Annotated in this window: 54 protein-coding genes and 2 tRNA genes (2 of these 56 cut by a window edge); 34 read left to right on the plus strand and 22 right to left on the minus strand. The window is 25.9% G+C overall.

What is annotated here, in order from left to right; all coding sequences use genetic code 11:
- The 3 genes in view from H0H53_RS00230 to H0H53_RS00240 are tightly spaced (at most 22 nt apart) and all read right to left on the minus strand, a layout consistent with a single transcriptional unit that may run on beyond the window.
- Window positions 1–461, minus strand: partial view of a hypothetical protein gene (locus H0H53_RS00230; RefSeq protein WP_185870541.1) — the 5' portion only. 94 nt of this gene lie to the left of the window's left edge; 461 of the gene's 555 nt are visible here — the first part of the coding sequence; it begins with the start codon at window positions 459–461; its stop codon lies off the left edge, out of view.
- The gene (locus H0H53_RS00235; protein ID WP_185870542.1) at window positions 454–1,122 is read right to left on the minus strand and encodes an alpha/beta hydrolase; all 669 of its coding nucleotides are present in this window, start codon (window positions 1,120–1,122) and stop codon (window positions 454–456) included. Before H0H53_RS00235 ends, H0H53_RS00230 begins: the two co-directional genes overlap by 8 nt.
- Before the next feature lie 22 nt (window positions 1,123–1,144).
- On the minus strand, window positions 1,145–1,816 hold the full coding sequence (locus H0H53_RS00240) for an ABC transporter ATP-binding protein (RefSeq protein ID WP_185870543.1): 672 nt from the start codon (window positions 1,814–1,816) through the stop codon (window positions 1,145–1,147).
- Between the two features lie 101 nt (window positions 1,817–1,917).
- On the opposite strand from H0H53_RS00240, the gene sucC reads away from it, so the two are divergent.
- From sucC to H0H53_RS00260, 4 genes are all read left to right on the plus strand, one after another.
- On the plus strand, window positions 1,918–3,126 hold the full coding sequence (sucC, locus tag H0H53_RS00245; RefSeq protein ID WP_185870544.1) for an ADP-forming succinate--CoA ligase subunit beta: 1,209 nt from the start codon (window positions 1,918–1,920) through the stop codon (window positions 3,124–3,126).
- On the plus strand, window positions 3,123–4,577 hold the full coding sequence (locus H0H53_RS00250; protein ID WP_185870545.1) for an AAA family ATPase: 1,455 nt from the start codon (window positions 3,123–3,125) through the stop codon (window positions 4,575–4,577). Before sucC ends, H0H53_RS00250 begins: the two co-directional genes overlap by 4 nt.
- Before the next feature lie 92 nt (window positions 4,578–4,669).
- A complete protein-coding gene (locus H0H53_RS00255; protein ID WP_185870546.1) occupies window positions 4,670–6,856 on the plus strand; it encodes an ATP-dependent Clp protease ATP-binding subunit in 2,187 nt (728 codons plus the stop codon).
- 4 nt (window positions 6,857–6,860) lie between these two features.
- On the plus strand, window positions 6,861–7,523 hold the full coding sequence (locus tag H0H53_RS00260; RefSeq protein WP_185870547.1) for an endonuclease III domain-containing protein: 663 nt from the start codon (window positions 6,861–6,863) through the stop codon (window positions 7,521–7,523).
- Here the strand turns inward: H0H53_RS00260 and H0H53_RS00265 are convergent.
- The 5 genes from H0H53_RS00265 to H0H53_RS00285 all read right to left on the minus strand — a co-directional run bounded on the left by H0H53_RS00265 (window position 7,520) and on the right by H0H53_RS00285 (window position 11,958).
- Window positions 7,520–7,879 (minus strand): DUF3127 domain-containing protein, encoded by a 360-nt coding sequence (locus H0H53_RS00265; RefSeq protein ID WP_185870548.1) that lies wholly within the window; start codon window positions 7,877–7,879, stop codon window positions 7,520–7,522. The genes H0H53_RS00260 and H0H53_RS00265 overlap by 4 nt on opposite strands.
- A 20-nt stretch (window positions 7,880–7,899) precedes the next feature.
- Window positions 7,900–8,844 carry an SPFH domain-containing protein gene (locus H0H53_RS00270; RefSeq protein ID WP_185870549.1) on the minus strand — a complete coding sequence of 315 codons (945 nt, stop codon included), beginning with the start codon at window positions 8,842–8,844 and terminating at the stop codon, window positions 7,900–7,902.
- A gap of 66 nt (window positions 8,845–8,910) precedes the next feature.
- A complete protein-coding gene (locus H0H53_RS00275) occupies window positions 8,911–9,225 on the minus strand; it encodes an iron-sulfur cluster assembly protein (protein ID WP_185870550.1) in 315 nt (104 codons plus the stop codon).
- Complete coding sequence (locus tag H0H53_RS00280) at window positions 9,222–10,619, minus strand: M16 family metallopeptidase (RefSeq protein WP_185870551.1); 1,398 nt, start codon at window positions 10,617–10,619, stop codon at window positions 9,222–9,224. Before H0H53_RS00280 ends, H0H53_RS00275 begins: the two co-directional genes overlap by 4 nt.
- A 43-nt stretch (window positions 10,620–10,662) precedes the next feature.
- Window positions 10,663–11,958, minus strand: a complete 1,296-nt coding sequence (locus tag H0H53_RS00285) for a M16 family metallopeptidase (RefSeq protein WP_185870552.1) — start codon at window positions 11,956–11,958, stop codon at window positions 10,663–10,665.
- A gap of 186 nt (window positions 11,959–12,144) precedes the next feature.
- On the opposite strand from H0H53_RS00285, the gene H0H53_RS00290 reads away from it, so the two are divergent.
- The 6 genes from H0H53_RS00290 (at window position 12,145) to H0H53_RS00315 (ending at window position 20,495) form a co-directional block, all read left to right on the plus strand.
- Window positions 12,145–13,479 carry a c-type cytochrome gene (locus tag H0H53_RS00290; RefSeq protein ID WP_185870762.1) on the plus strand — a complete coding sequence of 445 codons (1,335 nt, stop codon included), beginning with the start codon at window positions 12,145–12,147 and terminating at the stop codon, window positions 13,477–13,479.
- 182 nt (window positions 13,480–13,661) lie between these two features.
- The gene (locus H0H53_RS00295) at window positions 13,662–16,616 is read left to right on the plus strand and encodes a 4Fe-4S dicluster domain-containing protein (protein WP_185870553.1); all 2,955 of its coding nucleotides are present in this window, start codon (window positions 13,662–13,664) and stop codon (window positions 16,614–16,616) included.
- A gap of 11 nt (window positions 16,617–16,627) precedes the next feature.
- On the plus strand, window positions 16,628–18,010 hold the full coding sequence (gene nrfD / locus H0H53_RS00300) for an NrfD/PsrC family molybdoenzyme membrane anchor subunit (protein ID WP_185870554.1): 1,383 nt from the start codon (window positions 16,628–16,630) through the stop codon (window positions 18,008–18,010).
- 21 nt (window positions 18,011–18,031) lie between these two features.
- Window positions 18,032–18,586 carry a DUF3341 domain-containing protein gene (locus H0H53_RS00305; RefSeq protein WP_185870555.1) on the plus strand — a complete coding sequence of 185 codons (555 nt, stop codon included), beginning with the start codon at window positions 18,032–18,034 and terminating at the stop codon, window positions 18,584–18,586.
- Window positions 18,583–19,230, plus strand: a complete 648-nt coding sequence (locus H0H53_RS00310; RefSeq protein ID WP_185870556.1) for a c-type cytochrome — start codon at window positions 18,583–18,585, stop codon at window positions 19,228–19,230. The genes H0H53_RS00305 and H0H53_RS00310 overlap by 4 nt, the downstream gene beginning before the upstream one ends.
- A gap of 101 nt (window positions 19,231–19,331) precedes the next feature.
- On the plus strand, window positions 19,332–20,495 hold the full coding sequence (locus H0H53_RS00315) for a hypothetical protein (RefSeq protein ID WP_317168596.1): 1,164 nt from the start codon (window positions 19,332–19,334) through the stop codon (window positions 20,493–20,495).
- A 15-nt stretch (window positions 20,496–20,510) separates the two neighbouring features.
- On the opposite strand, the gene H0H53_RS00320 is transcribed toward H0H53_RS00315, so the two are convergent.
- The 3 genes from H0H53_RS00320 to tsaB all read right to left on the minus strand — a co-directional run bounded on the left by H0H53_RS00320 (window position 20,511) and on the right by tsaB (window position 23,897).
- The gene (locus H0H53_RS00320) at window positions 20,511–21,194 is read right to left on the minus strand and encodes a potassium channel family protein (RefSeq protein ID WP_185870558.1); all 684 of its coding nucleotides are present in this window, start codon (window positions 21,192–21,194) and stop codon (window positions 20,511–20,513) included.
- A gap of 121 nt (window positions 21,195–21,315) precedes the next feature.
- Window positions 21,316–23,061, minus strand: coding sequence for a TrkH family potassium uptake protein (locus tag H0H53_RS00325; protein ID WP_185870559.1), 1,746 nt, complete (start codon window positions 23,059–23,061; stop codon window positions 21,316–21,318).
- A 188-nt stretch (window positions 23,062–23,249) separates the two neighbouring features.
- Window positions 23,250–23,897, minus strand: a complete 648-nt coding sequence (gene tsaB, locus H0H53_RS00330; RefSeq protein ID WP_185870560.1) for a tRNA (adenosine(37)-N6)-threonylcarbamoyltransferase complex dimerization subunit type 1 TsaB — start codon at window positions 23,895–23,897, stop codon at window positions 23,250–23,252.
- 94 nt (window positions 23,898–23,991) lie between these two features.
- On the opposite strand from tsaB, the gene nadE reads away from it, so the two are divergent.
- From nadE to cysS, 3 genes are all read left to right on the plus strand, one after another.
- Window positions 23,992–24,801, plus strand: a complete 810-nt coding sequence (gene nadE, locus H0H53_RS00335; RefSeq protein WP_185870561.1) for an NAD(+) synthase — start codon at window positions 23,992–23,994, stop codon at window positions 24,799–24,801.
- Window positions 24,802–24,962: 161 nt separating this feature from the next.
- On the plus strand, window positions 24,963–25,613 hold the full coding sequence (gene folE / locus H0H53_RS00340; protein WP_185870562.1) for a GTP cyclohydrolase I FolE: 651 nt from the start codon (window positions 24,963–24,965) through the stop codon (window positions 25,611–25,613).
- 21 nt (window positions 25,614–25,634) lie between these two features.
- The gene (gene cysS, locus H0H53_RS00345) at window positions 25,635–27,143 is read left to right on the plus strand and encodes a cysteine--tRNA ligase (protein ID WP_185870763.1); all 1,509 of its coding nucleotides are present in this window, start codon (window positions 25,635–25,637) and stop codon (window positions 27,141–27,143) included.
- Here cysS and H0H53_RS00350 read toward each other — a convergent pair.
- Window positions 27,135–28,283, minus strand: a complete 1,149-nt coding sequence (locus H0H53_RS00350) for a trans-sulfuration enzyme family protein (RefSeq protein ID WP_185870563.1) — start codon at window positions 28,281–28,283, stop codon at window positions 27,135–27,137. The genes cysS and H0H53_RS00350 overlap by 9 nt on opposite strands.
- Before the next feature lie 147 nt (window positions 28,284–28,430).
- Between H0H53_RS00350 and atpB the strand changes: the two genes are divergently transcribed.
- The 16 genes from atpB to ilvA all read left to right on the plus strand — a co-directional run bounded on the left by atpB (window position 28,431) and on the right by ilvA (window position 44,065).
- Window positions 28,431–29,480 (plus strand): F0F1 ATP synthase subunit A, encoded by a 1,050-nt coding sequence (gene atpB / locus H0H53_RS00355; RefSeq protein WP_185870564.1) that lies wholly within the window; start codon window positions 28,431–28,433, stop codon window positions 29,478–29,480.
- A 23-nt stretch (window positions 29,481–29,503) separates the two neighbouring features.
- Complete coding sequence (atpE, locus tag H0H53_RS00360) at window positions 29,504–29,731, plus strand: ATP synthase F0 subunit C (RefSeq protein WP_185870565.1); 228 nt, start codon at window positions 29,504–29,506, stop codon at window positions 29,729–29,731.
- Between the two features lie 18 nt (window positions 29,732–29,749).
- On the plus strand, window positions 29,750–30,244 hold the full coding sequence (gene atpF, locus H0H53_RS00365) for a F0F1 ATP synthase subunit B (RefSeq protein ID WP_185870566.1): 495 nt from the start codon (window positions 29,750–29,752) through the stop codon (window positions 30,242–30,244).
- 64 nt (window positions 30,245–30,308) lie between these two features.
- Entirely contained in the window at window positions 30,309–30,755 is a 447-nt protein-coding gene (locus H0H53_RS00370; protein ID WP_262887281.1) for a F0F1 ATP synthase subunit delta, read from the plus strand.
- Window positions 30,755–30,871 (plus strand): F0F1 ATP synthase subunit delta, encoded by a 117-nt coding sequence (locus tag H0H53_RS03105; protein WP_262887282.1) that lies wholly within the window; start codon window positions 30,755–30,757, stop codon window positions 30,869–30,871. The genes H0H53_RS00370 and H0H53_RS03105 overlap by 1 nt, the downstream gene beginning before the upstream one ends.
- A gap of 6 nt (window positions 30,872–30,877) precedes the next feature.
- Window positions 30,878–32,461 carry a F0F1 ATP synthase subunit alpha gene (gene atpA / locus H0H53_RS00375; protein WP_185870567.1) on the plus strand — a complete coding sequence of 528 codons (1,584 nt, stop codon included), beginning with the start codon at window positions 30,878–30,880 and terminating at the stop codon, window positions 32,459–32,461.
- A gap of 20 nt (window positions 32,462–32,481) precedes the next feature.
- Entirely contained in the window at window positions 32,482–33,363 is an 882-nt protein-coding gene (gene atpG / locus H0H53_RS00380; RefSeq protein ID WP_185870568.1) for an ATP synthase F1 subunit gamma, read from the plus strand.
- A 73-nt stretch (window positions 33,364–33,436) separates the two neighbouring features.
- Window positions 33,437–34,429: a tryptophan--tRNA ligase gene (trpS, locus tag H0H53_RS00385; protein ID WP_185870569.1), complete on the plus strand. Its 993-nt coding sequence runs from the start codon at window positions 33,437–33,439 to the stop codon at window positions 34,427–34,429.
- Between the two features lie 114 nt (window positions 34,430–34,543).
- Window positions 34,544–35,152, plus strand: coding sequence for a nucleotide exchange factor GrpE (locus H0H53_RS00390; protein ID WP_185870570.1), 609 nt, complete (start codon window positions 34,544–34,546; stop codon window positions 35,150–35,152).
- Between the two features lie 30 nt (window positions 35,153–35,182).
- Window positions 35,183–36,301, plus strand: a complete 1,119-nt coding sequence (gene dnaJ / locus H0H53_RS00395) for a molecular chaperone DnaJ (protein ID WP_185870571.1) — start codon at window positions 35,183–35,185, stop codon at window positions 36,299–36,301.
- 109 nt (window positions 36,302–36,410) lie between these two features.
- The gene (mnmA, locus tag H0H53_RS00400; RefSeq protein WP_185870572.1) at window positions 36,411–37,592 is read left to right on the plus strand and encodes a tRNA 2-thiouridine(34) synthase MnmA; all 1,182 of its coding nucleotides are present in this window, start codon (window positions 36,411–36,413) and stop codon (window positions 37,590–37,592) included.
- Window positions 37,593–37,868: 276 nt separating this feature from the next.
- Complete coding sequence (gene ilvD / locus H0H53_RS00405) at window positions 37,869–39,554, plus strand: dihydroxy-acid dehydratase (RefSeq protein ID WP_185870573.1); 1,686 nt, start codon at window positions 37,869–37,871, stop codon at window positions 39,552–39,554.
- Between the two features lie 9 nt (window positions 39,555–39,563).
- Window positions 39,564–41,264: a biosynthetic-type acetolactate synthase large subunit gene (gene ilvB / locus H0H53_RS00410; RefSeq protein ID WP_185870574.1), complete on the plus strand. Its 1,701-nt coding sequence runs from the start codon at window positions 39,564–39,566 to the stop codon at window positions 41,262–41,264.
- Between the two features lie 42 nt (window positions 41,265–41,306).
- The gene (locus tag H0H53_RS00415; protein WP_185870575.1) at window positions 41,307–41,636 is read left to right on the plus strand and encodes an acetolactate synthase; all 330 of its coding nucleotides are present in this window, start codon (window positions 41,307–41,309) and stop codon (window positions 41,634–41,636) included.
- A gap of 46 nt (window positions 41,637–41,682) precedes the next feature.
- Window positions 41,683–42,759, plus strand: a complete 1,077-nt coding sequence (ilvC, locus tag H0H53_RS00420; RefSeq protein WP_185870576.1) for a ketol-acid reductoisomerase — start codon at window positions 41,683–41,685, stop codon at window positions 42,757–42,759.
- Window positions 42,760–42,796: 37 nt separating this feature from the next.
- Complete coding sequence (gene ilvA / locus H0H53_RS00425) at window positions 42,797–44,065, plus strand: threonine ammonia-lyase (protein ID WP_185870577.1); 1,269 nt, start codon at window positions 42,797–42,799, stop codon at window positions 44,063–44,065.
- Window positions 44,066–44,301: 236 nt separating this feature from the next.
- Here the strand turns inward: ilvA and H0H53_RS00430 are convergent.
- Window positions 44,302–44,388, minus strand: a tRNA-Leu gene (locus tag H0H53_RS00430).
- A gap of 151 nt (window positions 44,389–44,539) precedes the next feature.
- Here H0H53_RS00430 and dapB point away from each other — a divergent pair.
- Entirely contained in the window at window positions 44,540–45,247 is a 708-nt protein-coding gene (dapB, locus tag H0H53_RS00435) for a 4-hydroxy-tetrahydrodipicolinate reductase (RefSeq protein ID WP_185870578.1), read from the plus strand.
- Between the two features lie 10 nt (window positions 45,248–45,257).
- Entirely contained in the window at window positions 45,258–46,778 is a 1,521-nt protein-coding gene (gene lepB / locus H0H53_RS00440; protein WP_185870579.1) for a signal peptidase I, read from the plus strand.
- A gap of 5 nt (window positions 46,779–46,783) precedes the next feature.
- Here lepB and H0H53_RS00445 read toward each other — a convergent pair whose 3' ends face one another.
- The 6 genes from H0H53_RS00445 to H0H53_RS00470 all read right to left on the minus strand — a co-directional run bounded on the left by H0H53_RS00445 (window position 46,784) and on the right by H0H53_RS00470 (window position 52,976).
- Window positions 46,784–47,473 carry a rhomboid family intramembrane serine protease gene (locus tag H0H53_RS00445; protein WP_185870580.1) on the minus strand — a complete coding sequence of 230 codons (690 nt, stop codon included), beginning with the start codon at window positions 47,471–47,473 and terminating at the stop codon, window positions 46,784–46,786.
- Window positions 47,474–49,249 (minus strand): DNA mismatch repair endonuclease MutL, encoded by a 1,776-nt coding sequence (gene mutL, locus H0H53_RS00450; RefSeq protein ID WP_185870581.1) that lies wholly within the window; start codon window positions 49,247–49,249, stop codon window positions 47,474–47,476.
- Window positions 49,242–49,730 carry a 6,7-dimethyl-8-ribityllumazine synthase gene (gene ribH / locus H0H53_RS00455; protein ID WP_185870582.1) on the minus strand — a complete coding sequence of 163 codons (489 nt, stop codon included), beginning with the start codon at window positions 49,728–49,730 and terminating at the stop codon, window positions 49,242–49,244. Before ribH ends, mutL begins: the two co-directional genes overlap by 8 nt.
- 16 nt (window positions 49,731–49,746) lie before the next feature.
- Complete coding sequence (locus tag H0H53_RS00460) at window positions 49,747–50,385, minus strand: tetratricopeptide repeat protein (protein ID WP_185870583.1); 639 nt, start codon at window positions 50,383–50,385, stop codon at window positions 49,747–49,749.
- A gap of 108 nt (window positions 50,386–50,493) precedes the next feature.
- The gene (gldE, locus tag H0H53_RS00465; RefSeq protein ID WP_185870584.1) at window positions 50,494–51,825 is read right to left on the minus strand and encodes a gliding motility-associated protein GldE; all 1,332 of its coding nucleotides are present in this window, start codon (window positions 51,823–51,825) and stop codon (window positions 50,494–50,496) included.
- An 80-nt stretch (window positions 51,826–51,905) separates the two neighbouring features.
- Window positions 51,906–52,976: an A/G-specific adenine glycosylase gene (locus tag H0H53_RS00470; RefSeq protein WP_185870585.1), complete on the minus strand. Its 1,071-nt coding sequence runs from the start codon at window positions 52,974–52,976 to the stop codon at window positions 51,906–51,908.
- 82 nt (window positions 52,977–53,058) lie between these two features.
- Between H0H53_RS00470 and H0H53_RS00475 the strand changes: the two genes are divergently transcribed.
- The 3 genes from H0H53_RS00475 to H0H53_RS00485 all read left to right on the plus strand — a co-directional run bounded on the left by H0H53_RS00475 (window position 53,059) and on the right by H0H53_RS00485 (window position 55,274).
- Complete coding sequence (locus H0H53_RS00475) at window positions 53,059–53,367, plus strand: HU family DNA-binding protein (protein WP_185870586.1); 309 nt, start codon at window positions 53,059–53,061, stop codon at window positions 53,365–53,367.
- Between the two features lie 217 nt (window positions 53,368–53,584).
- A complete protein-coding gene (locus H0H53_RS00480) occupies window positions 53,585–55,141 on the plus strand; it encodes an Rne/Rng family ribonuclease (RefSeq protein ID WP_185870587.1) in 1,557 nt (518 codons plus the stop codon).
- Between the two features lie 45 nt (window positions 55,142–55,186).
- A tRNA-Leu gene (locus H0H53_RS00485) sits at window positions 55,187–55,274 on the plus strand.
- Window positions 55,275–55,292: 18 nt separating this feature from the next.
- On the opposite strand, the gene H0H53_RS00490 is transcribed toward H0H53_RS00485, so the two are convergent.
- The 3 genes from H0H53_RS00490 to fabD form a co-directional block, all read right to left on the minus strand.
- Window positions 55,293–56,561 carry a citrate synthase gene (locus tag H0H53_RS00490; protein ID WP_185870588.1) on the minus strand — a complete coding sequence of 423 codons (1,269 nt, stop codon included), beginning with the start codon at window positions 56,559–56,561 and terminating at the stop codon, window positions 55,293–55,295.
- An 84-nt stretch (window positions 56,562–56,645) separates the two neighbouring features.
- The gene (locus H0H53_RS00495) at window positions 56,646–57,581 is read right to left on the minus strand and encodes a GYDIA family GHMP kinase (protein ID WP_185870589.1); all 936 of its coding nucleotides are present in this window, start codon (window positions 57,579–57,581) and stop codon (window positions 56,646–56,648) included.
- 19 nt (window positions 57,582–57,600) lie between these two features.
- Window positions 57,601–57,671, minus strand: the end of a protein-coding gene (gene fabD / locus H0H53_RS00500) for an ACP S-malonyltransferase (RefSeq protein WP_185870590.1). 781 nt of this gene lie beyond the right edge of the window; 71 of the gene's 852 nt are visible here — the last part of the coding sequence; its start codon lies off the right edge, out of view — the gene reads right to left on this strand; the stop codon is at window positions 57,601–57,603.

Raw genomic sequence — 57,671 nt, forward strand, 5'->3', positions numbered from 1 at the left:
CCTGTTATATCCGTTTTTTTTGCTTCTAACAACAATAATTCAGCTCTTTTTTTATCTCCTTTTGACAAGGAAGCGATTGCTAAATTTAATTTAGCAATCGCTATGTTTTGTTTAAATTTTAATCCAAAATCTAAAGCTTTTTGCATATAGGTTTCTGATTGACGAATATCTGATTCTGAATAGAAAATTCCATTTAGAAAATAATAGTAGGCGATTTGATTTTTGGTAAGTTGTAATTTTGGATTTTTCACATATCCCAAATACTTCTTTAACCCTTTCATATCTTTTTTTCGTATTTTCAAAAAAGCTAATAACAAAAATTCATTTCTGAAAATGAGAAAAATGGGAATAAAACTTAATGAGATGAGAATTGTCCCCCATAAATAATTTTTCTGAAAAAAAAAATAAATAGATCCGATGAAAATAATTAAAAATAGGACTATTTTTGTATGTTTATTCATTGTTTTTTATTATCCAATTAATGAGATCTTGATAGTTAGAATTGCATAAAGTATGTCCAGAATCGTATTCTTTGTAATGTAAAGAAAGAATTTTTTGATTTTTCAAAAAATCTAATCCTTTTTTTGACCAATTGATAGGAATAATAGGATCATATTTCCCATGAGATATAAAAACTTCTAAATCTGAATAAAAAGTAGAATTTATTTTTTTTTTTTGTAAAAAACACTCTTCTAAATACCCACTTAATGCAATGACTTTTTTTACTTTATCTGGTTTTTTTAAAGCTATAGCATAGCTTAAAATTGCCCCCTGACTAAATCCACATAACCATACTTTTGTCCTGTTTAATTGATATTTTTCTATCGCTTCATCTATAAAATATGATATTTTTTCTATTGTTTTTTTAGCTTGTGAAATGTTATTTATGAATTTTTCTTGATTAGAAAAATCAATATCGTACCATGAATATTTATTATATCCAATTGAATAAATTCCTTGAATGCTGATTATAAAAAAATTTTCTGGAATATCTCTTTTAAAAGAAAAAAGATCATTTTCATTGCTTCCATATCCGTGAATCATCAAAAAAAGAGGAGGAAAATTTTCATCAACTGGTTTTTTTATAATGTGTTTAATAGAAAGTTGATTATTTAAAAGCATTTTTTTTGTTATTTTTACTTACTTAAGTTATTATTCCTTTTTCTATTTTTAGTTTTTGATCAGCCATATCTGCTAATTGGATATTATGAGTAACTATCAAAAATGTTTGTTTAAATTTTTTTCTAAGATAAAAAAAAATAAGATGTAACTTTTCAGCGTTTTTCGCATCTAAATTTCCAGAAGGTTCATCCGCAAAAATCACTTTAGGATTATTAATTAAAGCTCTTGCTACTGATAATCTTTGTTTTTGTCCTCCAGATAGTTCTTCAGGTTTTGAATTTTCATATTCAGAAAGATTCAATTGATTCAATAGTTTTTTTGCTCTTTTTTTCACATGATATTTATCATTTATTTTCTTATTTATAAATCCAGGTAAACAAACATTTTCTAATGCTGTGAATTCAGGAAGAAGCTGATGAGTTTGAAAGACAAAACCTATTTCTTCATTTCTAATTGTGGAAAGTTTTTTATCAGAAATAGAGAACACATCTTCTCCATTTATTTTTAAAATAGTTTTTTTATTTTTCTTGAAAGTAGGTTTATCTAATGTCCCTAATATATGTAGTAATGTACTTTTTCCAGATCCAGATTCTCCTAATATACATACTATACTTCCTTTTTTTACTCTTAAATTTACACCTTTCAAGATTTCGTATTTTCCAAATGATTTGTATATATTTTCAGCTTGAACCATAATTTTCAAAATTTTTGTTATGAATTCACAAACAAAAAAAACGTTTCAAAAATAAACGAATTTTAATTTAAATTTACTTTTTCACATAAAAACTATTCTAAATGAATTTATATGAATTTCAGGGAAGGGAAATATTAAATTCTTTTTCTATTAAGGTCCCTAACGGAATTGTTGCTTCTACTCCAGAAGAATCTGTAAAAGCAGCAAAAAAAATATTAAAAAAAACAAAAAAAAAATCTTTAATTATTAAAGCTCAGATCCATGCAGGAGGACGTGGAAAAAGTGGGGGCATACAAATAGCAAAATCTTTAGAAGAAGTCTATGAAAAATCAAAAAATATTTTAGGAAAATATTTGATTACTCCACAAACTTCAAAAAAAGGAAAATTGGTTCGTCAAGTTCTCATATCTGAAGATGTATATTCTTATATTTCTCCTCAGGAATATTACATATCAATATTTCTGAATCGTGATATAGAAAAGAATATGATTGTTTTTTCTAAAAAAGGAGGAATGGATATAGAAGAGGTGTCTAGAAACCATCCAGATAAAATATACACAGAAGAAATAGATCCAGGATTAGGAATACAGTTTTTTCAGATTAGAAGAATTGGTTTTCTTTTAGAGATTATAAAAATTTCAGATTTGAATAATTTCAGAAATTTTGTAATTTCTCTTTACAAAGCTTATTTAGATTGTGATGCCTTACTTTTAGAAATCAATCCTTTAATTAAAACTTTTGATAATCAAATTATAGCGGTAGATACAAAAATTGTATTAGATGATAACGCTTTATTTCGTCATAAAAAATATTATGATGAAATGCGTGATCAAAAAAAAGAAGATCCCATTGAAATAAAAGCTTTCGAAGCTAAACTGAATTTTTTAAAATTGAAAGGAAATATTGGTTGTATGGTTAATGGAGCTGGATTAGCTATGGCAACTATGGATATGATTCAATGTTGTGGAGGAAATCCAGCAAATTTTCTAGATATAGGTGGAGATGCTGATAAAAATCGTGTAGAAAAAGCTTTTCGTATCATTTTAAATGATAAATCTGTCAAAGCAATATTAATAAATATTTTTGGGGGAATTGTTCGTTGTGATACAGTAGCAGAGGGGATTATGAATTCATATCATACAGACGATGATATTGATATCAAAAAAAAAATACCAGTGGTTATTCGTTTACAAGGAACAAATGAAATTTTGGCAAAAAAAATTATTAAAACCAGTAAATTACCTATTTATTACGTTGATACTTTAGAAAAAGCAGAGGGTAAAATTAAAGAAATTTTAAAGAAAATATGAAAAAAATGTTTTCTTCCATTGTATTGTCTAAAAAGTATAGACCCCTAAAATGGAACGATGTTATTGGACAAAAAGAAATAACAATTTCTTTAAGAAAAGCAATCATAAAAAATCGTTTATCTCAAATTTTGTTATTTCTTGGTCCAAAAGGAGTTGGAAAAAATACATGTGCGCGTCTTTTGTCTCAAGAATTAAATTTTTTTTCAGAAGGAGAAGACCAATCCTTGAATTTATTTGAAATAAATGGTTTTTTGAAACATTCAGTAGAAGATATTAATGAAATAATCCATCAAATTCGTTTTTATCCAAAAAAAGGAAAATATAAAATATTTATTATCAATAATATACATTTTTTTACACAAAAATTTTTTAACGTTTTTTTTAAATTGTTAGAAAAACTACCTTTACATGTATTATTTATTTTCTGCGAAACAGAAAAAAATAAAATGCTAGATTCTATCATTTCACGTTGTCAAGTTTATGAGTTTAAATCTATTTCTTTAAAAAACATTTATTTGTATTTGAAAATGATAGCTGAAAAAGAAGATATAGAAATAGAAAATGAAGCTTTATTTGTGATTTCTCAATATGTCAATGGATCATTAAGTGATGCCATTTACACTTTTGATAAATTAACTATTCATGAAGAAAAAAAAATATCTAAGGAATTTGTGATGGAAAAACTTGGAATTTTGAATCCTAATTATTATTTTCAAATCATTGATTCTCTTTTAGAAGAAAAATCTTTTTATAAAGTATTAATTTTATTAGATAAAATATTAAAAAATAAAATTCATTATATTCATTTTATAAATGGATTTCTCAAACATCTTAGAGGTTTGTTATTATCTAAATATCCTGAAACAAGACTACTTTTAAAATTAAAAAATCAAACAATTATACAATCTTACATACAACAATCAGAAAAAATATCTTATTTTTTTTTAATGAAAGCTTTAATGATTGGTTGTAGAATGGAAAACAAATTAATATTTAGTAAAAATCCAAGATTAATAATAGAAATATATCTAATGCAATTATCAAATTATTCTATTAATTTGAAGAAAATTTTTTTTTGTGAAAAATTAAAAAATAAAAAAATTCAATACTTGCAAGAAAGTTGGAAAAATTTTATACAGAGATTTTCTGATAAAATTAATCCCACTTATTTAAATTCATTGACAAATAAAACACAATTTCACATATCATCTTCTAAAAAGAGGATATTTCTGATGATTCCTTCCAAATTAGGAACGACTCGTGAGTTTCTTTTAATACAAACATCTTTTGTTAGATATTTTAGAAAAAAATTTAACAATCCATATTTAGAATTTAAAATAATGATCCAAGAATCAGAAAATTCAAAAGAACAATACGATTTTCTATCAAAAAAAAACAAGTGTGTAGAAAAATTAATTAAACGATTAAATTTAAAGGTTTCATCATCATAAGATGATGTTTGATCAATAAATAATTGATTTATTTCATTTGTAGAAATAAAAGATATCATTTATCTTTTTCTATCAATTAATGATTTGAATTTATGATTCATTATTTTTCATCCTTTTTTTTAAAAAATGAAAAACAACAAATATTTGTTATTTTCAACAATAGGAAAAGAAATTTGTATTTCGCTTCTTATTCAGATGAAGAAATTGAAAATGATAGTTCCACTTCCTCCTATGAATCTGGAGGGAGTAGTAGTGGGGGTAGGAGGAGTAGTAGTAGTAGTAGTAGTACAGGATATGGAGGAACTTCAATAAGAAGTAAAACACCTGTATTGGATAATTTTGGAAGAGATCTAAATGCTATAGCCATTGAAGGAAAATTAGACCCTGTAGTTGGTAGAGATAAAGAAGTTGAACGTGTCTCTCAAATATTAAGTAGAAGAAAAAAGAATAATCCACTCCTCATAGGAGAACCTGGAGTAGGAAAATCAGCTATTGCTGAGGGATTAGCTTTGCGTATTGTACAAAAAAAAGTTTCTAGAGTTTTATATAATAAAAGAGTAGTCGTATTAGATTTAGCAAGTTTAGTAGCTGGAACTAAATATAGGGGGCAATTTGAAGAAAGAATAAAAGCAATTATAAATGAATCAGAAAAAAATTCAGATTTAATTCTTTTCATAGATGAAATTCATACTATGATTGGAGCAGGTGGGACTACAGGTTCGTTAGATGCTTCCAACATATTTAAACCTGCTTTAGCTAGAGGAGATATTCAATGTATTGGTGCCACTACATTAAATGAATACAGACAATATATTGAAAAAGATGGAGCATTAGAACGTAGATTTCAAAAAATCATAGTGCAACCTTCTTCAGAAAAAGAAACTATTGAAATATTAAAAAAAATAAAAGGAAAATATGAAAGTCACCATAATGTGATTTATACAGAAGAAGCAATAAAAGCATGTGTGAATCTCACTGCACGATATATTACGGATCGTTATTTACCAGACAAAGCTATTGATGCATTAGATGAATCTGGATCTCGTGTGCATATTAAAAATATTAAAGTTCCGAAAGAAGTCATTTTTTTAGAAAAAGAATTGGAAAATATTCGTGAAGAAAAATCTAAAGTAGTTAAAAGTCAAAAATATGAAGAAGCTGCGAAATTACGAGATACAGAAAAACGCATAGAAAAACAATTAATAAAAGCTCAAAAAACATGGGAAGAATCCTCCAAACAAAATAAAGAAATTGTTTCAGAAGAAAATGTAGAAGAAGTCATCTCTATGATGAGTGGAATTCCTGTGAATAGAATTGCTCAAGCGGAAATGAAAAAATTGAATAAAATGATAAATGTTTTGAAAGAAAAAATTATAGGACAAGATGAAGCCGTAGAAAAAATTGTAAAAGCAGTTCAAAGAAATAGAACCGGATTGAAAGATCCCAATAGTCCTATAGGGTCTTTTATTTTCTTAGGACAAACAGGAGTAGGGAAAACTTATTTGGCAAAAATATTTGCTAAAGAACTATTTGATTCTGAAGAATCATTAGTGCGTATTGATATGAGTGAATATATGGAAAAATTTTCTGTTTCTAGATTAATAGGAGCTCCACCTGGATATGTAGGATACGAAGAAGGAGGACAATTGACAGAAATTATACGTCGTAAACCTTATTCTGTCATATTATTAGATGAAATTGAAAAAGCACACCATGAAGTTTTTAATATTTTATTGCAGATACTTGATTACGGAAGTGTAACAGATAGCCTTGGAAGAAAAATAAACTTTAAAAATACTGTCATCATTTGTACTTCAAATACAGGAACACAACAATTAAAAGAATTTGGAAAAGGAATCGGTTTTGATACTCAAGCAAGAAAATCGAATAATTATATAAAAAATATTTTAGAACATGCTTTAAAACGAACTTTTTCTCCAGAGTTTTTAAATAGAATAGATGACATTATCATTTTTAATTCTCTTAAAAAAGAAGATATATCTAAGATTACTCATATAGAATTAGAAAAAGTAAAACTTCACATATCTAATTTAGGATACAAAGTAATTTTCCTTCAGGAAGTAAAAGATTTTATTAAAAAAAAGGGATTTGATAAAGAATATGGAGCTAGGCCTTTAAAAAGAATCATAGAAAAATTTATAAAAAATCCTATATCAGAATGTATTATTAGTGAAACTTTGAAAAAAGGAGATGAGATTATATTGAAAATGAATGATAAAAAAGATGATATAGAAGTTTTGATTCAAAAAAAATTGTAGTTTAATGTTCAAGAATCACGTTGAAAAAAAAATAAAAATTATTATAGAAACTTTAGATTTTCTTTATCCTAATCCTGTTAGTTCATTATATTACATTAATGAATTCACTTTACTTGTAGCTATCCTCCTGACTGCAAGAAGTAAGGAAAAGGAAGTCAACAAAATAACGAAACATTTGTTTAAAAAAATGAAAACCCCTCAAGAGGTAATTCAACATTCTATTAATGACATTAAAAATTCAATCAAACATGTTGGGCTTTATAACAAAAAATCTAAAAATATTTATGATTTATCCATTCTTTTAATGGAAAAATATCATGGTATTATACCAAAAAATATTTCTGAATTAGAATCTTTTCCAGGAGTAGGTCATAAAACGGCTTCTGTTTTTTTATCTTTTGTATCAAAAAAACGTGTATTTCCTATAGATACTCATATTTATAGAATGATGATCCGTTGGGGATTAAGTAGTGGTAAAAATATAAAACAAACGGAAAAAGATGCTAAAATAGTGTTCAAAAAAATGAATAATTGGAAAAAATTACATCTTCAAATCATTTTTTATGGAAAAGAATATTCTCCTTCTCAGAAATGGAATCTAAAAAAAGATATCATTTATCAAAAATTGATAAACCTTGATATAGAAAAAAAACTAAACTTAAACTAAAAAGGTAAATCATCAAAATCATCAGATGATAAAGATGGAGATATAGGAGAAGATGTTTTTTTTGTAGATCCTAAAGAATGTTGATGAATTTCCTCTATTTTCCATCCTTGTATAGAATTAAAATACTTAATTACCCCTTCTGGATTTGTCCATTCTCTTCCACGAATATTTATAAAAACTTTTATTTTATCTTCTAGTCTTATAGATCCTAATAGATCTACTTTATCTTGAATGAATTCTATTAATATATTTTGAGGATATGGCTCTTCCGTAGTTAGAACCATTTCTCTTTTTCTAAATCCACTTCCAAATTTTTGGGTATCAAATAATTTTTTAACTCTTCCTATTATTTCCATGTAATTTTTTAATTTTATGATTATTTTTGATTATTCGCATCATTCTTTTTTTTTAAATTTATAGATTCTCCAATCCTACTGGATATATTAAATGATGTAATCATATTATTTAACATTTCACTAGCAGCTCCTGGAGAATTAGGCAATAAAATTAAATTAGTATTAGTCTTGTCTCCTATAGATTGAAGAGTATCATAATGTTGAGTTACTACAATTAAAGCGGAAGCTTCTTGTGAATTGATTCCAAGATTATTTAATACTTCTACAGATTCCAAAATTCCTTTGGCTATTTCTCTTCGTTGATCCGCTGTTCCTTTTCCCTGCAATTTCTTGCTTTCAGCTTCAGCTTTAGCTTTAGCTACAATTTTAATTCTTTCAGCTTCAGCTTTATATTCTGCAGCAACTTTTTCTCTTTCTGCCGTATTAATACGATTCATAGCTTGTTTTACTTGTTCATCAGGATCAAGATCTGTTACTAATGCTTTAATAATAGAATATCCATAATCTAACATTGAACCTTCTAATTCTCTCTTGACAGCAAGAGCTATATGATCTTTTCTTTCAAAAACATCATCTAAACGCATTTTTGGAACCTCAGCTCTGACAACATCAAATATATAAGAAGTAATTTGGGAATTAGAATTATCCAACTTATAAAAAGCTTCATAAACTTTATCTTTAATAACTTGAAATTGTACCGAAATTTTTACTTTTACAAAAACATTATCTTTGGTTTTTGTATCTACCAAAATATCTAATTGTTGAATTTTTAATGTCATCTTTCCAACGATGTTATCTATGATAGGAATTTTAAAATGTAATCCAGCTTGACGAATACTATAAAATTTTCCAAGTCTCTCAATAATAGCAGCTGTTTGTTGATTGATTGTAAAAATAAAACTAGAAAAAAAAGATAGAACCAAAAGAACTAATAATCCATAAAATAACAAACTAAAAATACTCATATATTATTTATTATATATTAATTGAATTATATATTTCATTTTCATTTCATGTCATAATAAAAATAATCACATTCCCAGTTCTAAACGTGCCTCTTCACTCATAAATTCTCTACTCCAAGGAGGATCAAACGTTAAAACAAGATCTACATTTAAAATTCCTTCTATGGATTGAACTCTTTCTTTTACTTCTATAAGTAAACTCTCAGCAACTGGACAATTTGGAGTTGTAAGAGTCATGATTATTTTCACCTCTTTTTTACGAGAAACTTGTATATCATAAATCAACCCAAGTTCATAAATATCTACCGGTATTTCAGGATCATATATACTTTTTAATACAGAAATAATACGATCCTCCAATGAGGAAAAATCTTCATTCATAATTTATGATTTATACTATTTAATTTTTTTCCAAATTTATCAAAAAAACGAATAGGATAACCTAATTTCTTTAGAATAGGATACACTTCACTAGCTTTACCAATGACTAAAATCCTTACATTTTTTACAGGAATAAATTTTCTACTGGATTGAGAAATATTAGAAATAGTCACAGATTTTATACTCTTCAAATAATTTTTATAAAAACCACTTGGAAGATTATTTTTTATTTCACTAATAAAAAGATCACTAATTCTGTTTGGATCTTCTAAATCAAGAAGAAACTGACCGCTAATTTCTTTTTTCTTAATGTTCAGTTCCTCCAAAGAAACTTTTCTTTCCGTGATATTTCTAATTTCTTTTAGAATATCTTGAATCGCTTTCTCAGTAACTTCATTTCTTACCTGAGTATAAATAGAAAAATACCCTATATATTTATCTGATTTTAAAATAGAATAAACCCCATATGTGTAAGCATTTTTTTCTCTAATTTTTAAAAACAAACGGCTTTGAGGGCCTACTCCTAAAATTCCATTTGCTAAAAGAGAAGGAAAATATAGTGAATCACTTTTCTTAAAATTTACGGGACCTCCAAAACAAATTGTAGATTGAGTAAGAGATGGAATATCTACTATATCTATTTCTATTTTGTACGGAATTTTTACTTGACTTATCTTTTTTTTTGGTTGATTAAAATGAATTTTTTTTCTCTTCCATTGAGAAAAATAACGATTACATAATCTTTTTGCTTCTTGTAAAGAAACATCCCCTACAAAGGATAAATAGGAAATATTTGGAATGTAATATTTATGATACAATTTTTTCAAATCATTAAGAGTAATATTTTTTATAGTGTTATATGTTTCATATTCTCCATAAGGATGGTTTATTCCGAAATATAAAACATTTTTAACTCTATGTAAAATAGCATCTGGATCTTTTTCAGAAAGATTAATATCTATAATTCTTTGTTTGACTATTTTTTCTAATTCTTTGAAATTTTCAAATTTACTATTCATTACAATATCGCTCATAATAGCAATAGATTGATCTAAATGCTTTTTTAAAGTAGAAATAGATATTCCTGAAAAAGAAGTATATAAAGTAGTTCCAATATAATCTATAGATTCATCTAATTCCTCTTTAGAATAATTTTTCGTTCCAGAACGAAGCATTTGACCAAAAATTTTTCTTATTCCAGCTTTATTCTTTTCTAAAAAAGGAGGACAATCCAACTCTAATCCAATTCTAACTAAAGGAAGCTTATGATTTTCTACAATTAAAACTTTTAACCCATTTTTCATTTGAAATAATTTGGGTTTTTCAAGATTAATGGTAATCTTTTTTTTTAAAGATTTTGGGGGAATACTACGGTCAACTGTTTGAGCAAACATATTACTAAAAATTATAAGAATAATAATAATATTCTTTAAAAATTTAATTATTAGATGGAACATTATATAAACGGACTCTACAATTTTTATTTAAATATTTATTAGCAACTCTTTTAATATCTTCTACAGATATTTCAAGATATTTTTCAATATCTGTATTGATTAAATCTGTATTTTTATAGTATAAAGAATAATGAGCTAAATTGTCTGCTATTCCACTCATAGAATAATTTTTAAAAAGAAATTTTTTAGAAAAATAATTTCTTTGTTTTTCAAGTTCATACTGAGTGATCCCTTTTTCTTTTAAAATTTCAATTTCTTCATCTATAACTTTAGTTAATTGATCTAAAGTGACACCAGGATTTATGACCCCATATATAGTAAAAGTTCCATAATCTTCCATAGAATCTAAAAAAGATCCTGCATAAGAAGCCATTTGCTTTTGATTTACCACATTCTTCATTATACGAGAACTTTCTCCTGAAGAAAGAACATGATCTATAATTTTTAATACATAAGAATCTTTCTCTATGATTTTTGGAACTCTATATGATAAAAAAATTCCTGGAACTTTAGTATTCTTATCTACATATGTAGAAAATATTTCTTGATTGATGGGATCCTCTTCTATTCTCTTCATATGAAAGTTTATTTTTCCTTTTGGGATAGAAGAAAAATATTGATTTATCAGATTTCTTGCTTCATTCATATCAAAATCTCCTGCTACCACCAAAATTGCATTATTTGGAACATAATAGGTTTCATAAAATTTATTGTAATCTTCTTTTGTAGATGCATTTAAATCTTTTTCAAAACCAATAATTGGATATTGATAAGGATGTTTCTTAAATAACAAAGAAGGAATAATTTCTGAAATTGCTATTGCAAATGGTTGATTTTCTATTCGCATTTTTCTTTCTTCTTTGACGACTTCTCTTTGAATGTTAATACTTTCTTGATCTACTTTTGCATGAAACATTCTTTCAGACTCCAACCATAATGCTAAAGGAAGACGATCAGATGGTAAAATTTCATAATAACAAGTTTCATCATAATTTGTATAAGCATTATTTTTTCCTCCATTAGATGCTATATACTTAAAAAATTCTCCTTTTTTAACATTTTTAGATCCTTCAAACATAAGATGTTCAAAAAAATGAGCAAATCCGGATTTTCCGGGAGATTCATTTTTTGTTCCTACATGATATAAAACAGAAACAGAAACTAAAGGATTCGTGTTATCTTGATGTAAAATAACATGTAATCCATTTGATAGTGTTTCTTCAAAAAATCTAACTTTAGTTGTTGGATTGGCTTTTAAATGATTAGAATTTAACATTATTATTGTTATGATTGTTATTAAGAAATAAATTCTATTTCTATTCATGCATGAATGCAATTTTAAAAAATAAAACAACAAAGTTAAAGATTAGAAAAAGAAAATGACGAATTTTTTTATCCGAAAAATGGGATTTTTTTATTTTATTTTTGTTTCGTAAAAAAATTATGAATTGATTTGTTCATTATGAGAATGAGAAATTTTTTATATATCCTTTTATTTTTGTTTTCTTTTTTAAAAATAGAAACAAAAAATATAGAAGGAAATGCTGAAAGAGGATCGGAACTGTTCAAAAAAAATTGCACAGCTTGCCATTCCATAGATTTAGAAAAAAAAATGATAGGACCAGCTTTATCTGGAGTCGCAGAAAGAAGAAGTAGAGAATGGTTGCATAAATGGATTGTAGACAATAAATCTCTAAGAAAAAGTGGAGATAAAGAAGCGATAGCCATTTATAAAGAATATGGAAATACAGAAATGAATTCATTTCCACAACTATCCGAACAACAAATAGATGATATTTTATTTTTTATTAAAAATCCAATAAAGACTACAACAAAAAAAAAAGAAAATTCAGAAATACAAAATAATAATGGAAAACATAATGAAATAGAAACCTCCCCACAATTTTTAACTAAGATCATTGTTTTTGGATTTAGTATTTTATCTATTATTCTCCTTTGGATACTATATAGAATTAAAATTTTAACCAAATTATTAAGTGAAAATAATACCATTTTTCAAAAAAAACAACAAGAAGAAAAGAAAAAGAATTTTTTAAGAGTTAGTTACCTTTTTTTATCTAATAAATTTTTAGAAAAAAAAAAGATACTCTCATGTTGTTTTCTTGTATTTTTTTTCATATTGGGTGGATATGAGATATGGAATTTTTTAATGAAAATAGATATCAATAAAGGATATAAACCAGAACAACCTATTTATTTTTCTCATAAAATTCATTCTGGAATTAATGGGATTGATTGTCAATATTGTCATTCTACTGCTAAATACAGCAAAGTCTCTGGAATTCCTTCAACAAATATTTGCATGAATTGCCATATTACTATTAATGAATACAAAGGAGATTATCTTGAAAAAGGAAAAAGCAGAGAGGAATATAATCAAGAAATACAAAAAATATATCACTCAGTAGGTTGGAATCCAGAAAAAAGAGAATACTCGGAAAAAACTCATTCTATTCAATGGATTCGAATCCACAATATGCCAGATTTTGTTCATTTTGATCATTCTCAACATATAATAACTGGAAAAAAAATGATAAAAAAATCAAAAAAAGTAGATTTAGTTTGTAATGCTTGTCATGGTGAAGTTCAAAATATGGATCAAGTAGAAATGTCTAATGATTTTACTATGGAATGGTGTATTTCTTGTCATAGAAAAACAGAAATAGATACTAATAATCAATACTATATTGAACATTTTCCAAATTTCATTAAACAAGAAAAAAAAACAACTATAGATATGATTGGAGGAACAGAATGTGCAAAATGCCACTATTAAAATTAAAACGTTCTTAATTCCTTAATTATTCTTCTTTACTTATTATTTTGTTCTATGTTAATTAAAATATTATTTTTAGTTATTAAATAAACAGCTATTTTTTTTTACTAATTACGTATAGTAGTGAAAAATATTAGAAAAAAAATAGAAGATACCTTAGTTTTTTTTATTTTATTATTATTATGAAATCAAATCAAAATATTATTTGTTGTAGTAGTACCGATGCTTCTGATTCTGTTGATAATAGAGGAGAAATTCCAGTTAAAGTTTTTTTACAAAAAAAAACGTCTAGACGTGATTTTCTAAAATGGATCGGGTTTAGTACAGCTTCTGTAACTTTAGCAGCATGTAAAGGACCAGTCATTAAATCTATTCCTTATATAGTTAAGCCAGATGCTATCACTCCAGGAATTCCTAACTATTACGCATCTACTATGATAGATTCTTTTGATATGGGAAGTGTATTAGTGAAAACTAGAGAAGGACGTCCTATTAAAATAGAACCTAATTTAACGTCAAAATATTTTAATACAACATCGTCTAGAATACAATCTTCAATTTTATCTCTTTATGATGAAGAAAGATTAAAAAGTCCATTTATTAATGGAAAAAAATGTTCTTGGAATCAAGTAGATGATTATGTCATTCAACATTTAAAAAAAATATCTCTCTTAAAAAAAGAGATTGTTTTTCTTTCATCTTCTTTTCCAAGTTTTTCTACAAAAAAATTAATTCAGGATTTTACAAAAATGTATCCTACCACTCAATGGATTACTTATGATGCGATTTCATATTCTAAAGCTTTAGATGCTACTGAAGAGATCCTTGGATATCGCGGATTTCCAGTTTTTGATTTATCAAAAATAGAATTAATAGTATCTTTTGATGCTGATTTTTTGGGAGATTGGTGTCCAGAAAATATGGGAAGAGCTTATGCAAAAGCTAGAATACCAGATAAATATATGATGAAACATATTCAAATAGAAAGTAATATGACATTATCTGGAGCAAATGCAGATATTCGTATTTCAAAAAAGCCTTCCGAGATAAAAAAAATGTTATTTGAAGTCTATCAACAGCTTTTTTTAGGAATAGAATCTAATGACGAATATGTTAAAAAAATAGCCTTCTTAATAAAAAAGAAAGGATCAAAAAGTGTTATTTTTGCAGATGGAGATAAAGAATCTTATATTCAATCTCTTTTGATAAATCAAAAAATCAACAGTAATGCTTTACAAGAAAAATTTTTTTTCTCAAAAGAAAGCAATGATGAAAAATTCAAAAAATTTATAGAAGATCTAGAAAAAGATAAAGTAGGAGCTCTCTTCATTCATAATACAAACCCTATCTATAGTCTTCCATTTCCTGATAATAATAAAGTAAAAAAACTCTTAAAAAAGATTCCTCTTACTGTTTCTTTTTCTATGAAAAAAGATGAAACTAATGAAGTGATAAATGTTTTAGCCTCTATTCCTCATTGGCTTGAAAGTTGGGGAGATACTCATCCTGTCACAGGAGTTTATACCCTTATTCAACCTGCAATTCAACGTATTTTCAATACAAGACAATTTCAAGAATCCTTAATCATTTGGGGAAAAATTCAAGAAAAAAATTATTACGATTATTTAAAAAAAACTTGGGAACAAGAAATCATTCCAAAATCAAATGTTTCCTCTTTTAATGAAGCTTTGTTTCATGGAGTTATAGAAATAAAAGAAAATATAACTTTCAAAAAGACATCCACATCCAATAATTATTATAATTATGGTGATAAAAAATTAACAAACTATGAAAAAAAATTAGAAAAATATTTTGAACTTAGATTATACACAAAAACAAGTATGGGAGATGGACATCAATATAATAATCCTTGGTTACAAGAACTTCCAGATCCTATCACACGAGCTACTTGGGATAATTATTTAACTATATCCTCTGATGATGCAAAAAAAATAGGATTAGAAAATTGGTATACAGGGAGTGGAGCTATGAATGGAAATTGTGTTGATTTAATAAAAAATAACAAAACACTAATTAAAGACCTACCTATTTATATTCAACCTGGACAAGCTATAGGATCTGTAGGATTAGCTTTTGGATATGGACAAATAGAAAAATTCTCTAAAATATGTTGTAGTCATAATAATGGAAAAAATGCTTATATCGTTTACGAAAATTTTGATTTAGTACAACGAAATATACAAATCAAAAAAGTAAATAAAATACATAAATTTGCTTGTGTACAATTACAAAACACCACCGTAGGAAGGAATTTAGCAAAAGAAACAGATTTAGAAACTTTTTTAAAAAAACCTATAGAATTTTGGAATGAACAAGAAAAAATTTCCACTCACAAAGGAATGATCTCCCCAAACCAAATTTCCATTTGGGAGGATAAAAGTCATGAAAAAGAAAAAAAAGGACATCATTTTAATTTATCTATAGATTTAAATGCTTGTATTGGATGTGGATCTTGCGTTATATCATGTCATTCGGAAAATAATGTTCCTGTTGTTGGAAAGGAAGAGATAAGAAAGTCTAGAGATATGCATTGGATACGTGTTGATAGATATTATTCTTCTTCTGAAAAGGTATCTTTTCAACCTATCCTGTGTCAACATTGTGATTATGCTCCTTGTGAAACTGTGTGTCCAGTAGGGGCAACAGTACACGGAGAACAAGGTCAAAATATGATGGCCTATAATCGTTGTGTAGGAACACGTTATTGTGCAAATAATTGTCCTTATAAAGTAAGACGTTTTAATTGGTTCGACTATGCAAATAATCATAAATTTGATTTCAACATGAATAATACCCTAGGAAAAATGTCTCTTAATCCAGATGTCGTTGTAAGAACCAGAGGAGTTATGGAAAAATGTTCCTTGTGCATACAAAGAACACAATACACTATAGGAATAGCAAAAAAAGAAAATAGAAAGATAAAAGATGAAGAATTTGAAACCGCTTGTAGTATTTCTTGTCCTACCGATGCAATTGTTTTTGGAGATATTAATAATAAAAACAGTCACATTTCAAGAAAAATCAAAGATTCAAGATCCTATAAACTTCTTGATTTTATAGGAATACGTCCAAATGTTTCTTATCAATTAAAAATTAGAAATAAAAATTTGAAATAGGAGGAAAAATTATGCCAAGTAACTATGAATCTTCTATAAGAGATCCATTAATTATCGGAAAAAAAACATATCAAAACATCACAGATGATATTTTAAAACCTATAGAAAAAAAAGCTGGAAATTTATGGTGGATGGCATTTTTCATTTCTATTTTAGCTTTTTTATGGGGATTAGGATGTATTATTTATACCTTAGGAACAGGAATAGGGGTTTGGGGATTAAATAGAACTATCAATTGGGCTTGGGATATCACTAATTTTGTTTGGTGGGTTGGAATTGGTCATGCTGGAACTTTAATTTCAGCCGTTTTATTGTTATTTAGACAAAAATGGCGTTTATCTATTAATAGATCAGCTGAAGCTATGACCATTTTTGCGGTAATTCAAGCTGGATTATTTCCTATTATTCATATGGGAAGACCATGGAACGCTCACTGGGTATTACCTATTCCTAACCAATTTGGAAGTTTATGGCCCAATTTTAATTCTCCCCTTTTATGGGATGTATTTGCCATTAGTACTTATTTTTCTGTATCAACTGTTTTCTGGTTTATGGGATTAATTCCAGATTTTGCTATGATACGAGATAGAGTGACAGATCCCATTCAAAAAAAAATCTATAGCATCCTTAGTTTTGGATGGGGAGGTACATCTAAAGATTGGAAAAGATTTGAAGAAATTTCTTTAATTTTAGCTGGGTTATGTACTCCATTAGTTTTTTCAGTACACACAATTGTTTCTTTTGATTTTTCTACCTCTGTCATCAAGGGGTGGCATAGCACTATATTTCCTCCTTATTTTGTAGCTGGAGCTATCTTTTCAGGATTTGCAATGGTACAAACTTTATTAGGTGTAACACGAAAAGTTCTTTCTTTAGAAAGTTATATTACGAGAAATCATATTGAATATATGAATATGATCATTTTGTTAACAGGAGGAATCGTTTTTTTAGCTTATCTTTCTGAATTTATTCTTTCATGGTACTCAAGCAATCCTTTCGAGGAATATACTTATTTTTCTATCAAAGCAGCTACAGGTCCATTTTGGTGGGCTTTTTGGACTTTAATTCTTTGTAATGTAATTATTCCACAATTTTTATGGATAAAATCTGTAAGAAGAAGTTTCTTTTGGTCTTATCTTATAGCAATTTTTATAAATATTGGAATGTGGTTTGAAAGATTTGACATTATTGTATTGAATTTAAGTCGGGATTATATCCCTTCTTCTTGGACTGGATTTCTTCCATCATTTGTAGATGTTGGGATATTTATAGGAACAATTGGTTTTTTTTTCATTCTTTATTTATTATATATCCGTGTATTTCCAGTAATTTCTCAGTCAGAATTGAAAACGATATTGAAATCTTCTAACAAAGATTTTGTATCTACTAATTAATTAATAAAAAAATGAATCAATATGGATTTTATACAACATATTCATGCATTATATGATAGGGATGATTTAATGATAAATAGTATAAAAATTCTTAAAAAAAATGGAATCAATATACATGAAATCTATTCTCCATTTCCAATTCATCATTTGAACGATGTACTTGAATTGAAAAAAACACATCTATCTTTTTTCTCTTTTATATATGGATTATTAGGATTTTTGACAGGGAGTGTCCTTACTTGGTATACCATGATTTGGGATTGGCCACAAAATATTGGAGGAAAACCTTCTTTTTCTTGGATTAGAAATATTCCTTCTTTTGTCCCTGTTATATTTGAATTATCCATTTTTTTTTCTGCACATTTCATGTGTATTACTTATCTTATTCAATGTAGATTATTTCCAGGATTTATTCCAAAAAATCCTGACCCAAGAACTACTAATAATATGTTTTTAATAGAAATTCATACAACAAAAAAGAATACTGAAAACAAAAAATTAATGAGTTTATTAAAAAAAAATGGGGCTATGGAAGTCAACATAAAAAAAATGAAAATGAATTCAAATCAATTATGATCATAAAATATTTTTATGTTGTAATCATTGATTTAATAACAATCATTATCATTATGATGTTAAATTCCTGTTGGTTTGATAAATCTAAGCCCAATAGAGTGTACATGCCAGATATGTACTATTCGGACGCTTATGAACCTTATTCAGATCCATATCCCGATTATAAAAAACCTACTAAAGTTATTCAACTTCCTTTTTTTTTAGGAAAAAAAGGATCTTCACTTTTACCAGTGAAAGGAACTGTTCCAAGAAATTCTTATGGATTTTTTTCTTATAATATTCCGAATACAAATGAAGGATATAATGATTCTAAAAAAATTGTGAGATATCCTTTACAAAAAAAGGAGAATCAAAAGATTCAAAATAAAAACAAAACAAATAAAATAATTCTAGAAGATGGAAAAAATATCTATCAAATAAACTGTTCCATTTGTCATGGAAATAATGGAGATGGACAAGGTTTTTTGGTAAAAAATGAAAAAATATTAGGAATTCCTAGTTATAAGGATAGAGATATAACTATTGGAAGTGTTTATCATGTTGTTACATATGGAAAAAATAACATGAGTTCTTATGCTTCTCAATTAAATGAAATTGACAGATGGAAAGTCGCAGAATATGTAATGTATTTAAAAAATAAATAGTAAAAAAAATGTATCAATTTTCTAAAAAATTGAAGAAAATTATTTTCATAATAATGTTCACAGGTTTATTTTTTCTTTTTATTGAAAAAATATCATTTTCAATGAATAATTTTTTTAATGAAAAAAAAACATTCTCTATTCATAAAAAATATGATAAAAAAGAAAATCAACCTTGGATGAGTCTATATATAGGTTTTTTTTATTTTACCACTATTTCTCTAGGTTCATTATTTTTTTTATGCATACAAAATATATCAAAATCAGGATGGTCTATTGTCATTCATCCTGTCATGGAGGGGGTGTCTTCTTTCCTTCCATATGGTGGATTAATGATATTAATCATTTTATTCTTAAACGCTATGGGATTTATTCATTTATTTCATTGGATGGATCTTTCTTTAGAGAATAATAATCCTACTTCATTCAAATATGACAAAATTATTGCCAATAAAAAATTATTTCTTAATATTCCTTTTTTCTTAATAAGAAGTATCATTTATATAGCAGGATGGAGTTTTTTTTATTTTAGAATCAAAAAAATATCTCATATGTTAAATGTGACACGTTCCTTAATATTTTATAAACAATTAAATAGACTCTCTGTTATTTTTATTATTTTTTTTTCTATAACATCTATTCTCATGGGATGGGATTGGATTATGTCCTTAAATCCTCATTGGTTTAGCACTTTATTTAGCTGGTATGTTTTAAGCACTTATATAGTAACAGGAATTGGAAGTATTACAATAATATCTATTTATCTCAAAAAAAAAGGATATTTTCCTTTTTTTAACGAAAATCATTTACATGATTTAAGCAAATATCTTTTTTCTACTAGTTTATTATGGACGTATTTTTGGTTTTCACAATTTTTATTATATTGGTATGGAAATATTCCAGAAGAAATTTTTTATTTTATAAAGAGAGAAGAAATATATCATTCTGTTCATTTATGGATGATAATTCCAAATTTTTTAGTTCCTTTTTTTGGTTTGATGAGTAGTAAAAGCAAAACAAATCCAAAAATAGTTTTTATAGTGACTTGTATCTTACTTATTGGACATTATATAGATATATACAGTTTGATAGCTCCTGATGTCAAATTATCGTATCCAAAATTTGGATTATATGAAATTGGATCTTTGTTATTAGTAGGATCTATTTTTAGTTATATTTTATTTATAAATTTGAATAAAAAAGAATTTAGTTTTATTGGAAATCCTTTTTTTCAAGAAAGTAAAAACTACAAATATCCTTATATGTGAGTAGTATTGGCATCTTTATCTTTTTTTTACAAAATTCATTATAGATTTATTGGATCCAAAAAGAGTTAAAATGTCTCCTTTTTGTAAAATAGTATCTCCAGTAACTAACCCTATCACTTTTCTGGTAGGATTTTTCTTAGAAGACATAGGATTTTTAAGATCTCTTATGACAGTAATTAAAGAAACAGAATATTTTTGTGTTAAATTGAGACTTTTCACAGATTTTCCATTAAAAGAATGTGGGGAAAAAACTTCTGCAATGGAATGTTTATGATCCACTCTAAAATAATCTAAAGCATAATTAAAAGAGATTTGTTTAGTTAATCGAAAAGCGGCATCTTGTTCTGGATGAACAACATTATTAATTCCCATTGCTTCTAGTATTGTATCATGTATTTTAGATAATGATCGACTCACTATTTTAAGATGTTTATATTTTTTCAGTATAGCCGTAGTTACTATAGAAGAACCTTCATTTTCTCCAATAGCTACAATTCCTAGATCCGCTTGTTGGATTGGTAAAACTTTATATGCGTATTCATTATTTGCATCCATACAGACGACATTAGCTATATGATCTTTTAACAAATCAACTTTTTCCATCTTATGATCTACACCGAAAACTTCATGACCATTATCTGTCAAATGAAGAGCTAAAGATCTTCCAAAATTTCCTAGTCCAATAATTATAATTTTCATTTTTATGAATTTAAATAATAGTCAAATCATTTCATTATTATTTTATCAAAAGACATTAATCATAAAAAAATAAAATTAATTTAACACAAAGGTAAGTAAGTCGTAGTAATTCTTCTCTAAATTAACTGATGAGAATATATCCTTTAGGATATCTATAATAATAATCATGAGTCCTAATTCTATTTTTTAATAATCCTAACATAATATTGAAAACACCTATTCTTCCTAAAAACATTAGGATGATTAAAACTAATTTACTTCCAATAGATAAATTGGAAGTAATTCCTAAAGATAATCCTGCTGTTGAAAATGCAGAAAAAACTTCAAAAGAAATGGATAAAATATCCTGTTTAGGATCCAAACATAGAATAATCAAAATACTAATATATATTACAATAATGGATAACATTATAATAGAAAAAGCTAGTTTAATAGATTCCGAAGAAATTTCTTTTCTTTGAATCTCTAATCTAGATTTTCCTCTAGATAAAGAAATAATATTCATTAATGCCAATGCAAAAGTACTTGTTTTTATTCCACCACCTGTAGAAGCTGGAGAAGCCCCAATCCACATTAAAAAAATAGTAAATAAAATAGTGACTGGAGCTAATTCTTTCATATCTAATACTTGAAACCCTGCTGTTCTAGATGTTGCAGAAGAAAAAAATGATACAACCCATTTTCCTATAAAAGAAGTATGTTCTGAAAGAGAACAATGGTATTCACTAATATAATAAAAAAGAGTTCCTAAAAAAAGAAAAAAACACGTTGTAAATACAACAATTTTTGTATTTAACGTGACAATATGGACAGGATATCTAAAATATTCGTCTTTAAAAATTTTATAAAAAAATTTTTTCAATGTTAACCATATATATGTAAAAAAATTAAATAAAATATCAAATCCTATTCCTCCCAATATTAATAAACAGGCAATGATAAACTGTAACCAATAATTAAACCTCACAGATTCGGAATAAAGACCTTGACTAAGGGTGGAAAATCCACTATTACAAAAAGCTGATACAGAATGAAAAATAGAAAAAAACAATGGATTTTCTAATTTCATTCTATCTCTATTAATGGAAAAATAAATTAATAAAGCTCCTATAATTTCTACTATTAAAGTAAACATAACCACTTTTACTGCCAAACTAAGAACATTATTTGTGGTTTTTTTATTTAAAAAATTACTAATATAAATCCCTTCTCTGAAAGAAAATCCATCCCTAAAAAAATAACTAAAAAAAGAAGTAATAGTTAAAATTCCTAAACCTCCAAGTTCCACTAAAGTAAGTATAATTATTTTTCCTAAATAAGTAAAATCTTTTGCTGTATCTAATACGACTAATCCAGTAACACAAACGGCACTTGTAGAAGTAAAAAAAGCATCTACGAAGGATATTCCTTTTACTGTAGATGCTGGAAGCATTAGTAATACAGATCCCAAAAAAGATAAAAGGACAAAACTCGTAATAAAAATAAAAGCAGGATTATGTATTTTAACGTACACAATTCGCATGAAATATGTAATGCAGATGAGTATATATAAAATGAGACTAATAAACAAGGAAATTTTGATATCTGCAATTTTTTCATTTCTACAAAAAATTTGAAAAAAAGAAAAAATAAGAGAAATCATCAAAATTAAAAAGGATAAAAAAATCATAGATTGATATCCCTTATTAAGGTTTTTTTTAAAAAGAATAAATAAATGTAAAAGACTTAATAATAATACTATACCAATAAGTATTACTGAATTGAAAAAAGGATTTATGGAAGTTTTCCATCCTAAAGATATCATGATATACAGAAATAAAACTGGAGTTATAAATGGTAATAGATTTCTATATCTAATTTTTATCATACATCCTTTTTTTTTGAAAAATTTTACTTATTTATCATCTAATTTCTTTATGTTTCTTTAAAAAAAAACGCTATCAAAAAAAATTAAGTTTGTAATAATAATCATAATCTAATAACCATTTTTTTCTGTTGATCCTTATTCAAAGAATAAAAAGGAATAAAAGAGACTCCTCTATATATTAAATTGTTTTATAAATAAAAAGGTCTAAATGTTTCAATTTTATTGAATTCTTTGTTACAAAATTTAACATAAGAAAGAAAAGACATTTCCATTGCAGATGGATTAATCTGAGAAATAAAACGAAAATTTTTGAAGAAAATTTTTTTTTCTGAAAACCCAACATTTCCAAAAAAATATACTTTTCTATTTTTTGTAATAGATTGAAAAAAATTATCTCCTAATTTTTTTATAGAAATAGGACATAGCATCTTTTTAGATTGATTAAATAATGAAGTATAAACAAAATCTGATTTCGCATGTATCATGGGGATTAAAAATCCATCTTCATCTTGGATATGATTAATTTTTTGAACCATAATAGTTAATGTATCTACTGATAATAATGGGATCCCTAAAGAACAACACAAACCTTTAGCTGCAGAGATCCCTATTCTTAAAGAAGTATACGATCCTGGTCCTTGACTCACACAAATTGATTCTAAATTATTGAAATCAATTTTCGAAATTGTAATCGCATACTGTATAAATGTATGCAGTTTTTCAGAATGAAGGAATTTATCCGAATTTTCTTCTATAGAAATCAGACATATTCCGTTTTTTGCTATACTTACTGAACAATTTTTTGTAGAAGTTTCCAAATTAAGAATTAAGGACATTTGATTAATTTTACAATTTTTTTCTTTAATTCTAATTTTTTTCTTATTCTTAAAATATAATCAAAAGAAAATAAAAAAGTAGATCAAAAAAATAATGATAAATACAAAACAAGTAATTGAATATATCGTCTATTGGATAAAAAAATACATAAAAAAATCTCAATTAAATGGGTTTATCATTGGAATTTCTGGAGGAATAGATTCTGCAGTAACATCCATGTTAGTCGCCATGACTAAATATCCTACTATTGCATTAGAAATGCCTATCTTAGAAAAAAAAAAAAACTTACTATCTCAAAAACATATTAATTTTTTAACATCCAGATTCATAAATGTTTATCCTTTAAAAATAGATTTATCTTCTTTATTTACTTCTTTTTGTCATACAGTTCATGTTAATAAGAAAATGAAAAAAAATAAAGATTTAGCTTTAGCAAATATAAAATCTAGGATACGTATGATGACTCTATATTATTATGCAAATATAAAAAACTATCTAGTTGTAGGAACTGGAAATAAAATAGAGGATTTTGGAGTTGGATTCTTTACAAAATATGGAGATGGAGGAGTGGATCTTCATCCAATAGCTGATTTAACTAAAAGTGAAATACGTTCTATAGCTAAAGAATTCAATATTCTTGATTGTATTCAAAAAGCAAAACCCACAGATGGATTATGGGAGGATCAAAGATCGGATGAAGAACAATTAGAAGCTTCCTATGAAGAATTAGAATGGGCTATGAAAATGTCAAAAAAAAAATCAAAACATATTAGTTTGTTCAAAGGAAGAGAATATGAAGTTTTTAAAAAATATCAAATATTACATCAAAAAAATAATCATAAAATGATTCCTATTCCCGTTTGCAAAATTCCTATGAATATTAAGAAAAAAATAAAAAATTGATTTTTCTTCCTTATTTATTATTTCTTCAACTCTATTCCTATTTCTTTTCTTAAAAAAAAGATACAGAGTTATAAAAAAAGTAGAATTAGAATACAAATAATCTATAGGAAATCGTTTTCGTACCTTTGTTTATTATCTATCATGAATTAAGTTGATTTATTATGATGGAAAAACAAAATAATAAAAAAATTGATTCAGTGAATCACGAAACTCCATTACGGAATGATGCTTTTTATATGAGCGATGAAGAAAAAATAGATAAAATAGAAAAACATTTCTTTCATATTATGAAAATCCTAGGATTAGATATGAATGATGATAGTTTAAAAAGTACTCCAAGACGTGTAGCAAAGATGTTTATAAAAGAAATATTTAGCGGACTGAATCCAAATACAACTCCTAAATCATCCACATTTGAAAATAAATATAAGTATAACCAAATGCTAATAGAAAAAAATATTACAGTTTATTCTACTTGCGAACATCATTTTCTTCCTATTGTTGGAAAAGCTCATGTTGGTTATATTTCTAATGGAAAAGTCGTCGGGCTTTCCAAAATTAATAGAATTGTAAATTACTACGCAAAAAGACCACAAGTTCAAGAACGTTTAACGATGCAAATTGTAAAATCCTTACAAGAGATCCTAGAAACAAAAGATGTTGCTTGTGTCATAGATGCAAAACATTTATGTGTAAATTCACGTGGAATTAGAGATATAGAAAGTAGTACCATTACTACTGAATTAATAGGTTCCTTTAAAAATAATCCGGAAATTAGAAGGGAATTTTTCCATTATATTGGAATCCCTTAATAAACAAAAATAATGAATATGATGAATATAGAAGACAAAAATTATATACGAAATCACATAAAAATATATAATTCTTTGACAGGAAAAAAAGAATTATTTCAGCCTATTAATAAAAAATATGTTGGAATTTATGTTTGTGGCCCTACAGTTTATCACGATATTCATTTAGGAAATTGTCGAACTTTCATCTCATTTGATTTAGTTTTTCGTTATTTTAAACATTTAGGATACAAAGTTCGTTATGTTAGAAATATCACGGATGTAGGACATTTAGAAAATGAAAGAGATGATGGAGAAGACAAAATTTCTAAAAAATCTCGTATAGAAGGACTTGAGCCTATGGAAATTGTTCAAAAATATACTATCTCTTTTCATAAAATACTAAATATTTTCAATACTTTACCTCCTAGTATTGAACCAACAGCTACCGGTCATATTATAGAACAAATAGATATAATTCAAGAATTAATCAAAAAAAAATTAGCATACGAAAAAAACGGTTCTGTTTATTTTGATATAAAAAAATATAATAAAAAATTTTCTTCTTACGGAAAACTTAGTCATAATAAAATAGATAAACTGTTTAATCAAAAATTAAAAAACAACTCTTCTGTTGTTGTAGAAAAACGTTGTTTTCAAGATTTTTCTCTTTGGAAGAGAGCCAATGATAATCATATTATGAATTGGAATTCTCCATGGGGAAAAGGATTTCCAGGGTGGCATATCGAATGTACAACTATGAGTACAAAATATTTAGGAGAAATTTTTGATATTCATGGTGGAGGAATAGATCTAAAATTTCCACATCATGAATGTGAATTAGCTCAAGCCATAGGGATTTATGAAAATAAAAATCTTGCACATTATTGGATGCACACAAATATGCTTACTTTTAATGGAAAAAAAATGAGCAAATCCACGGGAAATTTTTTAGGATTAAAAGATATAATTATTTATAATAAATCTTTTCATCCTACAATCATTCGATTTTTTATTTTACAATCTCATTATCGTAGTCTTTTAAATTTTTCGTATCAAGGACTTATAAATGCTGAAAAAGGATATTATCGTTTAATGAATGCAATTGAAAAATTGAAACATTTTTCTACTAAGGAAAAAACAAAAACAAATCATTATTATTCGTCAACTTTCAATATTATTCAATGGATAAAAGATTGTTATAACGCTATAAATGATGATTTTAATATTCCTTTGTTAATTTCTTTTTTATTCAAAGCATCTCACATTGTGAATAATTCTTCTTCTGTGATTAATAACATGGGGTGTTCGGATATCAATTTGTGGAACAAATACATGAATCATTTTATCTTTGATATTCTTGGTCTTCAAACATTATCATTAGAAAAAAATTCTTCGTATGAAACTTCTAAAAAGTTCAAAGTACTTATTGAAAGATTGATAAAATTTCGTATAGAAGAAAGAAAAAGAAGAAATTGGATACTTTCGGATAGAATTCGAAAAGAATTATCTCACGTAGGAATTTCATTACATGATGATAAATTATGTTAATGCTTGATCTATATCCTCTATAAGATCTTCTACATTTTCTATTCCAAAAGACAAACGAATAAGTGAATCTTGAATTCCTGCATTTTTTCTGATTTCTAAAGGAGTAGATTTATGTGTCATAGTGGCTGGATGACAAATTAAACTTTTTGTCCCTCCCAAACTTTCTGCTAATTTGAATAATTTGGTAGATGTGACAACCTTTTTTGCAGATTCTATAGTGTCATTTTTTAAACTAAAAGAAACTATAGCTCCAAAATATCGTTGTTGTTTCACTGCGACAGAATGATTTTTATGAGATGATAATCCAGGATAATAAATTTTATCGATACAGGTTTTCTTTTTTTTCTCTAATAAAAAATAGGCGACTCTAAATGCATTTTCAGATTGTTTTTTCACACGTAAATACAAAGTTTGACAACCTCTTATCGTTAACCAAGAATCAAAAGGAGATAAGATTCCTCCAGTTGCATTTTGAATATATTTCAATTTTTCATATAAATCTGGTTTTTTCACTGTAATTAATCCAGCTAATACATCTGAATGGCCAGAAAGATATTTTGTAGCACTATGAATGACTATATCTGCACCTAAATTGAGAGGATTTTGAATAGCAGGAGAAGCAAAAGTATTATCCACTACAACTAAAATATTTGGATTTTTTTTCTTTGAAATTTTACTAATCTCTTTAATATCAGATATTTTTAATGTTGGATTTGTGGGAGTTTCTAACCAAATAAGCTTTGTTTTATGAGAAATAACAGAAATAACATTTTCTGAAAAAGTTGTATCCACAAATTTGGAATGAAGTTCTAATTTTTTATACAACTTCAACAAACGAAAAGTCCCTCCATAAATATCATCTACAGCCACTATTTCATCTCCACATTTTAATAATTTTAAAACCGCATCTATAGATGCTAATCCAGAAGAAAAAGCAAGACTTGCATAACCATATTCTAAATCTGTAATTAAATGTTCTAATATTTTTCTTGTAGGATTATTTGTTCTTGTATAATCAAATCCTTTATGAATACCAGGAGCATCTTGAACATAAGTAGAAGTTTGATATATTGGTGTAGAAATAGCACCTGTTAAAGGATCTGATAATATTTTTTGAATAAGTTTTGTTTCTTCCTTCATTGTGTGTTTCGCATTAATAATATACAAATGTACTCTTTACAATTTAAAAGATGAAAATTCAATATTTTCCATAAATTTTTATGGAAAATATTCATATTCTTTTTCAGAAAAAATATAAATTTATTTTTTGTTTTTTTCAATGTTTGAATGATTTTAAATCAACTAAAATTATCAGTCATCCTTCTTATTTTTTGTATGACGATTATTTCCGGAAATCCGGGTTTTTTTTCGAAAACAAATAATCAAAAAAAATCTATTGATGTTTCTAAAATAATTGTTGAACATATTAGTGATTCTCATGAATGGAATGTTTTTGGAAATGTCTTTTCTTTTCCTATTTTTTTGTGGAATAATGGATGGGAATTTTTTTATTCGTCTCAATTTTCATTTGGAAATGTAGTAAAAGGGAAGTTTGGATATTATAAAATGTTTCAAGAAAAAATATATCAAACCAATTCTAAAGGAGTTTTACACATAAATTCGAAAGGACTTCCAACCAATAAGAGACCTTGGGATTTTTCTATTACAAAAAATGTGGTATCTATATGCATCTCATGTTTTATATTGTGTTTTCTTTTTATAAAGATGAGATATAGTTACAAGAATCATCAAGTGAAATGGAATATAGGAATTTTTTTAGAATTCTTAATTCTATTCATACGTAATGAAATAGCTATTCCAAATATTGGAGAAAAAAAATATAAACCTTATTTTCCTTTTTTATTGACCACTTTTTTTTTCATATTGATAAACAATTTAATAGGTCTTATCCCTAGTTTTCCTAACGTAACAGGAAATATAAGTATCACATTTGTTTTAGCGTTGATCACTTTTTTTATAACTAATATTAATGCCAATAAAAGTTATTGGAAACATACTTTTTGGATGCCAAATGTTCCTTTATTTATAAAATTTATACTGGCTCCAATAGAATTGATTGGAATTTTTATTCGTCCACTGACTTTATGTATTCGTTTATTTGCTAATATTACTGCTGGTCATATTATTGTTTTGAGTTTTATTTGTCTTATTTTTATTTTTAAAAATTTATTTATTGCTGGTTTTTCCATAACTTTCGGTTTTTTTATTTATTTATTGGAAGTTATGGTCGCCTTTTTGCAAGCCTTTATTTTTACAACTTTATCTTCTTTACTTATAGGTATAGCTGTTAAAAATTATGAAAGTAAAACTCATTAAAATTTAAAAAAAATATAATTATTATGGATATAGATTTAACTTATTCAGGGATAGCTGCTTTAGGAGCTGGTCTTGCAGTGATAGGAGCAGGACTAGGAATTGGTAAAATTGGAAGTTCTGCAATGGATGCTATTTCTAGACAACCTGAAGCTTCAGGGAAAATACAAAATGCAATGATTATTGCTGCAGCTCTGATTGAGGGAGCAGCTCTTTTTGGGATAGTGACAGCTTTGTTGACCGTGTTTAAATAATATAATAAATAATTTTTCATGGATTTGCTAACTCCTTCTATTGGTTTAATTGTTTGGCAGACAATTATATTTTTGATATTAATGTTATTTCTTTCTAAATATGCTTGGAAACCAATAATAAAATTTGTTGATCAAAGAGAAGAAAAAATTAGAATTTCTATAGAAAAAGCTGATCAAGTTAAAAAAGAATTAAAAGATATAGAAAATCAAAAAAATAAAATTTTGAAAGAAATACGGATAAAAAGAGATTTTCTTCTTAAAGAAGCTATTAAGATAAAAGAAGAGATTAAACATAAAGCTCAAAAAGAAGGATTACTTGAGAAAAAAAAAATAATTCAAGAAGCAAAAAAGATGTTACAAATAGAAAGAAAAGTTGCAATACATGAATTAAAAAATAAAATAGGTGATATTTCCATAAAAATAGCTGAAAAAATATTAAAAGAAGAGTTTGATAAAAACCAAAAAACGAATCAACAAGAAAAATTCATAAGAAAATTAATCAATGATTTGTAATTTTTTTTACTCACTCCCTATTATTTATTTTATAACACTTACTAATAACGAATTCATTAATAATATGTTTTTTAAAAAAAAAATCACGAAACATTATGCTAGAGTTCTTTTTGAATATTCTGTGAAAACCCACAAAAGAGATTCCATTTATTATAAAATTAAAAAAGTATCTTTTCTATTGTCTCAACATATTGATTTCAATAAGTTTTTTACTAATTCCCTATTAAGTAATGAAAAAAAAATACTTTTTTTAGAAAAAGTTTTTCATCCTTTTGATTTTTTTCTTTTTCATTTTCTAAAACTTCTAGTTATACGAAAAAGAGAATCTCTTCTGAAAGAGATTTTTTTAGAATATAAAAATATATATAAAGAAAATAAAGGATTTGTAAAATGTATTCTCACTTCTTCTTTTCCTTTAAATACGGATCATCAAAAAATGATTGTTCATAAGATTATTTCTTCATCAGAAAAAAAAAAGAATACAAAAACAAAAAAAAAAAATATCACATAATCAATAAAGTTGATAAATCTGTTATTGGAGGATTTTTGTTACGTATAGGATATAAAGAGTGGAATTTCAGTGTGAAAAGACAATTACTTGATATTCAAAAAATGTTTAAAAATTAATTTTACATGTCCGATTTAAAATATTCTGAAATATCATCGATTCTTAAAAAACAATTATATGATTTTCAATTTGAATCAAAATTATCTGAATCAGGAATTGTTGTTCAAGTAGGAGACGGAATAGTCCAATCTTTTGGATTAAATTCTGTTTTTTCTGGAGAACTGGTAGAATTTCATTCTGGAATAAAAGGGATAGTTTTGAATCTTGAAGAAGATCATGTCAGTATAGTGTTACTCCATCCGTACAAAGAAATTAAAGAAGGAGATGTTGTCACACGTACAGGAAAAATATTATCTATAAAAGTAGGAGAAGGGATGTTAGGTCGTGTGGTCGATATATTAGGAAATCCTATTGATGGAAAAGGACCTATAGAAGGAGAATTGTTTGAAATGCCATTAGAAAGAAAGGCTCCAGGGGTTATTTATAGAGAACCTGTAAAAGAACCACTTCAAACAGGAATTAAATTTATAGATTCTATGATTCCTATCGGAAGAGGACAAAGAGAATTGATTATTGGAGATAGACAAACTGGAAAAACGACTATCGCAATTGATACTATTCTTAATCAAAAGGAATTTTATGAAACGGAGAAACAAGTTTATTGTATTTACGTTGCTATAAGTCAAAAAGGGTCTACAATAGCTAGAATGATTCAAATATTAGAAGAAAAAGGAGCTATGCCTTATACGATTGTAGTAGCTTCAAATGCTTCCGAACCTGCATCTATACAGGTTTTTTCTCCTTTTTCTGGTACAGCTATTGGAGAATATTTTCGTGATACGGGGCGTTCTTCTTTAGTGATTTATGATGATCTTTCTAAACAAGCTGTTTCTTATAGAGAAATATCTTTATTGTTACGTCGTCCTCCCGGAAGAGAAGCATATCCAGGAGATGTTTTCTATTTACATTCTCGTTTATTAGAACGAGCTTCTAAAATAATCAGTGATCAAAATATAGCTGAAAAAATGAATGATATTCCAGAATCAATAAAAGGTCATATTAAAGGGGGGGGGTCTTTAACAGCAATTCCTATTATTGAAACCCAGTCTGGAGATGTATCTTCTTATATTCCAACTAATGTGATTTCTATAACCGATGGACAAATTTTTTTAGAAAAAGATCTATTCCATTCTGGAATACGTCCAGCTATTAATGAAAGTATTTCTGTCTCTCGTGTGGGAGGAGCTGCTCAAATAAAATCTATGAGAAAAGTATCTGGAACTTTAAAATTGGATCAAGCTCAATTTAGAGAATTGGAATCTTTTTCAAAATTTGGATCTGAATTAGATCCAGAAACTATGAAAATTATACAAAAAGGAAGAATCAATATAGAAATATTAAAACAAAAACCTCATTATCCATATAAAATATCTGATCAAATTGCCATTATTTATGCTGGTACAAAAAATCTTTTAAACAAAATTCCTATTGAAAAGATAAAAGATTTTGAAAAAGAATATCTTTTTTATTTAAATGAAAAACACAAAGAATTATTGAATTCTTTGCAAAATGGAATTTTTAATGATGAATTGTCTAAAATTTTAGAAGATACAGCTTTGGAACTAAGCGAAAAATATTATTCATCTTAATTTTTTAAAAAATATTTTTTATGTCTAATCCAAAGGAGACAAAAAAACGAATTTTATCCATAAATTCTGTTTTGAAAACAACAGAATCTATGAAAATGATTTCTGTTGTAAAATTAAAAAAATCTAAAAAATCGCTTTCACATATTAAAAAATATTCAGAATATATAGAAAAACTATTTCAATATTTTTTATTAACAGAAGAAAAAGATAGTTTAAAAAAAAATAAGTATTTCTTTTCTAAAGAAAAGAAAGAAAAAAAACGATTATTTTTAATAATAACTTCTAATAGAGGTTTATGTGGGTCATTTAATTCCTTAATTTTTGATAAAATTCATAAAATTATTCAGGAAAATATACATGATAAATGTCTTTTTTTTTCTATAGGAAAAAAAGGATTGGATTTTTTATCCAAAAAACATAGATATAAAATTTATGATGGAAACAAACAATTTGTAAGTCATTATACTTATAAATATAAAGAGACATATCCTTTTATAATAAAATTAATTGAAGATTTTTTATCTAAAAAAATTTCCTCAATATTTTTAATATATAATCATTTAAAAAATACTCTTTTTCAAGAAGTTGTTGTAGAAAAATTTCTTCCAATTCCTTTTTCTGTTTATAATGATTTTTCAAAAAAACCAGATCCCATTTTAGAACCATCTAAAAAAATGATTTTAGATTGTATTGTTCCAAAATATCTGAATGTGAAATTTTTCAAAAGATTATTAGAATCATTCACTTCAGAACATACAGCACGTATGATCTCTATGCATAAAGCCACAGAAAATGCATCTGATATCAGAAAGAATCTTATATTGAATTATAATAAAGAAAGACAAATAACAATTACTAAAGAAATACTTGAAATTATTAGTGGATTAGAAGCTTTAAAATAGTTCGTTCTTAGGATAGGATAATCTTAATATTAAGTAGTAGTAGTAAGTAGGGAAAAATTATTTTAGAAAAATTATGAAAAAAATACTTACAGGAATTCAAAGTACAGGAACTCCTCATTTAGGAAATATTTTAGGAGTTATCATTCCTTCTATCAAGATAGCTAATCATTCAAATTTTTCTTCGTTTATATTTGTAGCAGATTTGCATTCTTTAACACAGGTAAAAGATGTGAAAAAAATTAGGGATAACACCTACAAAGTAGTTGCAGCATGGTTAGCTTTCGGATTGAATACGGAAAAAAGTATCTTGTATAGACAATCTGATGTTGCAGCAGAGGTAACCGAATTAGCTTGGTATTTTAATTGTTTTTTCCCTTATAAAAGATTGACATTATCTCATTCCTTTAAAAAAGAAAAAAAAAAAAATAATCATTTCAAAATGAATGTAGGTTTATTTACTTATCCGATTCTAATGGCAGCTGATATTTTACTTTATAATGCAGAAATAATTCCTGTGGGGAAAGATCAGTTACAACATATTGAAATAGCACGTCGTATCGCTTCTCGTTTCAATCAAAAAATAGGAAAGAAACTGTTTGTTTTACCTAATCCATTTTTGCAAAAAGAAATTGGATCTTATGTTCCTGGTACAGATGGGAAAAAAATGAGCAAATCAAAAAAAAATTGTATTAATATTTTTTCTTCAGATGATACTTTAAAAAAACAAATAATGAGTATTCATACAGATAATAAGTCTTTAAAAGACAAAAAAAATCCGGATCAAGATTTTGTAATGTCTTTATATAGACTTGTAGCTTCTATCAATGAAGTGGATGAAATGAGGGAAAAATATATAAAAGGGGGATATGGATATTTAGAGGCAAAAATAGCATTATATGAATGTATCATCAGAAGATTTTCAGTTGAAAGAGAAAAATTTTTTTTTTTGATAAAAAATAAATCTTTGTTAGATAGAATTCTCTATTTAGGGGCCAAAAAAGCAAAAAATATAGCTTGTGAAAGACTCAATTTTATTCGAAAAAATTTTAATTTTTCCCCTTATTAAAAATTATTATATGCCATAATGACACAATGATAGAATATGGCAAATATTTTGCGGTTAATACATCATACATACATATACATAGAATAGAATTGTGTCGTAAATATTTTTTATATTATGGATATAAATAAAAAAAATACTGAAAAACAAGTAGAAGGAAATCAATATTCTTCTTCTGATTCTGATAACGATAATAATATTCCTAAATCTGAATCTACTACTACGACTCCCTCTTCCCCTTCTTCTTGTCAAAACGAGATTCATAATCCATTAAAAAAAGAAATAGAATTTCTTAAAGAAGAATTAAAGAAAGAAAAAGAAAAATTTATGCGTATTTTTGCAGAATTTGAAAATTCTAAAAAACGTATTCAAAAAGAAAGATTTGATCTTTTTAGAACTGTTCATCAACAAATTATTATAGATTTAATTCCAATTTTAGATGATTTTGAACGAGGTCTTAAAGAATTGAAAAAATCTAAAGATGAATTCCTTATTAAAGGAGTATCTCTTATACAAGAAAAACTAATAAAAATTTTAAAAGAAAAAGGATTAAAAAAAATAAAAATAAAAAAAGGAGATGATTTTAATACGGATTTCCATGAAGCCATAACACAAATACCAGCTGTTACAGAAAATTTTAAAGGAAAGGTTTTAGAAATTATAGAATCTGGATATCTCCTTCAAGAAAAAGTTATACGACATGCTAAAGTCATTACCGGTAAATAGGTAAATAATTATTTTATTAACTTTTATTTCATGGTGAAAAAAGATTATTACGAAGTATTAGGTGTTTCTAGAAATGCTTCTTCAGAAGAAATTAAAAGAGCTTATAGAAGATTAGCAATTAAGTATCATCCTGATAAAAATTTAGATAACAAAAAAAAAGCTGAAGAAAAATTCAAAGAAGCTGCTGAAGCTTATGAAATTTTAAGCAATCCAGAAAAAAGACAACGTTATGACAAATTTGGACATTCTGGAGTCAGAGAAAGTGGATCTGGATCAGGGATGAATATGGAAGATATTTTTGCAAATTTTGGAGATATTTTTGCTGACGCTTTTGGGGAAGGTTTTTCAAGTTTTGGATTTGGAAAATCTACACGACATAGAACTATTAAAGGAAGTGATCTTAGAATAAGAGTCAAACTTACATTAGAAGAAATAGCCAATGGAATAGAAAAAAAAGTGAAAGTAAAAAGAATGAAAGTTGCTGATGGAGTGAAATTTAAAACTTGCACTTCTTGCAATGGAACGGGTCAAATTACACGTGTTACTAATACAATTCTAGGAAAAATGCAAACAACCTCTCAGTGTCACATATGTTCCGGAACGGGTAAAAATATTGAAAATATTCCTTATGGAGCTAATAAACATGGATTAATTAAAGAAGAAGAATTAGTAAATATAAAAATACCTGAAGGTTTGACAGAAGGAATTCAATTGAAAGTTTCTGGAAAAGGAAATGAAGCTCCATTTAATGGAATTCCTGGAGATTTGATTGTATTAATTGAAGAGATTCCTCATCCTAAATTAAAAAGAGAAGGAAGTAACCTTCATTATGATTTATATATTTCTTTTCCAGATGCTATATTAGGGGCTTCAAAAGAAGTCCCAACTATCAATGGAAAAGCACGGATTAAAATAGATCCAGGAACACAGTCAGGAAAAACTCTTAGATTAAAAAACAAAGGATTACCTAATATTGAAGGATATGGATATGGAAGTCTTCTAATTCATGTTAATGTTTGGACTCCCAAAAAAATTAATGAAGAACAGAGAAAATTTTTCGAAAAAATGAGAAAAAATGAAAATTTTTTACCTCATCCTGGAAATTATGAAAAATCTTTTTTTGATCGCGTACGAGAAATGTTTTCTTAAATAACTTAAGAGTTAAGAATTTCTTATTTTTTTTTATTATACCATCTACATAAAAAAAATAAATTTTTCATTGACTTATTTATTGATTGATAATCAATCATTTTTTTTTATGAAAAGAGTGATAGTAGGACTTTCAGGAGGAGTTGATTCTAGTGTAGCCGCTTTACTTCTCAAAAAAAAAGGTTATGAGGTTATTGGTTTATTTATGCATAATTGGGAAAATTCCATTTTTGAGACTCAATGTTCTTTATGGAAAGATAGTATTGATGCCATGTTGGTCTCTCAAAAATTGAATATTCCTTTTCAAGTCGTAGAAATGAAAAAAGAATACAAAGAATCTGTTATTAATTATATGTTTAATGAATATAAATCTGGTAAAACTCCTAATCCAGATATTTTGTGTAATAAAGAAATAAAATTTAATGTTTTTTTGAAAAAAGCCATTGATTTAGGTGCAGATTTTATTGCTACAGGTCATTATGTTAATAAAAAAACAATGATAAAAAATAATCAATTTATTTATCGTATTTTTATTGGAAAGGATTCCAATAAAGATCAATCATATTTTTTATGTAGATTAACACAATATCAATTAAAAAAATCTCTCTTTCCATTAGGAACATTGACAAAAAATCAAGTACGAAAAATAGCGGAAAGAAATAAATTGTGTAATGCTCACAAAAAAGATTCTCAAGGGTTATGTTTTGTAGGAAAAATTCACTTAGTCAAATTTCTTCAAAAAGAAATTTTACCAAAAAGAGGAGAAATCATCAATATAGATTCAAATGCTTTGATATACCATAAAAAAAATAAATCCTTTTTGTCAAAAGAAGAAGAATTATTTTTTTTATCCCAAAAAAAAGGATATAAAAAATCAGATGGAAGATTGATTGGATATCATAAAGGAGCACAATATTTTACAATAGGTCAACGTAAAGGAATTTCCTTAGGAGGATATCAAAAAGCTCTTTTTGTGATTGAAACTGATATCAATCAAAATATTGTTTATACAGGAATGGGGAAAAGCCATCCTGGTTTATATAGAAAATCTTTATTTATTCAGGAAAAAGATATTCATTGGATAAGAGAAGATCTTGCTATTTTTGATGGAGAAAAAATGAATGTATTCTGTAGAATCCGTTACAGACAACCACTACAAAATGCAAAATTATATAAAATAAAAAATGGAATGTTAATAGAATTTGAAACAATGCAATGTGCTATCACAGAAGGACAATTTGCAGTATGGTACATAGAAAAAGAATTAATAGGATCCGGAATTATCTCATAATGACAAAATACTTTCTTTCAAAATATTCATCATTGCAAAATTTTAAAATATTCATTAATATCTGTAAAATATAATAATTTTATTAAAATTAAACCCTATAAAACACTTTTATATAATATATTTTTTTCATATTTTTGCATATTATATAATTTACGATTTGTAAAAATCTTTTCTTGGAATTTTTAATCTTTGAAATATTCTTGTCAAATGGTATTTATTTTATAATCCCTACTTGATAATTAATTCAGTAGGGCTTTTTGATTTATAAAACATATCATGAAAAGAAAAATTAATAATTTTAGTAGAAAAATTACACAAAATACGAATTTACCAGCTGCACACGCTATGCTATATGCTACAGGGATGAAAGAATCAGATTTTTGTAAAGCCCAAATAGGAATAGTGAGCAATTGGTATGAGGGAAATCCTTGTAATATGCATTTAGATATACTTGGAAAAAAAATAAAATCATCAGTCATCAATCAAAATCTAGTAGGATTTCAATTTACCACTATTGGAGTAAGTGATGGAATTACTATGGGGACATCGGGAATGAGATTTTCACTTCCTTCTAGAGAATTAATAGCGGATAGTATAGAGACAGTGGTCGAATCACATCATTATGATGGAGTTATAGCTATCCCTGGATGTGATAAAAATATACCAGGAGTGATGATCTCTTTACTAAGATTGAATAGACCTTCTATTATTGTCTATGGAGGAAGTATTTCTTCAGGATTTTATAATAAAAAAAAATTAGATATTGTTTCTTCTTTTGAAGCTTTAGGTAAAAAAAATACCTGTAAAATATCCGAAGAAGAATACAAAAATATTGTAAAAAATTCCTGTCCTGGTCCAGGAGCTTGTGGAGGTATGTATACGGCAAATACAATGGCTTCTGCTTTAGAAGCTATGGGAATGATGCTTCCTTATTCTTCTTCTTCTCCTTCAATCAGTAAAAATAAAAAAAGAGAATGTGAAACAGTATCTACATTTATTAAAAATCTTTTAGAAAAAAAAATAAAACCTAAAGATATTGTCACAAAAACTTCTATAGAAAATGGAGTTAAATTCGCAATGTGTTTAGGAGGATCTACCAATCTTATTTTGCATTTTTTAGCTATTGCTAAATCTGCAAATATCAATTTTACTTTAAAAGATTTTCAAAAAATTAGTAATCAGGTTCCTCTCATTGGAAACTTAAAACCAAGTGGAATTTTTTTAATGGAGGATATTCATAATAACATTGGAGGAATTCCTGTTATTATAAAATATTTATTAAATGAAGGAATATTATCTGGAGATTGTTTAACAGTTACTGGAGAAACTTTATATGAAAATATGAAAAATATTCCCAATATCAATTTTAATCAAAAAATTATTTATCCTTTAAATAATCCCATAAAAAAAAACGGACATATAAGAATTCTATACGGAAATCTTTCTCCAGAAGGATCTGTTGCCAAAATTACTGGAAAAGAAGGAACTTTTTTTCGTGGAAAAGCAAATGTTTTCGATTCAGAAAAAGATGCCAATAAAGCTATTTTAAATCATAAAATTCTACAAGGAGAGGTCATTGTCATTAGATATGTAGGACCTATAGGGGGTCCAGGGATGCCTGAAATGTTAAAACCAACGTCTTATATTATGGGGTCTGGATTAGGAAAAAATGTAGCTCTTATTACAGATGGAAGATTTTCAGGAGGATCACATGGTTTTGTTGTCGGACATATTACTCCAGAAGCACAATCCGGAGGATTAATAGCTTTTATTAAAAATGGGGATATCATTCAAATAGATACAGAAAATAATACTCTTACACTTGAAGTAGAAGAAAAAGAAATACAAAAAAGAAAAAAAGAATGGACTCCTCCTTTACTAAAAATAAAAAAAGGATATCTATATAAATATATAAAAACAGTATCTCCAGCTTCTAAAGGTTGTATCACAGATCAATTTTAATTCATGGATATGGAAAAAAGATTATTTTCTGGTTCAGAAATAGTAATAAAAACACTATTATATGAAAATGTAGAATATATTTTTGGTTATCCAGGTGGCGCTATTATGCCTATATATGATGCTTTACACAATTATTTAAATTTAGTTTCTCACATTCTAATGCGTCATGAACAAGGATCTATTCATGCCGCACAAGGATATGCTAGAGCTACAGGAAAAATAGGGGTATGTTTTACGACTTCAGGTCCTGGGGCAACTAATTTAATTACTGGATTAGCAGATGCATTAATAGATAGTACTCCTATTGTGTGTATCACTGGACAAGTATCCTCTCATCTTTTAGGAACTGATGCTTTTCAAGAAACAAATATTATAGATATTTCTATTCCTGTAACAAAATGGAATATTCAAGTTTTAAAAGCTAAAGATATTTGTGAATCTATTCAGAAAGGATTTTTTATAGCTAAAAAAGGAAGACCAGGACCTGTATTAATAGATATAACCAAAGACGCCCAATTTCAAAAAACTGAATTTCAGTATAACCGTTGTGAATATGTAAAAAATTTTCATCCATATCCTTGCATAAATAAAGAAAAAATCAGAGAAGCATCTGATTTAATCAATACATCTAAAAAACCTTTAGTCCTTGTAGGACAAGGAGTAATTTTAGCTCATGCAGAAGAAGAATTTAAAATGTTTATTGAAAAAACAGGAATTCCAGTAGCTAGTACCCTTTTAGGATTAGGTGCATTAAAAAGCAATCATCATTTATATGTAGGGATGTTAGGAATGCATGGAAATTATGCTCCTAATGTTTTAACAAATCAATGTGATCTTCTTATTGCTGTAGGAATGCGTTTTGATGATCGTGTGACTGGAGATGTTAAAAAATATGCAAAACAAGCTAAAATCATTCACTTGGAAATAGATCCTTCTGAAGTCAACAAAAATATATTATGCAATATCTCAATTTTAGGAGATTGTAAAATTTCTTTAAAAAAATTGATTCCTTATGTTAAGAAAAAAACTCATGAAAAATGGATTCAAAAGTTTTTTTATTTGAAAAAAAAAGAAGAAAATACTGTTATTAAAGAGGATCTTAATCCTGTAAAAAAAGGAATAACCATGGGAGAAGTGATCAAATGGATCAACTTATATAAACAAGAAAAAGCTATTCTTGTAACAGATGTAGGACAACATCAAATGGTTGCTTCAAGATATTTTGATTTTACTTGTAAAAAAAGTCAGATAACATCTGGAGGATTAGGAACTATGGGGTTTGCTTTACCCGCTTCTATAGGAGCTAAATTAGGAGCAAAAAAAAGACAGGTAATTTGTATTGTAGGGGATGGAGGAATTCAAATGACGATCCAAGAAATGGGAACTATATTGCAAAACAATATTCCTGTAAAAATTATATTATTAAACAATAATTTTTTAGGGATGGTTCGTCAATGGCAACAACTTTTTTTTGATAAACGTTATTCTTGTACAGAATTAGTGAATCCAAATTTTGTTAAGTTAGCTAATGCTTACAATATTGAATCGGAAAGAGTCAGTAAAAGAGAAAAATTAGAAATATCTGTAAAAAGAGCACTGAATAAAGAAGAAGAAAAAGCTTTTTTATTAGAAGTAGTTATAGAAAAGGAAGACAATGTTTTTCCCATGATTCCTGTAGGTTCTGCTGTAGATGAAATCCGTTTAACATAAAAAATTTTGAAGTAATAAATAAAAAAAAATAATAATACAACCATGAAGCATAAATTCAGAATAATAATTTTAGGAGGAGAAAATCAAACAAGATTGTTAAGTAGAATACTTCTTCTATTTAATCGTAGAAATTTAAAAATGACACAGATAAATGTATCTAATTCTAATTATCATGAAAGTATTATTGATAATAATGCTGCTGCTAGTAGATATGTTATTGATTTAAAATGTCATGAAGGACAATTAATTAAAGTCACAAAATCAATTGAAAAACTAATAGGAATAATTCATGTTTACTTTTTTAAAAAAAAAGAAAAAAATACCAGAGAACATTCATGGAAAAAAATAGATTTTCCGATAGCTACATCTTAATTCTTTAAAAAGTAAAAAAAAATAAATTTTTTAATATTGAATAATCATGAAAATTAAACTTGGACCTGTAGAAGAAACTATTATTACAAGAGAAGAATTTCCTTTATGGAAAGCGAGAGAAATATTAAATAAGGAAACTATATCCGTATTGGGATATGGAGTTCAAGGACCTGGTCAATCTTTAAATCTAAAAGATAATGGGTTTCAAGTTATTGTAGGACAAAGAAAAAATTCTTTTTCTTGGAAAAAAGCTTTAGAAGATGGATGGATAGAAGGAGAAAATCTGTTTTCATTGGAAGAAGCTTCTAAAAAAGGAACTATCCTTATGTATCTTTTATCAGATGCTGGTCAAATCTCTTTTTGGCCTACACTGAATAAATCCCTTACTGAAGGGAAATCTTTATATTTTTCACATGGATTTGGATTAACATTTTGTGATAAAACAAAAATTTTTCCTCCAAAAAATATAGATATTTTTCTAGTCGCTCCTAAAGGATCAGGAACTAGTTTAAGAAGACTTTTTAAGCAAGGAAAAGGAATTAACTCTAGTTATGCTATTTATCAGGATTATAGTGGAAAAAGTTTAGAAAAAACTATTTCTATAGGAATAGGAATTGGATCTGGATATTTATTTGAAACAAGTTTTGAAAATGAAGTTTATTCTGATTTGGTAGGAGAAAGAGGTTCCTTGATGGGAGCAATACAAGGAATTTTTGCTGCACAATATCATGTTTTGAGAGAAAATGGCCATTCTCCTTCAGAGTCTTTTAACGAAACAGTAGAAGAATTAACTCAAAGTCTTATGCCATTAGTCTCTGAGAAAGGAATGGATTGGATGTATTCAAATTGTTCTACAACAGCTCAAAGAGGCGCTTTAGATTGGTGGAAAAAATTTAGGGATGTGACTTTACCTGTTTTTAGACAATTATATAATGAAGTTTCTTCAGGAAGAGAAGCGAAAAGAATCATAGATTCAAATAGTCATATTGATTACAGAATGAAATTAAAGAAAGAATTACAAAGTATTCACAATAGTGAATTGTGGGAAGTAGGAAAAATTATTCGTAATCTTAGACCAGAAGAAAAAAAAAAGTGTTCTTACAACAAAAAAAAGAACAGTTAGATTCAATTAATTATACAAAAAAAAATTTTTTTGAAAATTGAAAAATCAATTCAAAAAATATTTTCCTTCTCACGAAGAAGTAGTAAAAGCGAAAAACATATTAAAAGATATTATTTATGAAACTCCACTGCAAAAAAATTTAATTTTGTCGGAAAAATACCAATCTAATATTTTTTTGAAAAGAGAAGATTTACAAATTATCCGTTCATACAAAATTAGAGGAGCATATAATAAAATAAAAAGTCTCTCTCAAAAAGAACTGAAAAAAGGAATTGTTTGCGCAAGTGCAGGAAATCATGCACAAGGGGTCGCTTATTCTTGTAAAAAATTAAAATTTCCAGGAAAAATTTACATGCCTAGTACAACTCCTAAACAAAAAGTAGAGAGAGTAAAAATGTTTGGAAAAGAATATGTTGAAATTATTATGATTGGAGATACTTTTGATGCGGTCAGTCATGAGGCAATAAAAGATTGCAAAAAAAATAAAAAAGTTTTTATTCATCCTTTCAATGACATAAAAATTATTGAAGGACAAGCTACTATAGGATTAGAAATATTAAAACAATCTACTTCAAAAAGTATAGATTATGTTTTTCTTCCTATTGGAGGAGGAGGTTTGGCTTCTGGAGTGGGAAGTCATTTTAAACAATTTAGTCCAAAAACTAAAATTATAGGAGTTGAACCTCAAGGAGCTCCTTCTATGAGTTATTCTTTAAAAAAAGGAAAAATTATAGAATTAAAAACAATAGATAGATTTATTGATGGAGCTTCAGTAAAAAAAGTAGGAGAATTAAATTTTAATATATGTAATCAAGTATTATATGAAATAAAAACCGTACCGGAAGGAAAAGTTTGTACCACTATTTTAGATTTATATAATTTAGAGGCTATTGTAGCAGAACCAGCTGGAGCTCTTTCAATAGCGGCATTAGATTTTTATTCTAAAAAAATAAAAGGAAAGACTATTGTTTGTATATTAAGTGGAGGAAATAATGATATAACAAGAACAGAAGAAATAAGAGAAAGATCTCTTTTATATGAGGAAAAAAAACATTACTTTATTGTAAAATTTCCACAAAGAGCTGGAGCTTTAAAAGAATTTGTTAATAATATTTTAGGTCCAAAAGATGATATTGTTTATTTTGAATATTCAAAAAAAACCTCTAAAGAAGAAGGACCTGCAGTTATAGGAATAGAATTATCAGATAAAAATGAGTTTTCCGGATTCTTAGGAAGAATGAAAAAATATAAAGTCCATTTTCAATATTTAAATAAAAATCCAGATTTATTTCGTATTTTAATATGATTTATTCCTTTTATCCTTACCTTACTATCTTCTAGACTATTATCTTTTTTTTATGATTGATTTATTTTACTTAGGGAGTAGGAGTAGAGTAATGTTATTCTTAATTTTATTATTTTTCTACATACATACATAGCGACATTATATTATTATTATACAACAAACAAAAAGAAAGACAATAAAATAAATAGCAAAATTTATTATCCAATTCCATTCCAATAAAAAAATAAAGACCAATGTACCCACGACTGGATTTGAACCAGCACATCCTAAAAACGGATACCACCCCCTCAAAGTGGCGTGTCTACCAATTTCACCACGTGGGCATGCATCTAAAAAATAGAAAATTTTTTCCAGATTTTTTTTATAATAAATATAAACAATTTTAAACTAAAAAAATTTCAATAAAAAAGAAAAAAAACTAGATCTATATTTGATTGTTTAATATTTCTCTAAAGTAAAAAAATAAAAAAAAATATGAAAATAGCAATAATAGGATATGGGAAAATGGGAAAATCTATAGAAAAAATAGCTAAATTAAAAAATCATAAAATTTCACTTATTTCTGATGAAAGTCCCTCTCCCATTTCATTGAAAAAATCAGATGTTGCAATAGAATTTAGTCATCCTGATACTGCATTTAACAATATCAAAATTTGTATAGAAAACAAGATTCCTATTGTATGTGGAACGACAGGATGGTTAGAAAAATTTGATTTGGTTAAAGAAATATGCAAAAAAAATAATGGTTCTTTTTTATATTCTTCTAATTTTAGTATAGGAATGAATATTTTTTATGAAATTAATCATAAACTGTCAAAATTATTATCTCCATATTCTATGGATTATGAAGTGAAAATAGAAGAAACTCATCATAAAGAAAAAATAGATAAACCAAGTGGAACAGCTTTATCTTTAGCAAAGGCTATTATCAATAATAAAATGAAAAAAACATGGATTTTGGATAAAAATAAAGAAAAAGAGAAAATATTGATTCTTTCAAAAAGATTTCAAAATGTTACAGGTACACATGTAGTTACATATCAATCTAAAATAGAAAATATAATGATTCAACACATAGCTCATAGCAGGGAAGGATTTGCTATTGGAGCTATTATTGCTGCAGAATGGATAAAAAATAAAAAAGGAGTTTTTTCTATGAAAGAAGTATTAGGAATCTCATAAAATATGTTTTATGTTATCTCACTATCTTATTTATAGTGTTCTTTTTTTATTATTTGAGCATATTATTCATGTATTAGGAACGTGGAGACTTTTAAAAAAATTAGGAATAACATTTTTTAAATCAATAATACCAATATATAATATTGTTATTTTATTAAAAATTTTTAATAGATCTATTTGGTATATATTTCTTTTGTTCGTTCCATTGACAAGCGTTGTTCTTTTTGTTCTTTTATGGATAGATTTACTTCGTTCTTTTGGAAAAGAAAAATATATTTTTTTATTTTTTTTATCTTTGGGTGTATATCTATACTATATAAATTATTCCAATAATACCGAATTATCAAAAATAAGAAAATTAAAAAAAGAAGAAAATACAGGAATTTTATTTCCTATAATTTTTTCTTTTCTTGTACATACTTATATAGTTCAACCTTTTGCCATTCCTACTTCTTCAATGGAAAGAACTTTGTTGGTCGGTGATTTTATATTAGTGAGTAAAATTCATTATGGATTACGAATGCCTATAACTCCTATATCTATTCCATTTACTCATAACACTATTTTTGGAGGAAAAATAAAATCTTACATTTCTTTTTTTCAATGGCCTTATTTTCGGTTTCCTACTATACAATCTATACAAAGAAATGATCTTGTTGTTTTTAATTTTCCTAAAGATTTAAATCATAAAATAATAGATAGAAAAGATAATTATATTAAACGTTGTGTAGGATTACCAGGAGATATTCTTTCTATAAGAAATGGCATCTTATTTGTGAATCATAAAAAAGAAGAATCTTATAAAAAGAATGTTTTCGAAAAACAACAAATTTATCTTATAAAAACAAAAGATATCCCATTAAATATAGAATTTCTTAAAGAGAAGATGGATATTGAAGATGTTGAAATTATAGGAGAAAAAAAGAAAGAATATTTCTATCAAATTATGTTAACAGAAAAACAAGTTTTCCAAATAAAAAATCTATTTGAGAATATAGTTTTTATAAAAAAATATATTTTGCCAAATCATTTTCAAGAAGATTCTATATTTCCAAATCATTTTGGTTGGAATAGAGATTTTTTTGGACCATTATCTATTCCTAAAAAAGGAGATATTATTAAATTAAATTCAAAAAATATTCATATTTATTATGATATTATAGTATCAGAAAAGAATTTTATAAAAAAAAGTAATTATAAATTCATTGTTAACAATAATAATTTTTATAAAATAAGAAAAAATTATTATTTTATGATGGGAGATAATAGACATAATTCTTTTGATTCTCGTTATTGGGGGTTTGTTCCAGAAGATCATATAGTAGGGAAACCTATATTTATATGGATAAGTATTGATTGGGATAGAAAAAATCCTTTAAATATTTTTAATTGGAAATTACGATGGAATCGTACTATGACTTCCATAGATGGAACAAATTCTTATTTATTCTATTTTTTTGTGTTTTTAATATTTTATTTGTTATATTCTTTTTTTATAAATCATAAAAAAAGAAAAATAAATAATCTGTGATTTTTTTATTTTTTATAAAAAAAACTTCCTATAAAATAACCAGATAATATTCCTCCAATATGAGCAAAATGTGCGACTCCAGGTGCTAAATTAAAAATTGCAGAAATAAAACTTCCGAAAATAAATATTAAAAGAGCTTTTCGTACAGCGATTGGTAAAGGAAATGGTAAAATAAAAATTTTGTGTTCTGGAAAAAATCTAGCAAATGCTCCTACTATTCCGCTTACAGCTCCAGATGATCCCATCATAGGAGAATACATAGAAGTATAGAGATTTATTTTCTGATCATCATTCAAATAGTCAAGTATTTTTTTTGCTTGAGTAAAATCTAATGAATGAACAAAATAATACATAACACTAGTATTAAAAACTAGTTGAAATAACGCTGCTAAAATTCCTGATAAAAAATATATTATCATAAATTTTTTTATTCCTAGCAAAGTTTCCATTTGTCCTCCAAACATGAATAAAGCTAACATATTAAAAATTATATGTAAAAAAAAACGTTTAGAATGAACAAACATATGAGTTAAAATTTGATATAATTCGAATCTATCATCAAAAGGATGATATAAAGAAAGAATACTTTCTATTTTATATTGTGAAAAAACAAAAGTAGCTGTATATACAAGGACATTGATACTAATTAAATGTTTTACAGCATATGAGTTAAAATTTGATATATAAAAATTCACTTACAAAATTGTTTTTTTAAAAAAATTGTTATTTAAAACAAAAAATACAGGATCTCCCGAATATGTATAATTTGGATTATTACAAGAAAATAAATCTCGTATTAAATATTCCATCTTATCTGAATTTAATTTTGTACCGTATTTTATAGCAGCAGATTTAGATATCGATTTAATAAGTATTTTTTTATTATTTTTTTCTCCTTTAACAAAATTATATGTTAGAATTTTTTGAAAAATATCAATTATCATGTTTTGATGTATTTTTTCAGGAATAGAATATAAATATATAGATTTATTAAATAAATATAAATGAAATCCTATTTCTATTAAATCATATTTAATATTAGTTAATGAAATTAATTCATTTTTTAAAAGTTTCATTTCAATTGGAAAAAGAAACTGTTGACTGATCAATTTTTTTTCGAAATTTTCGAAAAAAAATTCAAATAAAATGTTTTGATGAGCTCTATGTTGATCTACTAAGATGATATAATCATTATTTAATGGAAAAATTATATATTTTCCACTCATTTGGAAAGTTTTTAGATTTTTTTCATCTAGTACATAATTAGATAATTCATTTGTAAAGTGAATATCCTTTTTAAAAAGAAAAATATCTGATTCTTTCATATTACGAAACCAATTTTCTAATTGAATTATTTTTTCTTGATATGAAAGTTCTTCAAAACAAGAATTATAATAATGATTCAAAAATGAATTATTTTGATTCATGAGATCACAGGATAATAATAAATTTGAATTATCTAATTCATTTTTTTTAATTTTATATTGACTACACAAAATGTTTTTAATTTCTTGTTGAAGAATCTTACAAATTTTATCTTCTTCTTCAAACTTGACTTCTTTTTTTGATGGATGGATATTCCAGTTCACTAAACAAGGATCCATATGAATAAAAATAAAATAAGAAATTGTTTTTAAATTTTTTATGATTCCATCATAAGCATGAAGAATGTTTCTATGTAACAGTGTATTTGTTATACAACGTTGATTAACAAATAAAAATTGATTTCCTTTTTTTTCTGAAAAATCTGGACTACTAATAAATCCTTCTATAAGAATTATATTTTTTTTATTAATTAAAATAGGAATGAATATTTTCTTATGATTATTGAAAATTTCTTTTATTCTTTCTTCTAAAGAAGCTTTTTTCAAAGAAAAAATAATTTTGTCATTGTGATAAAATCTATAGATAATATCTCTATGAGATAAAACTATTTTATAAAATTCATTGACAATATGTTGAAATTCTATTCTAGAAGATTTTAAAAATCTTCTTCTAGCTGGAAATTTGTAAAAAATGTTTTTTACTGAAATTCTTGTCCCTTGAAGCATATTTATGGAAGTTTGTTTTTTCATTTTTCCATCTTCTACAAAAAGATGAATTCCAACTCCACTTTCTTTATTTTTTGTTTGTATTTCTAATTGAGAAATAAAAGCTATGGAAGCTAAAGCTTCTCCTCTAAATCCTTTTGTTTTAATCCTAAAAATATCATCATTTGTTTTTATTTTTGAGGTAGAATATCTTTGAAAACTCATTTTAGCATCATTAAAACTCATTCCTTCACCATTATCTATTAATTGAATTAACGTTTTTCCTGAATCTTTTATAAAGATATCAATTATTTTAGCCTTGGCATCTATTGCATTTTCTAAAAGTTCTTTTAATACAGAAGAAGGCCGTTCTATTACTTCACCAGCAGCAATTTGATTAATAACATTTTTAGGTAAAAATTGAATCAAATCCTTATTCATTTGATAGATTTTTTTTAAAAATAGCCATATCTAAAGCTGTTTTTGCACATTCTATACCTTTATTTCCATTTTTTCCACCTGATCTATCAAAAGATTGTTGTTTTTTTTTATCGGTAAGAACACAAAATATAACTGGAACATCGTATTGTATATTTACATCTTTGATCCCTTGTGAAACTGCTTGACAAAGATACTTAAAATGAGGAGTTTCTCCTTTAATAATGGATCCTATTACAATAATAGAATCAAAATTATAACAATGAGCTATTTTTTTAGCAGAATAAATAAGTTCATAACTTCCAGGAACTTTCCAAAGTTTTATTTTTTCTTTTAAAATTCCTAATTGAATTAAAGTATTATAAGCTCCTTGATATAATTTTTTAGTGATATCATTGTTCCACTGTGCAACAATAATTGCAAATTTTAAATCTTTTATTTTTTCATTATTTTCATATTGATATATAATAGGATTTTTTTTCATACTTAAAGAGAAAATTTTATAATTTATTGTCAATAAACATGAGATATTTAGTTACATTTTCTTTGTATAAAAAAAAAGGATACTTTTTTTCTATTTTTTTTAGGAAATATTTAGAATATTTGTACCTTTTCATAGAAAAGGCAATTAAAGCGGCTTTATAATAATAAAGAGGAGTGGTGATTTCATTTTCTCTTGTTTTGGCTGCTTGAACATAATTTTTTAAAGCTTCGTTTTGATTCCTTATTTGTGAAAAAGCATCCCCTATTATTCCATATTTTATAGCATATAAAATTTCGTCTTTTGCAGAAAAATCTTTCATCATTTTTATAGATTCTTTATAATGTCCTAACTTATAATAACAAATTCCTGCATAATATTTAGAAATATTTCCTGCTTTGGTGAAAGGATATTTTTTCACAATTCCATAAAATCCCAAGTAATTGATTTTAATTTTCTTATTATCATTTAAAGCCTTATTGATGAGTCCTTGTGAAAGATATTGTTGAGCGTAAGTTAATTCTTTTAATGCTTTTTCTTCCTCATATGGAGACAAAAAAAACTTTTTGTAAAAAAAGGACATTCCTCCTATTATAAATATAAAAATAATGCTATAAAAAAAAATTCTAATTTTTTTTTTCTCAAAAGTTAGAAACATACGACAATTCACAATTTAATTATCTTGTTTTTTATGTGTATAAAATAAAAACATGAAAATCTTTTTTCATATACAAACAATAAATAAAATCAGTAATTAAAAAATAATTTAGTCTTTTTTTCTCAAAACTTCTATACTTTTTATTCTTTTATTATCTATACTTTTTATGATAAAAGAATAATTTAAAAAATTTATTTTTTGTTCCTGTTTTGGGAATTCTTTATTGATTTCCATAAGAAATCCTCCCAAAGTATCTGCATCTCCTTTTTCTTTTTCAAAAAAAACTTCTTCTTCTATTTCCATAATTCTGTAAAAATTAATTAAAGAAGTTTTTCCATCAAATAAATAATTATTTTGATTCAACTTAGAATAAGACATGTCTTCTTCATCAAATTCATCAATAATATCTCCTACAATTTCCTCAATAACATCTTCAAGAGTTACTATTCCGCAAGTTCCTCCATATTCATCTACGACAATCGCAAGATGTATCTTTCTTTTTTTAAAATCACTTAAAAGATCATCTATTTTTTTGTTTTCTGGAACAAAAAAAGGAGGATGAATTAATTTTGTCCATTCAAATTTTTTTTCATGAATAAATGGAAGAAGATCCTTAGCAAAAAGGACTCCTTCTATATCGTCAATACTATCTTTATAAACAGGAATACGAGAGAAACCTTGATAACGAACTAATTCTAATACATTAGGAAAAAATGTATTTCTGTTCAAAGAAAACATATCTATTCTTGGAGTCATGATTTGATGTGTTTCTGTATTTCCAAAATCAACAATTTTTTGTAAAAATTGACATTCTTTAATGTTTTTTTGACTTGAAGATGCAATTTTTAATGCTTTTGAAAGCTGATCAACGGAAATGATATTTTTTTTTTTTTGATTAATCTTTTTATCTATGAATCTAGAAATTAGAATCATCATTTTAGTAATAGGGTTCAATATATTGCTTAAAAAAATTAATGTTTTAGACATAAAAAGAGCAAAACGAAAATTATTTTTACTAGCGTATATTTTTGGAATTATTTCTCCAAATAGAAGTAAAAAAAAAGTGAGTACCACCACTTCTAAAAGAAAGTTAATGGGAATAGAAATTTTATAAAAAAATATATATCTGTCTTGAAAAAATATTGTAATTAAATAAGAACTTAATAAAATAATTCCAATATTGGAAAAATTATTAGAAATTAATATTGTAGCTAAAAGTTTTTTTCTATTATTAAGAATATTTAAAATTCTATTTCCTAGAGAAGGATTTTTTTTTATTTCTCTATTAATAGTTTTTTTTTCTAGACAAAAAAAAGCAGTTTCTGATCCAGATATTAGCGCAGAGAATAATAATAATATTATTATTAATACGAAATAAATAATTATTTGAATATAGAAAGTATTTTCGAAAAAAATATTCGTCGAAGATTCTTTTTCCAAGAGATTTAATTTTGATAAAAAAAATTATATATATAGTATATTTAATCTATCTTTTTCTCCCCAATCAAATATAAAAAAAACTAAATCATTTTTTCATGTTTTAAAAACAAGATAATAGGACTAGGAAAAGGATATTCACAAATTTTTTCATATGGAATAAAAAGAAATTTTTCTAAATATTTATTATTATAAAAATTTTTTTTTGTTATTTCACAATTTAAAAATTGAATTAATAAAATTTGATGAGTAAGTTTATGTTTTATTTTATAAATAACAGTATCAAAATTTAGTTTAAATTGTTTCCAAACATTATATCTTATTTCGTTAATAGTCAGTTTTTTTTGAGATTCTATTAAGGGAAAATCATAAAGTCCTTTCCAGATGTCTTTTGAGAATCTTTTATTAAGAATACAAAGGTTTTTATGATGATCATATATAAAAATATAATAAAAAAATCTGTTTTTCTTAGATTTTTTTATTATATTTTTTTTAACAGGGAATTCATATACAGTTCCATTTTTAAATGAAAAACAGGAAGATTTTATTGGACATAATAAACATTTAGCATTTTTTGGTTTGCATAAAATAGAACCTAGATCCATGATGGCTTGATTGAAAAGACCTGGATGGTTATAATCCATCATTTTTAAAATAAAAATTTTCAATTTATTTATTGAAACAGATAATGTTAAATCATAATCAACCCCTAGATATCTAGAAAAAACTCTATAAGCATTTCCATCAATAGCAGGAATAACTTCATTAAAACATATAGATGCTATAGCCGCACCCGTATAGGGGCCGATTCCTTTATACTTTATTAAATCTTTGTATTTTTTTGGAAAAAAATCAATTGTCTTATTTTTTTTTCTTAATTTTTTAGCAAAAAAATGTAGATTTATAGCTCTTTTATAGTATCCTAGCCCTTCCCATTCTTTTAACACATCTTTTTCTTCAGCTTGAGAAAGTTTTTTTATATTTGGAAATTTTTTTATAAAATTTAAATAAGATTTAATAGTTTTTATGGAAATTTTTGTTTGTTGCAACATAAATTCTGAAACTAATATGTAATATGGATTTTTAGTTTCTCTCCAAGGAAGTTTTCTACAATTTATCTTGTACCAATTTATTATTTTTTTAGAAAAATACATATCTATTAAAATTTAGAGCAATTTTATAAAAAATTGGTATATTTAGGAAACCTAATTTTGTTATTCGATATAATGATTAAACATGACAAAAGCAGATATAATAACAGAAATCATATCAGAAACTGGATCTGAGAGAATTGACACGCAAAAGGTGATAGAAACATTTATGAAAAAAATAAAACAAAGTCTAACATCAGGAGAAAATGTTTATTTAAGAGGATTTGGATCATTCATTATTAAATATAGAGCGAAAAAACTTGGACGTCATATTTCCAAGGATATGTCTATTGTAATTCCTGCGCATAATATTCCAGCATTTAAACCTTCGAAATCATTTACTGAATTAGTAAAAAAAAATGTTCCTATAACTAAAACTAAAAAGAATATATAATATAGTTTTGTAGTAGTATTTTTATTATGCTGTAAAATCGATCAACAACGATTATTTAAAATTATTATGCCAAACGGAAAAAAAAGAAAAAGACGTAAAATTGCTACCCATAAAAGAAAAAAAAGAAATAGAAAAAATAGGCATAAAAAAAATAAATAAAAATTTAATAATCTATTGTAATTTCTAAAACTTTTTTTTCCTTGTTTTTTGTGTATGTATGAGTAAAGAATTGATTATAAATGCAGAAAAACAAGAAGTGAAAATAGCTCTTTTAGAAGGGGGAAAGTTACTGGAATTTCATAAAGAAATTTTCAATAAAAAATTCTCTGTGGGAGATATCTATTTAGGTATAGTCAAAAAAATTTCATATGGGTTAAATGCAGCTATTATCGATATTGGGGATTCAAAAGGAGCTTTTTTACATTATAATGATATTGGATTTCATGTAGAAGAAATGTTGGAATTGATTCCTATGAATCATAAAAAATACTCAATAACTTCTTGTCATTGTTCTTTTTTGTTGAAAGAAAAAGAAGATAGTTGTTTTCATTCTATAGAAAAAATATTATATACTGGACAAAAAATTTTAGTTCAAATAACCAAAGAACCTATTTCTAACAAAGGACCAAAATTAACTTCTAAAATTTGTATTCCAGGAAGAAATTTAGTATTAATTCCTTTTTCAGAAAAAATTTCTATTTCTCATAAAATAAAAAATATAAAAGAAAAAAATAGATTAATCTCTTGTATACAAAAAATAAAACCAAAAGGATTTGGTATTATTATTCGTACAGCATCATGTTTTAAAATTGAACAAGTTTTAAAAGAAGAACTTTTCTTTTTAATAAAAAAATGGAAAAAAACCTTAACTCAATTAAGGAGTAAACTCCCTCCTGTTAAAATATTCAGTGAAAGTAATAAAACTTTTTGTTTATTGAGAGATACATTTAATGATGATTTTAAATCAATTTATTGCAATAATAGTTTTCTTTGTCAAGAAATTCATTCTTATTTATCTTTAATAGCTCCAAAAAAAACAAGTATAATTAAACATTATAAAGGAAATATTCCCATATTTGAAAAATATGGAATTGAAAAACAAATACAAACTTCTTTAGGAAAAAATGTTCCTCTTAAAAATGGAGCTTATCTTGTGATTGAACATACTGAAGCATTACATGTTATAGATGTAAATAGTGGAATGATTAATCATATTCATAAAAATTGTACAGAATCAGAAAGAATAGATAATATATTAAAAGTAAATTTAATAGCTGCAACAGAAATAGCTAGACAACTTCGTTTAAGGGATATGGGGGGGATAATTATTGTAGATTTTATAGACATGGATGAACCTGATAAAAAGAAAAAATTGTATGAACATTTAAAAGAAAAAATGAAAAATGATAGAGCAAAACATAAAATTTTACCTCCAAATCAATTTGGATTAGTTCAATTTACTCGTCATAGAGTGAGACCTGAATTAAAAATCAATAATAAAAAAATAAAAAACTCCCCTATAGCTTATGTTCATAATATAGAATCTATAATAGAAACTATTTTTAAAAAAAATAAAATTCATAAAAAAATACAAATACATGCACATTCTTTTGTTACTGCATATCTAAAAAAAGGATTTCCTTCTATTCAACAAAAGTGGTTCTTCAAATATAAAAAATGGATTCAAATTGTTTCTATAGATTCATTAACATGTACAGAATTTCAAATTCTGAATAAAAAAACTCAAGAAATTGTATATTCCTCATTTAAATAAGTTAATATTTTTATTTTTTCAATTAAATTACACACAAATAATAATGTGGGCGTGGTGAAATTGGTAGACACGTCAGACTTAGGATCTGATGCTTTTATTTTTAGGCATAAGGGTTCGAATCCCTTCGCCCGCACAACAAAAAAAAACATATTCAATGAATATTTCTTTTTTTATATCCTATATAAATTTGTCTAGGTCTTCCTATAGGTTCTCTATTTAATCTCATTTCTTTCCAATGAGCCATCCATCCTGGCAATCTTCCCAAAGCAAACATAACGGTGAACATGTCTTTTGGAATTCCCATAGCTTGATAAATAATTCCTGAATAAAAATCTATATTTGGATAAAGTTTTTTTTCTATAAAATATGGTTCTTTCAGGACTATTTCTTCAAGTTCTTTTGCTAATTCTAAAATAGGATCAGAAATACCTAATTTCTGAATCACATTTTCAGCTACTTTTTTTACTATTTTAGCTCTAGGATCAAAATTTTTATAAATTCTATGCCCAAAACCCATTAATCGAAATGGATTTTTTTTATCTTTTGCTTTTTCTATCCATTTTTTTATATTTCCACCACTATTCAGAATATTTTCTAACATTTCAATTACAGCTTGATTTGCCCCACCATGCAACCTTCCCCAAAGAGCACTAATCCCTGCAGATACAGATGAAAAAAGGTTCGCATGAACAGAACCTAACAAACGTACTGTAGTTGTAGAACAGTTTTGTTCATGGTCTGCGTGTAGGATTAAAAGTTTATCCAAAGCATCCGTAATTACTGGATTTATTTGATAAGATTTTTTAGGAACAGAAAAAAACATTTTTAGAAGATTAGAAGTATAATCTAAATTATTATTATTTTTTGATACTACCTCATAATCCGTAGGAAGACCTACCTTTTTTCGGTAAGTTAAAGCAGATAATATAGGAAGTTTAGCTAAAAGATTAAAATACATATCTTCTTCTTCTTCTTGAATAGAATCTGTAAACGCAGTTAGAATACATGTCAGAGAAGATAAAATTCCCATAGGGTGATAAAATGCAGGAATTTTATCAAGAATTTGATAAATTTCTTGACTAAGAAAATTAAATTCTTTTATTTTTTCAGAGAAATATTTTAATTGCGCAGTATTAGGGAGTTCTCCATTTAAAAGAAGATAACTTGTTTCTATAAACGAACATTTATTAATAATTTGTTCAATAGGATAACCTCTATATAAAAGTTTCCCTTTTTCTCCATCGATAAAACTAATAGAACTTTTAGTTATTCCTGTATTTTTAAATCCTGGATCAAAAGTAATAAATCCTGTATTTTCTCTAAGTTGAGAAATATTAATAGCTTTTTCGTAAGTCCCATATACTACTGGGAGTTTATAATTACATCCATTAATATCAAAATTAACAATACTGCAGCACATAATAAATAAATTTTTGAATCATTAAGAAATATAAATAATAAAAAAATATTTCTTATTGAGAATAAGACTAACTACTTAACTAAATCAAAAAATCATTTCATTAAATGAAAGAAGAGTATTATATCCTTTTTTTGAAAAGTATTTTTTCATTCCGTCTCTATAACTAACTAAAACAAAATCTCCCCCCCAAGCTCCTAGACTTTTTACTACTCCTAAATAATCTGGAAAATATATTTCTTTTACAGTAGGAATATCAAGCGTTTTTGCTATAATCATTTCATGTTGAATTAATAATTCTTCAAATTCTTTTAAAGTTTTACAAAAAGGAATTTTTTTAGTAATGAAAGAAATAAAATCTATTTTTTTCCTAGAAATATTTTCTTTTTTAGAAAGAAAAAATCTTATTCCATCGTAAGTATTTTGTTTTTTATTAAGATGTAGAAAAAAAAGTTTTTTTTTGAATGGAGGATTAAAATCTATAGGAATGATGTGAGGTTTTTTGTTTTTCAATCTATAAAAAATTGGTTTTCTATTATATCCACAAGCGATATCATATCCACTTCCCATTACAAAATTTTTTTCTAACAAGACATAGGGGTTGACTTTTGCCCATTTTGCAATATTATTAATCAAAGTAGAACTACTTCCCAACCCCCAATTTATTGGAAATTCCAATTTTGTTTTTACATATATTTTTTTATATAATGAATTTTTCAGAAATTTGTTCTGAAGTCTTCTAGATTCTAATAATAAATTTCTTAATTTTAAAGCTGTTTTTTTTTCTGTTTCATAGAAAATATCTAAAGAAGGAAGAAGAAAAATACACTCAAACCAAGGTTTATTGATTTCATTTAAACTTTTCCATTGTAATACAGATCCTTTATTTCCATAATAAATAGCAAGTGATTGTCCTTTAACTGTAGGAAAAGCTAACCCATAAGATCCATATAAAATAAAATATTCTCCTGTTAGCAACAGTTTTCCATGACTGTAAAAAAAATTTTTGCATTGTTGGGTCATCAATAAAGAATTGAATCAATTATTTTTGATAAATTTTTTTAGTTATTTTTTGTAAAATACAACCAGGTCCTACATCAATAAAGGAAATAG

It is taken from the genome of Blattabacterium cuenoti (assembly GCF_014251955.1).
Lineage (GTDB): Bacteria > Bacteroidota > Bacteroidia > Flavobacteriales > Blattabacteriaceae > Blattabacterium > Blattabacterium cuenoti_L.

Coding starts and splice junctions, on each gene's coding strand:
- tsaB (WP_185870560.1), bottom strand. CDS start 23,897: ATGTCCTTAATTCTTAATTTGGAAACTTCTACAAAAAATTGTTCAGTA.
- H0H53_RS00250 (WP_185870545.1), top strand. CDS start 3,123: ATGAAAAAAATGTTTTCTTCCATTGTATTGTCTAAAAAGTATAGACCC.
- mnmA (WP_185870572.1), top strand. CDS start 36,411: ATGAAAAGAGTGATAGTAGGACTTTCAGGAGGAGTTGATTCTAGTGTA.
- atpA (WP_185870567.1), top strand. CDS start 30,878: ATGTCCGATTTAAAATATTCTGAAATATCATCGATTCTTAAAAAACAA.
- H0H53_RS00260 (WP_185870547.1), top strand. CDS start 6,861: ATGTTCAAGAATCACGTTGAAAAAAAAATAAAAATTATTATAGAAACT.
- H0H53_RS00350 (WP_185870563.1), bottom strand. CDS start 28,283: ATGAAGGAAGAAACAAAACTTATTCAAAAAATATTATCAGATCCTTTA.
- H0H53_RS00295 (WP_185870553.1), top strand. CDS start 13,662: ATGAAATCAAATCAAAATATTATTTGTTGTAGTAGTACCGATGCTTCT.
- H0H53_RS00480 (WP_185870587.1), top strand. CDS start 53,585: ATGAGTAAAGAATTGATTATAAATGCAGAAAAACAAGAAGTGAAAATA.
- H0H53_RS00370 (WP_262887281.1), top strand. CDS start 30,309: ATGTTTTTTAAAAAAAAAATCACGAAACATTATGCTAGAGTTCTTTTT.
- sucC (WP_185870544.1), top strand. CDS start 1,918: ATGAATTTATATGAATTTCAGGGAAGGGAAATATTAAATTCTTTTTCT.
- H0H53_RS00255 (WP_185870546.1), top strand. CDS start 4,670: ATGATTCATTATTTTTCATCCTTTTTTTTAAAAAATGAAAAACAACAA.
- H0H53_RS00490 (WP_185870588.1), bottom strand. CDS start 56,561: ATGTGCTGCAGTATTGTTAATTTTGATATTAATGGATGTAATTATAAA.
- cysS (WP_185870763.1), top strand. CDS start 25,635: ATGAATATAGAAGACAAAAATTATATACGAAATCACATAAAAATATAT.
- H0H53_RS00235 (WP_185870542.1), bottom strand. CDS start 1,122: ATGCTTTTAAATAATCAACTTTCTATTAAACACATTATAAAAAAACCA.
- dapB (WP_185870578.1), top strand. CDS start 44,540: ATGAAAATAGCAATAATAGGATATGGGAAAATGGGAAAATCTATAGAA.
- H0H53_RS00475 (WP_185870586.1), top strand. CDS start 53,059: ATGACAAAAGCAGATATAATAACAGAAATCATATCAGAAACTGGATCT.
- atpE (WP_185870565.1), top strand. CDS start 29,504: ATGGATATAGATTTAACTTATTCAGGGATAGCTGCTTTAGGAGCTGGT.
- H0H53_RS00305 (WP_185870555.1), top strand. CDS start 18,032: ATGGATTTTATACAACATATTCATGCATTATATGATAGGGATGATTTA.
- H0H53_RS00320 (WP_185870558.1), bottom strand. CDS start 21,194: ATGAAAATTATAATTATTGGACTAGGAAATTTTGGAAGATCTTTAGCT.
- H0H53_RS00270 (WP_185870549.1), bottom strand. CDS start 8,844: ATGAGTATTTTTAGTTTGTTATTTTATGGATTATTAGTTCTTTTGGTT.
- H0H53_RS00285 (WP_185870552.1), bottom strand. CDS start 11,958: ATGTTAAATTCTAATCATTTAAAAGCCAATCCAACAACTAAAGTTAGA.
- ilvD (WP_185870573.1), top strand. CDS start 37,869: ATGAAAAGAAAAATTAATAATTTTAGTAGAAAAATTACACAAAATACG.
- mutL (WP_185870581.1), bottom strand. CDS start 49,249: ATGAATAAGGATTTGATTCAATTTTTACCTAAAAATGTTATTAATCAA.
- H0H53_RS00390 (WP_185870570.1), top strand. CDS start 34,544: ATGGATATAAATAAAAAAAATACTGAAAAACAAGTAGAAGGAAATCAA.
- atpG (WP_185870568.1), top strand. CDS start 32,482: ATGTCTAATCCAAAGGAGACAAAAAAACGAATTTTATCCATAAATTCT.
- ribH (WP_185870582.1), bottom strand. CDS start 49,730: ATGAAAAAAAATCCTATTATATATCAATATGAAAATAATGAAAAAATA.
- ilvB (WP_185870574.1), top strand. CDS start 39,564: ATGGAAAAAAGATTATTTTCTGGTTCAGAAATAGTAATAAAAACACTA.
- H0H53_RS00310 (WP_185870556.1), top strand. CDS start 18,583: ATGATCATAAAATATTTTTATGTTGTAATCATTGATTTAATAACAATC.
- H0H53_RS00415 (WP_185870575.1), top strand. CDS start 41,307: ATGAAGCATAAATTCAGAATAATAATTTTAGGAGGAGAAAATCAAACA.
- H0H53_RS00470 (WP_185870585.1), bottom strand. CDS start 52,976: ATGTATTTTTCTAAAAAAATAATAAATTGGTACAAGATAAATTGTAGA.
- dnaJ (WP_185870571.1), top strand. CDS start 35,183: ATGGTGAAAAAAGATTATTACGAAGTATTAGGTGTTTCTAGAAATGCT.
- H0H53_RS00290 (WP_185870762.1), top strand. CDS start 12,145: ATGAGAATGAGAAATTTTTTATATATCCTTTTATTTTTGTTTTCTTTT.
- H0H53_RS00280 (WP_185870551.1), bottom strand. CDS start 10,619: ATGTTTGCTCAAACAGTTGACCGTAGTATTCCCCCAAAATCTTTAAAA.
- trpS (WP_185870569.1), top strand. CDS start 33,437: ATGAAAAAAATACTTACAGGAATTCAAAGTACAGGAACTCCTCATTTA.
- H0H53_RS00460 (WP_185870583.1), bottom strand. CDS start 50,385: ATGTTTCTAACTTTTGAGAAAAAAAAAATTAGAATTTTTTTTTATAGC.
- folE (WP_185870562.1), top strand. CDS start 24,963: ATGATGGAAAAACAAAATAATAAAAAAATTGATTCAGTGAATCACGAA.
- H0H53_RS00495 (WP_185870589.1), bottom strand. CDS start 57,581: ATGACCCAACAATGCAAAAATTTTTTTTACAGTCATGGAAAACTGTTG.
- H0H53_RS00315 (WP_317168596.1), top strand. CDS start 19,332: ATGAATAATTTTTTTAATGAAAAAAAAACATTCTCTATTCATAAAAAA.
- nadE (WP_185870561.1), top strand. CDS start 23,992: ATGATAAATACAAAACAAGTAATTGAATATATCGTCTATTGGATAAAA.
- H0H53_RS00240 (WP_185870543.1), bottom strand. CDS start 1,816: ATGGTTCAAGCTGAAAATATATACAAATCATTTGGAAAATACGAAATC.
- atpB (WP_185870564.1), top strand. CDS start 28,431: ATGATTTTAAATCAACTAAAATTATCAGTCATCCTTCTTATTTTTTGT.
- H0H53_RS00325 (WP_185870559.1), bottom strand. CDS start 23,061: ATGATAAAAATTAGATATAGAAATCTATTACCATTTATAACTCCAGTT.
- atpF (WP_185870566.1), top strand. CDS start 29,750: ATGGATTTGCTAACTCCTTCTATTGGTTTAATTGTTTGGCAGACAATT.
- H0H53_RS00265 (WP_185870548.1), bottom strand. CDS start 7,879: ATGGAAATAATAGGAAGAGTTAAAAAATTATTTGATACCCAAAAATTT.
- nrfD (WP_185870554.1), top strand. CDS start 16,628: ATGCCAAGTAACTATGAATCTTCTATAAGAGATCCATTAATTATCGGA.
- lepB (WP_185870579.1), top strand. CDS start 45,258: ATGTTATCTCACTATCTTATTTATAGTGTTCTTTTTTTATTATTTGAG.
- ilvC (WP_185870576.1), top strand. CDS start 41,683: ATGAAAATTAAACTTGGACCTGTAGAAGAAACTATTATTACAAGAGAA.
- H0H53_RS00275 (WP_185870550.1), bottom strand. CDS start 9,225: ATGAATGAAGATTTTTCCTCATTGGAGGATCGTATTATTTCTGTATTA.